Raw genomic sequence first — 51,101 nt, forward strand, 5'->3', positions numbered from 1 at the left:
ACTCCTCCGCACCCTGCTCATCGCCGCTTTTGGCGCCGCCGTGGTTGGCCTCCATCTGGGGCTTTGGGAGCTCCTGATGGTTTTCTACCTCCATATCCGGCACGCGAATGGTGAAGGCACGGCTCACGCGCTGAAGCAGGCTGCTGCCGAAGCCGGATTTCGGGCGTCCGTCATCCTCATCATCCATCATGGCCTGCTGCTGTGGTTCCGGCATTTTGCGGAAGGCCAGCGGGGCGGTTTCCTGCGGACGGGAAGAGGCTTCCATCGGCCGTGGCGGAATGAAGGCGCCGGCGGGCGCGTCCTGCGGGGCGGCATAGGCCTGGCTGGGCGCAATATGGGCCTGCGGTTGCGGCTGCTGGAACACCGGCTGCGGATGCGACGGGGCTTCCGGCGCGGCATAGGTGGGCTGCTGCGGTTGGAACGACGGCTGCTGGGCCGCCTTCGACTGATTGTAGCTGAACTCGGCATCCGGTGCCGGTTGCGCAGCTTCCGGCTGCTGCTCGTCGCGTGCATTTACCGGTACAAACAACGGCTTTTCGGCTTTAGGAGCGGGAGGCGCGCTGAACAACGGGCGCTGGGCTTTGCCCAGTCCACCCATACCCATCTGCTGCGGCTTGGGTGCGATGCCTGCATTGGCCTTAGCGGCCTGGCGGGCCATGGCGGCGGCTTCGGATTCCACACCCGTGGCCACCACGGAAACGCGCATCTTGCCGTTCAGTTCCGGGTTGAAGATCGCACCGAAGATAATGTTCGCCTCGGGGTCCACTTCTTCGCGGATGCGGTTGGCGGCTTCATCCACTTCAAACAGGGTCAGGTCCGGCCCGCCAGTGATGTTGATCAGCACGCCCTTGGCGCCTTTCATCGACACATCGTCCAGCAGCGGGTTGGAAATGGCGGCCTCGGCGGCCTCGATGGCGCGGCGGTCGCCTTCGGCTTCGCCGGTGCCCATCATGGCTTTGCCCATCTCGCTCATCACGGCGCGGATATCGGCGAAATCGAGGTTGATCAGGCCGGGCATGGTCATCAGGTCAGTAATGCCGCGCACGCCGGAATGCAGCACTTCATCGGCCATGGCGAACGCATCGGCAAAGGTGGTGCGCTCATTGGCAACGCGGAACAGGTTCTGGTTCGGGATGACGATCAGCGTATCGACATATTTCTGCAGCTCTTCCAGCCCTTGTTCGGCCAGACGCATGCGGTGTACGCCTTCGAAATGGAACGGCTTGGTCACCACGCCCACCGTCAGCACGCCCATCTCGCGGGCAATGCGTGCAACCACCGGGGCAGCGCCCGTACCGGTGCCACCACCCATACCGGCGGTGATGAACACCATGTTGCTGCCGCGCAGCTGGTTTTCGATCTCATCGATGGATTCTTCCGCAGCGGCGCGGCCCACATCCGGGGAGGCCCCGGCGCCGAGACCCTGTGTTACATGCGTGCCGAGCTGCATGCGTTTTTCAGTCAGCGCATATTCCAGCGCCTGCGCATCGGAGTTTGCCACCACGAAATTCGCACCCTGCAGATTGGCGCGAATCATGTTGTTGACTGCGTTTCCGCCAGCGCCGCCGACACCGATCACGGTAATATGCGGGCTAAGGTTGGATTTTTGCGGCGGGAGCTGCAGGTTTAAGGTCATGGGAAGCAACCTCCTGAAAACAAATGCTTCTATTGTTAATATAGCACGCTTAACTAACCGGCAACACATTATGTGGATGTGTTATAAAGACAACATACTATATTTATGCTGTCCCGGCAATATAGCGGAAGGTGATTATTTACTATTTTTTTACCTTATCGGGCAAGCGAAAGATGCTGCGCCCGCACATATTTTTGCGCCCCCTCAACATCCGCAGAAATCCACCATTTTTTGGAGCAAAGCGACTGGGCACGACCGTGCCCCGCGCCTTATTGGCGCGTAACAGCGAGCGGAGCGAGCCAACCAGAAACAAAAATATAATGCCCGGCGGGCATTATATTTTCTCCCTGAGCCATTGGAACGCACGCACCACCGGGCTGAAAATCGGCTGCGCGAGCATCGGCGCCTGCGCCTCTCCCACCTCCGGCTTTTGCGTGCGCTTGGATACCGCCTGCACCATGCCGATAGCCGTGGCGAATGCAGGACCGCTGGTGGATTCCGCCAGGCCTTTCATCGCCTTTGGGAAACCCACACGCGCCTGCTTACCGAATACTTTGCCTGCCATCTCGGCAGCACCCATGATCTGCGCACCGCCACCTGTCAGCACCAGCCGCCGCCCGGCAATGCGGTCAAACCCGCTTTGCTCAAGCCGGGCTTTCGCCATATCGAAAATCTCTTCCATACGTGGGCGGATGATGGAGGTCAGCTGCGCACGCGGCATGGTCTGCAATGTTTCATGGCCGCCTTCCTCGCCTTGCGAGATGGTGGGCACATCAATCAGGTCACGGTCGTCGGACATCACGCCGACCACAGAGCCATACAGCACCTTCAGCCGCTCCGCATGCCCCACCGTGGTGGAAAGCCCGCGCGCAATATCCTGCGTCACATGGTGCGCGCCCACGGGAATGCTATCGGTAAACACAGGCTTGCCTTCGATATAGACGGCAATCACTGAGGTACCGCCGCCGATATCCAAAAGCGTCACACCCAGTTGCATCTCGTCTTCCGTCAAACAGGCCGTGCCGGATGCAAAGCTCGACACCACAAACTCGGAAATATCCAGCTGCGCGCGCGCCACGCACTGGCTGAGATTGCGCATCGCGCTGGAGGAAGCCGTCACCAGATGCAGATTCACCCCCAGGCGGTTGCCATACATGCCGACGGGGTCTTGAATGCCGCGCACCTCGTCCAGCGTGTAACTGATGGGATAGCAATGCACCAGTTCGCGCTCGCCATGGCGGATGGACTGCTTGCCGTAATCCACCAGCCGCGCCACGTCGCGCGGGGAAACCGCATGCGGCGATACCGGCGTTTCCATAAAGATATTGTGTGAACGAATATGATTGCCGGAGAGATTCACCACCACCTTGTCAATCCGCATCTCGGCCATCTGCTCGGCCGAATGCACGGCGGTGACGATGCTGCGCTCGGCCGCTTTTAAATCCGTAATAACGCCGGAACGCGCCCCGTTGGATACCTGATGGCCGATGCCTTCAATCACAGGCTCACCCGTCGGGTCCATACGCGCGATGAAACACACCACCTTGGTGGTTCCCACATCCAGTACGGCAATCACATCCTGTTTTGGTTTAACCAGCGCCACCATGCTCCCCTACGCACCCGCCTTCATCATGTGTCAAAACCGTCCTTTTTCACTGGCGCGGCATCCGGCATTTTCACGGCGGCCGGTTGCGCGCCACTCTCGTCCATTCCCTCGCTGCCGGGCTTCAGGCGCACATAAAGCCTGTCCGGGTCGCGCAGGTCAAGCCCGGCGATAGATTTTTCCAGCACACCCTGTTTGTTCAGGTCGCGCAGCGCATTCCACGCCGCTTCCACATTCGCCTGCGGCAGCATGATGCGCGTGCCGTCAAACAGCACCAGATCCCAGCGGCGCTCGCCCACCCACACGGCAGAATGGATTTTGGCGAAAATCTCCGGCGTCTGGGCCATCAGCGTCAGCAGGTTCTGCCAGTGCTGCGGAGCGGTCGCGCCGATCAGCAGCGGCAGGCTTTCCAGCAGCGGGTCGTTTTTCGGTGCCTGCGCCACGGGCACAATCAGCGTGCCGGAACGGTCCACCAGATAATGCTCGCCATCATGCTGCCAGATGGCCACGGGCTGGCGCTCGGTAATCCGTACATGCAGCGCACCGGAAAGGCTGCGCTGAACTTCCGCCTTCTGCACCCAGGGGGATGTTTCCAGCCGCGAACGGATATCGTCGATGTCGGTTGCCAGCAGCGGGTCGCCCAGCTTGACGCCCACCAGTTTGTCGGCCGCATCCAGCGGCATGCGCTCACGCCCTTCCAGATACACATGCGTGATGTTCAGCCCCGCCACATGGGACGCCGAAGCCTGTTTCTCATGAAACCAGTTGGAAACGCCATTGGTCCAGCGGTTCCACACATCGCCCTGCATGGCGTATATGCCAAACCCGACAGAGGTGAACAGCACCGCCGCTCCCCCCCAGCGGAACCCGTGCTCCAGCTTTTTGCGCCACGCCCGGCGGGCCGAGAGTTTTTCCGCATCCTGCAGACTGACGGTTTTTTTAGCCATGACGCCTTTCCGATTCTACCTGAATGGAACGTTGCTTGAGTGCTTCCTCCACCAGCATGGTCACCAGCTGGTCGAACGTGATGCCCGCATGCGCGGCAATTTCCGGCGAGAGCGAAAGCTCCGTCATGCCCGGCTGCGTGTTCAGCTCCAGAATCACGAACTTGCCGGGTTTGGTTTCCGTCTCACCATAATAAATGAAGTCGCTGCGCGAAAGCCCGCGGCAGCCCAGCGCCTTATGCGCCATCTCGGCATAGCGGCACACCTGCTCATACGCATCCGGGCGGATCGGCGCGGGCATCAGATGGTCCGCCTTGCCGACCGTGTATTTGGCTTCGTAATCGTAAAACGCGTTCTTCGGGCGGATTTCGATGGCGCCCAGCGCCTGGTCATTCAGCACCGCCACCTGCACTTCACGCCCGTCCATGCAGCGCTCGGCCAGCACATGGCCACCATAGCTCCAGTCGCTTTCGGTAATGAACTGGTTATCGCCCTGGCGGTAGAATTTCACGCCGACGCTGGACCCCTCGTCGATCGGCTTCAAAATGAAAGGACGCGGCAGCGGGTCGGCCTTCAGCGCCTCTTCCTTGCTCACCACCTTGCCTTCTGCGGTCGGAATACCTGCGGCCTGAAAGATGATCTTCGCCGTCGGCTTATGCATCGCCATGCTGGATGCCAGCACGCCGGAATGCGTATAGGGCAGCCCCATGATCTCCAGCACACCCTGCACGCAGCCATCTTCACCGTATTTGCCATGCAGCGCGTTGAATACCGCATCCGGCTTGGCGGCCTTGAGCTTCTCGGCCAGGTCCGCCCCCACATCAATGCCGGTGACCTTGTAGCCCTGGCGCTCCAGCGCCTTCACCACGGCCTTGCCGCTGTTAAGGGATACCTCGCGTTCTGCCGATATCCCGCCGAGCAGAACAGCAATATGAGGCTTAACCGCCATGTTCAACCTGTATACCGTCATCTGTTAAGCCACTATGGCTCGTGGTTGCATGGGCGCAAAACCGCCCATCACCCGCTAAATATGGTATATTTACCCCCCGTTTGTAAAGGGAATTTATGAATCTCGCCGTATTTTTTGCAAAAAATCTTAACCGACAAACAACGTGGCAAGCTGCTTAAAAAAAACGCCGGAAACGGCATCGCGACAATCAGGAAAAGTTAAGAACAGCGCAAAACGAAGTTATCGTGTTAACAATCTAACGCTTCGCTGCTGCGTATCCCCGCCAGCGATTGATTGATGCGCGCCGTGCGCTTTTCCACCACCTCGCCCGCCACCAGGTCGGGCAGATCGCTTTCCAGCGCAATGGCGCCGTCACCCTTGCGGATATGCACCAGCTTCAGCACCTCGCCCACCCCGCCGGAAAGCGTGTAAGCCAGGTTGATGGCCAGCCCCACCAGACGCGCGCGCTCCAGTTCGATCGGCTCGATATTCAACCGCTGCCACCCCTGCAGCGGGATCGGGGCGGAATGCTGGTAACGCCGCATCACCGCCAGCGCCAGCAGAAAGCGCGAGCCATGCCCCATCGCCAGCAGGGGCGATTGCAGCACGTCGTAAAACGCCGCTTCCGAGCGTTCCGCCGAAAGTTCGTAGCGCGGAATGGTCGCCAGCAGGCAGGCCGTATGCCTCAACCGTCGCCACTCTACGCTCTCCCGTGGGAATATCGGCGTCATCCACTCATCCAGCATCTCTCCGAAAGCCACATCGCCACCGTGATAAAGCGTCACTTCCTTGGCCACCTCAAGCAGCGGGTCCGCCACCGGCTGCTGGCGGTAAAGCCAGCCCTCGCGAATGCCCTGCATGGAAAACATGACGCACTTCGGTTTACCCGCCGCTATCAGGCGCTGCATCACAATGCTGGCGGCCATCAATGTGTCGGCACGCTTGCGCCTCACCCCCGGCAGGGCCAGCAGCGCGGTGGACTGCATCTTGGCGATGCGCTCGCAAAAACCGGCCAGCGCCTCGCTTTCCACCACATATTCATGCAGGAAACGCAGCGGATAGGCTGTCTCTTCCATGTAAATCTTCGCCAGCGCGCGGAAGCTTCCACCAATGGCATAAAGCGTTTTACCCTTCATGGACGCCGTGACGGATGCGGCCCCCGCCAGCGCGTCGTCCACCTGTTTGCGCGCGGCCTTCCTGTCCGCCCCGCTTTCATCGAAGATGGAAAGCACCCCCACCGGCAGGCTGGTCATCTGGTGCACGCCGTCAATATCCACCGCCGCCAGCTCCATACTCGCCCCGCCAAGGTCGCATGCCATGCCGTCCACCGCATCGATGGAGCCAAGCACGCCCCAGGCGCCGAGTTCGGCCTCCTGATCGCCGGTAATGATATGAATATCGATCTGGAGGTCTTTCTTCAGCTTCTTGATGAAAGCCTCGCCGTCGCTCGCCATGCGGCAGGCGGCCGTGGCCAGCGCGGTGATCTCACTCACCCCCATCGCGCGCGCCAGCGCCACAAAGCGTTTGATCGCCAGCGCGGCACGCTCCTTGCCGATGGGATTCAGCCTGCCGGTCATCGCCAGGCCTTGCCCGAGCGCGCATTGCACTTTCTCGTTAAAGGTCGCCAGCGGCACCTTGCCTACCCGGTCATACAGCACCAGCCTCACGGAGTTGGAGCCGATATCGATCAACCCCACGCGTTTGGGCGTCACATGAACCATTTCGGGGGCGAATGACTTACTGCGTGCGTTGCTCACGCTTTGTCCTTTTCATTGACGCTTGCCTCAGGCTTTGCACCATACCCCATCAATCCGCCCCCCGACACCCCGCCGGAACGCAAACTGGGGAATGATTGTTTCAGCGCCTTGCCTCTACCAGAAAGGCTCGGGTTCGTCATGAAATATTCATGCGCCGAGAAAGGATGGTCGCCCGGTTGCAGGCGCGCATAATGCCCGTCGCCGTCCATTTCCCAGCTTTGCAGATTATCTAGCATGTTGGCCGCCATGATCTGGTCCAGCACCTGCTCATGCACGGTGGCGTTTTCGATCTCCACCATGAATTCCACCCGGCGGCTTAAATTACGGTTCATCCAGTCCGCGCTGGAAATAAATACCCGCGCCTTGTTCGACGGCATCGCATGCCCGTTGCCGAAGCAATAGATACGCGAATGCTCAAGAAACCGCCCAACAATGGATTTGATGCGGATATTCTCCGACAGCCCCTTGATACCCGGACGAAGGCAGCACACACCGCGCACCACCAGGTCAATCTTCACGCCTTCGGTCGAGGCGCGGTACAGCGCGTCCATCATCTGCGAATCCACCAGCGCATTCATCTTTGCCCAGATGGAAGCCGGCCGCCCCGCGCGCGCATGGGCAATCTCATTATCGATCAGCGCCATGAAGGTCTCGCGCATATTATGCGGCGCCATGATGAGCTTGGAAAACCCGACCGGCGGCGCATAACCCGTGAGATAGTTGAACAGCACCGCCGCATCCCGGCACAGCTCCGGGTCGCAGGTGAAAAAGGAAAGGTCCGTATAAATTTTCGCCGTCACCGGGTGATAGTTGCCTGTGCCGAAATGCACGTAGCTCTTCAGGCTCGTCTCGCCGTTTTCCTTGTGAATGCGTTTGGTCACGAGCGAGATCTTCGCATGCGTCTTCATGTTCACGATACCATAGACCACCTGCGCGCCGGCATGCTCCAGGTCACGCGCCCAGCGGATGTTAGCCTCTTCGTCGAACCGGGCGGACAATTCCACTACCGCCGTCACCGCCTTACCGGATTCCGCCGCCTCCACCAGCGCCTTGACGATGGAGGAATTATTGCTGGTGCGATAGAGCGTCTGCTTGATGGAGATCACATCCTCATCCTGCGCAGCCTGCCGTAGAAACTGCACCACCACATCGAAACTCTCGTAAGGGTGATGAATCACAATGTCTTTCGCCGCAATCGCCGCCAGGCAGTCCCCGTTGAAATCGCTGATACGCTCTGGGTAGCGTGGCGTGTAGGGCAGAAACTTCAGGTCCGGCCGGTCGATGTCGCACAGCTCGCTCAAGGCAGCCAGGCCGAGCATGCCTTCCACCTCGATGATATATTCCGGCGGCACCTCAAGTTTCTCCGCCACGAAACGCTGCAGAAACGGCGTCATGTGCCGCGCCACCTTCAGGCGTATCACCTCGCCGCGCTTGCGGTCCTTCACCGCCTTTTCATAGGTGCGCACCAGGTCTTCAGCCTCGTCCGATACTTCAAGGTCGCTGTCGCGCAGCACACGGAAGGTGCCTGAAGCCAGCACCTCATAACCGGGAAAAAGACTATCCAGAAAAATCTGGATCAGCGTTTCCGTCTGCACCAGCCGCACACTGGACGGGTGCGCCCCCTTGCCGTGACGGGCGGGTAATTTCACGAATCGCCCAAGCTTGTTCGGGAACGGCAGCACGGCAATCATCCGTTTGCCCCGCTCCTGATGGCGCAGGTCGAAAATCGCGCTCATGGATCGGTTTGGAAGAAACGGAAACGGATGCGCCGGATCAATGGCAATGGGTGTGAGCGTGGCGAAGATATTGTTGAAGAAATAAGCCTTCAGCCAGGCCATATCGCTCTCGTTCAATGCACCTTCGTCGAAAGCGGCGGCATCCAGCACCTCGATACCCTGCCCGGCCAATTCGGCCCGCAACGTCAGCCAGCTTTCCTGCTGCCACTGCATCAGCTCGCCCGCACGCGCCAGAATTTTCGTCAGCTGCTGCGCGGGCGACATGCCGTCATGGCTGGGTTCGGGATTGTCCCATTTCAACTGGTCGTTCAGCCCCGCCACACGCACCATGAAAAACTCATCCATGTTGGAAGCGGAGATGGAAAGGAAACGCACCCGCTCCAGCAGCGGATGGCGCACATTATTGGCTTCCTCGATCACGCGGGCGTTGAAGGCCAGCCACGAAAGCTCGCGATTGAGGTAACGCCGCTCGGGCTTGCCGAAAAGCTTTTCGGCAATGGCGGGAATATTCGGCGGTGTTTTGCGCGAACGGGCCATAATTTATTTACAGTAAGCAGAGATTCGACCATAAACAATAGAGCATCCATGGTTAAAACCTGCTTATCATGAAAAAACTCATCCTTTTCCGCCACACCAAGGCCGTGCCAGACGACGTGATGGCCGACGACCATGCCCGGCCCCTTTCCGCCCGCGGGCGCGAAGCCGCCGAACTGATGGGCGTGTTCATGGCTGAAAAAGGCATCATGGCCGCCAGGGCGCTTTGCTCCACCGCCCAGCGCACGCGTGAAACGCTGGAGCTGGCTTCCGGCGCATGGCAGGGCACTGTCATCGAGACCGAATACCTCAAGGATCTTTACCTCGCCCCTCCGTTGAAAATTCTGGCCCTTATCCACAGCCAGCCGGACGATATGGGCAGCCTGATGGTGGTGGGCCATAATCCCGGCCTGCACATGCTGGCCGTGGAACTGGCCGCCAGCGGCCGCGACAACCTGCTGGCCAAGCTGACCGAACATTTCCCGACCGGCGCGCTGACGGAAATCACTTTCAACGTGGAAAGCTGGGGCGAATTGCTGCCCCGCACCGGGCACGTCACCCATTTCGCCACCCCGCGCCTCATCTCCCCCCAGGAAGAATAAACCGCCCGAGCGGCACCTCTCCGCATCAGGCGCATATTGCAGCGCAACAGGCGGAATTCCGCCATTTTTTAAAATATCCTTAAATCTTTTATGCTAAAAGGAACTTAGGGGTAATAACATGAAAACACGCCGTCTGGCCATGTGGCTGCCCATAGGGATCAAAGGGCTCACATGGCAGAAAAAAGCCAAACGCATGGCCGGAAGCAAACCGGCATGGCGGAACACGGCCCATAATCTCTTCAGCAGACTTAGCCCCTTCCTTAACAATTTCTTCCGCTGGTGGGTCAGGCAATTCATCCTGCGCATCTACCGCCCCAAAGTTGAAGGGCTGGAAAACATCCCCAAACACGGCCCGCTTATTTTGATTGCAAACCATGTCTCCTTCCTCGACGGCCTTATCATCACCGCGCTGGTGCCGCGCAAGGTTCGCTTTGTCATCTACAAGGGCATCTATGAACTGCCGCTGGTGAATTTCTTCATGCGCATCAACCGCGCCATCCCTATCTTCCCCAAGCGCGAACATGTGGAAAAAGCGCTCGATGATATTTCCGAAGGCCTGAAAGGGGGCGACTGCATCTGCATCTTCCCCGAAGGGCAGATCACCTATACCGGCCATCTCGGCCGCTTCAAACCAGGCATCGAATTCATCTTTCAGCGCGATCCCGTTACGGTCGTTCCCATCGGCATTAATGGCCTCTGGGGTAGCGTCTTCAGCCGCAAATACATCCGCTCGGCACGCCGCTGGATACCCCGCCACTGGGGCATCCGCCCCAAGGTCGTCATCGGCTGGCAGATCGCCCCGGAAAAAGTGAACGTGGAAAAACTCCAGCGCATCACGCTCAAGCTGCTGGAACGGGCCGCGAAGCTTTAACATTCCTAACCTTGCCTCCGGCAGGGACTACGCCGCAATAAGCGGCGAGGCGCGGTCGCACCTAGTCGCTACGCTCCAAGCTCTTCCGCGATCGTCTTGAGATATTGCCCGTAATCGCTCTTGTAATGCCCAGCAAAACCCAGCATCTGCGTGGGCGTGATATAGCCCATCCGGCAGGCCACTTCCTCGATGCAGGCGATCTTGAAACCCTGCCGCTGCTCCAGCACCTGCACAAACTGGCTGGCCGCCAGCAGCGCATCCGGCGTGCCGGTATCCAGCCAGGCCGTGCCGCGCGGCAGCTTCACCACCCCCAATTGGCGGCGCTCCAGATAAAGCCGGTTGAGATCGGTAATCTCCAGCTCTCCGCGTGCGGAAGGCTTCAGACTCTTCGCCAGCTCGGCGGCCTGCCCGTCATAGGCATAAAGCCCCGTCACCGCCCAGGGTGAAAGATGCTGCTTGGGTTTTTCCACCAGTTCCGCCGGTTTGCCCTGCATGTCAAACCGCACCACGCCGTAGCGCTCCGGGTCGCGCACATGGGTGGCGAACACCCGTGCCCCGCGCTTTAACCCCGCCGCTTCCTTCACCAGCCCCGCCAGCTGCGAGCCGTAAAACAGGTTATCTCCCAGAATCAGCATCACCGGCTCCCCGCCGATGAAATCCTCCCCCAGCACCAGCGCCTGCGCAATCCCCTCCGGCTTCGGCTGCTCCAGATACGTTAGCTTGATGCCCAGATGCGCCCCATTCCCCAGCACATCGCGAATGATCGGCACATCCCGCGGCGTGGAGATGATCAGCACCTCCCGAATCCCCGCCAGCATCAGCACCGACAGCGGATAATAAATCATCGGCTTGTCATAAATCGGCAGCAGCTGCTTGCACACCGCCGCCGTCATCGGCGCCAGCCGCGTGCCGGAACCACCGGCCAGAATAATGCCCTTCATCATGCGCTCCCTGTTGTGGGACGCGGGGGCTCCGCCCCCACACCCCCGCCAAGGGGCCAGCCCCTTGGATCCTGATTTTCTTTAGATACCCCCGCAAGCGGGGGTATCTAAAAAAATACGGGGTTCAGGGGACTGGCCCCCTGACAGGGCGCGGGACAGAGCCCCGCATTCCTCACCCAGCGAGCATATGCCGAATCGTATGCTTCAGGCCAGCGGTAAGGTTGGTGGTCGGCTTCCAGTTAAGGCTGTATTGCGCGTGGGTGGGGTCGATGGCGTAGCGCCGGTCGTGCCCAAGGCGGTCGGTGACGTGTTTGATGAGGCTGCTGTAGGGCTTGCCGGTTTTTTGCGGCTTGATGCCGTCCAGCAGGCTGCAGATATTGGTGGCAAGGTCGATATTGGTGGATTCCGTCTTGCCGCCGAAGCAGTAGCGCGTGCCGGGCACCCCGTCTTTCACGCATGCAAGCAGCCCGCGCGAATGATCATCCACATAGAGCCAGTCGCGCACCTGCTTGCCGTCGCCGTAAATGGGGATGGGCTTGCCCGCCAGCGCCGAGCGCACAATGGTGGGGATGAGCTTTTCCGCATGCTGGCGCGGGCCGTAATTGTTGGAACAATGGGTGATGATGGCGGGCAGCCCGTAGGTGCGGTGCCAGGCCATCACCAGATGGTCCGCTGCCGCTTTGGAGGCGGAATAGGGCGAGCTGGGCCGGTAGGGCGAGGTTTCGGAGAAACACTCTCCCTCGGCGGCATCGCCGAACACTTCATCGGTGGAAACCTGGATGAAGCGGAAACGCTCAAGCGCCTTGCCTTTGAGGTTAGCATGGAAGCAGCGCGCTGCTTCCAGCAAGGTGTAGGTGCCGCGTATGTTGGTCTCGATAAAGGGTTCGGCGGCATGGATGGAATTATCCACATGCGTTTCCGCCGCCAGGTTAAGGATGGCCTGCGGCTTATGCTCCGCCAGCAACCCTTCCACCAGCGACGCATCGTTGATATCCCCCTGCACGAAGGTGATGTCATTCAGCACTTCCGCCAGATTCTCCAGCGAACCCGCATAGGTCAGGCTGTCCAGCACCACGACGGTGTGCTTTTCCTTCAGCGCCAGCCGAACAAGGCTGGACCCGATGAACCCGGCACCGCCGGTGATGAGGAGGGTGGATGGCATGAATGCAAGCTAATGGCACGCCACAGGCTTTGCAACTGAATCATCCCACCGAAACCGTCATTCCAGCGAAAGCTGGAATCCAGTACCAGATCCACATAGCCGGATGGGGGTTGCACCCCCGTCCGCATATTCATGCCTACCACAAATGCTCCACACTCAGAGGCGAATCGGGATTGGCGGATGACCAATACCAATATTCCGGCAAGGTGACATAGCGTTTCCTAACCGGATTCTGAATAACATATTCCAGTTTCTGCCGGTAAAACGTCTCCGTTTCAATCAGCCTTGGCTGATTATCCTCCTTCCAGAAAAGAACCCGATCATCCCTCTTAAAAAGAGGCAGTAGATTGGGCTCTGTCTTCGCAATATTTTCCAGCAGTTTTTTGGCCGTATGCCGCTTGAAATCACGTATGACACCGGCAACATCATCAGCCTGAATAATCAGATGCGCGTGATTGAGCATGAAAACATAGGCATGAAGCCGCAGCCCTTTATGTTCCTGACAATAACGTATGGAATCCGCCAGAATCTCCCAACGATGATGACGGTCGAATACATAATACCAGTTCCATACCGTCGGCGTGATGAAATACACACCGCTGTTATGATCGATACTCACGCGGTTCTTGGGCATGATTCAACGCCAGTTATGAACATCCAGACGGGGTTACAAACCCCGTCTGGCAAAAGGCATAATACGTTATTTAATTCCTTGAAAATTTATGTAAGAGCACTCTCCAACCATAAGGCTATTTTTAGGGATGAGCCGTGTCTTAATACTAATAACAGCAAATTTATAAGCTCCATCTTTTTCTTTAAAAAATCTATATATCTCCGAGGTATTGCCGGGATAACTAATTAAAAAAACCGCGTCTTCTGAAGATTGATTTAGCAAAATAATCCTACCTCCATCACCTTTTGTCGAACTCATTTGCTTAGTTGCATCGATATACAAAATATCATAACCATTTTGCGTGCTTTTTAGCTCGAATAAACCTGACGAAATTTGATCTTCCGTCCAACCTTTGTCCTTTTCTTGAACAAGTCCTTGAAATTGATAATACGCATGGCCTTTAGGTGACGAGCAACTAGCTAAAGACTGAGCAAAAGCAGCATTCATCATCAAGCTAAAAACTAATATAAGCACTAGCCTGAGCATATTACTCCCTCCAGCTCCCCGCATACCCATCCCACTCCACCTCTGTCGCTTCCGGCGCCACTTCCACCGCATCGCGCGTGTCGATCATCACGGCCACTTCGTCGGTTTCCTTCTTCGCATGCGTCTGCCCTGCCCCGGCCTTGAAGGCCTTGGGGTGCGGGCCGTGGGCGAAGCCGCATGGGTGCAGCGTGATCATGCCGGGGTGGATGTTGTCGCGGCTGAAGAACTCGCCCATGTGGTAGAAGATGATTTCGTCATAATCATTGTTGGAATGGAAGAAGGGAATTTTCAGCGCGCCGGGGTCCGTCTCCATCGGGCGCGGCACAAAGGTGCACACCACGAAGCGGCTGCACAAAAAGGTGGTATGCGCCGAGGGCGGCAGATGGTAGCGATGGCTCATCAGCGGGCGGATATCGCGCCAGTTGATGCGCACCGGCAGGTTGTCCCCCTTCCAGCCAATGGCATCCAGCGGGTTGAACGGATAGGTCAGCCGTGTGAGCAGGTTGCGCTTCTTGATCACCACCACCGTCTCGCGCTCATGCTTTTGCGCCTGGAAAGTATCATTCAGGCTTGGCACATCCATGATGGCGGGGTCGAAAATCGCATGCGGCCCCACGGCCCCTTTCACCGGCAGGCGATAGCCGTCATTGGTGGCCTCCATCAGCAGAAAGCTGGCTTCGCCCGTGCATTCCACCCGCCACATCAACCCGCGCGGCAGCAGGATGTAATCCCCCTCGCGAAAGCGCATATGCCCGAAATCGCAGTAAAAATCCCCCTCCCCGCGATGCACGAACAGCAGGTCGTCCCCATCGCCATTGCTCACCAGATGGTCCATCTTCCCGCTGGTGGACCAGAAACGGAAACGCAGCGCGCTGTTACCCAGAATCGGCACCGCGTCCCACGGGCTGGAGGTCGGTTTGCCATGCCTGGTGTAATCAAACGCGCGCGGCTTTAACGGCCCGTCAAACCCTACCCAGCCGGTCGGCTTATGCGTATGGTAGAGATGGCTGGTCGGGCCGAAGAACCCTTCCCGCCCGAATTCCCGCTCATAGGTCCCCTCCGGCAGGTCGCAATGCGCCTGGCGCGAGGTGATGCCATCCTGTTTCTGAAAACGAACCCATTCCTTCATGGCCATCTCCGTGCCTTAAATACCTTATACTGTCATATTCCTTTGCTAGGCTGGCTTCAACCTTTGCGACGGAAAAGCGCATGCACAGCATGGCCAATGAGAGACTGATCACGCTGGAGCACCGGCCCGCCTGCATACCGGCGCTGGAATTTCTGGCCGGGCAGGACAGTGCCATCCGCAATGCTGAACGGGTGGAATGGAGCTTTCGTGAAGCCAAATACGGCGGCCATCACGACAAGATCACCTTTGACCTTATGGAATGCGTGGGTGTGGCAGCCGTGCTTTACGACTCGCCCGAGCATCTCGGCCAGTCGGCACATGTGGTGGATACGGCCCTTATTCACCTTTACCCCGATGAAGCCGAAGGCGTGCATGATTTTTTACATACGCTGAAAACGGGCCATTCATTTGAGGGAGTATGTCGGCTGGAACAACCGTTCGACCCCAAATGCACCTTGCTTTTCATTGCCGGTGCACGGCACCGCACCGTGGACAACCAGGGCCTGGATATGGTGCATTTCATTAAAACCGTCAGCAAAAATAGCAAATACGGCTACATCGTAGCCGATGAATGCCTGGGTGGAAAATCGACCGCCCACAAATCATTGCTGGTTCTGGGCGGCCGTGTTTATTGCGCCTATACTTCCTTCGGCGATCTGCTGAGCATGGATCCAGCCAGCGGCGAAAGCACCATCAACATTTACGCCAAGGATCTCAGCATCGTGGAGCTCACCCTTGAGCGGGAGAATGCCCATGTGCTCCGCCCCGGATGCTTCCATTATTCAGGCCAGAAACTGCAGACGCGTGGTATGCAGGATTTGGATAGGCAGGACCTCGCCCTTAAAGAAGCCGCCGTCAGCTGCCATGCGGCACGCATGACAACTGAAATGACGGCCTGAAGCACAGGGAACGCCCATGCAACAGGTCAATTGGGGAGGCAGCGCCGGAATAATCGGAGGCGAACATGACAAAACCACAGATGGGTTGACCATATGCGTTGCCATCGCGGCCATCCTGTATGACGACCCGGCCCACTTTGGTAATCCCGACCATATCGAATCCACCGCGCTTGTGCATTTCTTTGCAGAAGAGGCAGGCTATGTTCAGTCATTCTTCAATACCCTGAGCGGAATGGATGAGGACCCTTTGAAACTTGGCGATCAAAGGTATTTATTCACACTGACTCATGCGGATGGAACGATATTTGCACCCGAGCGCACGGCGCTGTTTTTGGCTGGCAGCGTTGCGACCGACAAGAATGATGCAGGCCTGGGGCTGGTTAACCTTATCAAAGAACTATGCAACCATTATGGCTACCGGATCTATGGTGAAGTGATAGGCGGGCTGGAAAACGTTAAAAGCCTGAGCATTCATCAACATAACGTAACCTGTCATGTTCAGCCTGACCTGCCGGAAGAAAACCCCCTGCAGCATCTTATCAGCCTGCTAAGAACCAGGCACCTTCATGCTGAATTCGACATGACGGCCCGTTTGGAATACCCCATGCTCATCAAGGCGGGGTTCGGCACTATCCATGACGGCAAACTGACCCGTATAACTCAGGATGCAATGCCGCAAGCTGACAAAGCGCTATTGAGCTTATTGCATAGCCTCAACAAGGAACATCATTTTGCTGCAACCGTCTAAGCCTGCAGCACCCCACGCTCGATCTGGTCCAACTCGATGGATTCGAACAGGGCGCGGAAGTTGCCTTCACCAAACCCTTCATCCCCCTTGCGCTGGATGATCTCAAAGAAAATCGGCCCGATCACCGTATTGGTGAAAATCTGCAGCAACCGTCCGCCGTCGTTCTTGCCCTCGGCGCTGTCCGGCGCGCCGTCGATCAGGATGCGGTTTTTCTTCAGCCGCTCCACATCCTCGCCATGGCGCGGCAGGCGCTTGGGAATCAGGGTATAATAGGTATCCGGTGTGTTCATGAAGCTGGTGCCGATGGCGCGCAGCTTTTCCACCGTCTCGTAAATATCCTTGCTGCCCAGCGCGATATGCTGAATGCCCTCGCCCTTGTATTGCTGTAGAAATTCCTCGATCTGCGACTTATCGTCGGAAGATTCATTGATGGGGATGCGGATCTTGCCGCACGGGCTGGTCATGGCCTTGCTCTTCAGCCCGGTCAGCTTACCTTCGATGTCGAAATAGCGGATCTCGCGGAAATTGAAGAGCTTCTCATAGAAATTTGCCCAGGTATCCATCTGCCCGCGAAACACGTTATGCGTCAGGTGGTCAAGATAGGTCAGCCCCATCCCTTCCGGATGACGCGGCACGGAATCCAGATAGACGAAATCGATGTCATAGATCGACCCGCGCGAACCATAGAGGTCCACCAGATAAATCAAACTGCCGCCAATGCCCTCGATGGCCGGGATATGCAGCTCCATCGGGCCGACCTTGCCACCCTCAAACACCTTGGCGCCGAGTGATTTGGCGCGGTCCAGCGCCGCACGGGCATCCTTGACGCGAAAGGCCATGGCGTTGCAGCTCGGCCCATGGCTTTGGGAGAAATTGGAGGCATGCCCGTCCGGCTCGGCATTCAGGATGAAATTGATATCGCCCTGGCGGAACAGATAAACCTTTTTGGAACGGTGCGTGGCGATTTTGGTGAAACCGAGGCTGTTGAACAGCGCCTCAAGCTTTTCCGGCTCCGGGGAGGTGAACTCCACGAACTCAAAACCGTCGGTACCCATCGGGTTGATGCGGTCTTCCACCATAACGCCTCCTGTTGTTCTTATTCTAAAATAAGCCCAAAATCAGCCGAACGCAAGGTGGCCTCGTGCATGCCCCCTATGCTCAGGCGGCTTTTGTTTTGGTGGCCCCGGCCTTTTTCAGCGCTTCCGTCTGGCGGCTTTTAAGCTGCAGGCGCAAGGCGTTGAGCTTGATAAAGCCTTCGGCATCCTTCTGGTTATACACCACATCCGCATCGAAGGTCGCGTGCGCCTTGCTGTAGAGGCTGAAGGCCGACTTGCGCCCATCCACGCTCACCTGACCTTTAAAGAGTTTCAGCCGCACCGTGCCGGTGACGCATTCCTGGCTTTTGTCGATCAGGGCCTGCAGCATCTCCCGCTCCGGCGAGAACCAGAAGCCGTTATAGATCAGCTCCGCATAGCGCGGCATCAGTTCATCCTTCAGGTGGGCAGAGGCACGATCCAGCGTAATGGACTCAATGCCGCGATGCGCCTGGAGCAGAATGGTGCCGCCCGGCGTTTCGTAAATCCCGCGGGATTTGATGCCGACAAACCGGTTCTCCACCAGGTCCAGACGGCCGATACCATGCTTGCCGCCGAGTTCGTTCAGTTTGGTCAGCATGGCCGCAGGCGTCAGACGCTTGCCATTCAGGGCCACCGCATCGCCCTGTTCGAATTCCAGCTCGATATATTCCGGCTCGTTCGGGGCTTTTTCCGGGCTGACGGATCGCAGGAACATGTCCTCGTCCGGGCGCGTCCAGGGATCTTCCAGAATCTCCCCTTCATAAGAGATATGCAGCAGGTTGCCGTCCATGGAATAGGGGGGTGCGTTGCGTTTGCCACGTGGGATGTCGATGCCGCGCTTCTCGGCATATTCAATAAGCTTCGCGCGGGAGTTCAAATCCCATTCCCGCCACGGCGCAATCACCTTCACATCCGGCTTCAGCGCGTAATAGCCAAGCTCGAAGCGCACCTGGTCGTTCCCCTTGCCCGTCGCCCCGTGGGAAACGGCATCCGCCCCCGTTTGGTTGGCAATCTCGATCTGCCGCTTGGCAATCAGCGGGCGGGCAATGGAGGTGCCCAGCAGGTAGCAGCCCTCATACAGCGCATTGGCACGGAACATCGGGTACACGAAATCCCGGACGAATTCCTCGCGTAGGTCATCCACGAAAATCTCTTTCACGCCCATGCTTTCGGCGCGTTTACGGGCGGGTTCCAGCTCCTCGCCCTGGCCGAGGTCGGCCGTGAAGGTCACCACTTCGCACGCGTAGGTATCCTGAAGCCAGCGCAGGATGATGGAGGTGTCCAACCCGCCGGAATATGCCAGAACGACCTTGTTGATGCTGCCCATGTACCCTCGCCGTCAAAAATGTTGAGGCATTTCGCTTAAGACATGCTGCCCATGAAATAAAGGAAAAATGACCAATGGAGCGCAGCAACTGGCCCTCTATGCGGAGCATGGCAAATACATATTGAGGACCCGCGCCATAATTGGCGTGTAATCCTGCCTGGAAGGCAGGTTAGGCAAATGAAGCCTTGGATTGGCTAACATGATGCTAGCCAATCCAAGGCTTTTTAACAAAACATTCACATCACTTTTCTTGACCGCACTGCACAAATTCATAAAATGGGCAGGTCAGATTCGTCTGACACGTGCTGATTTAAACCAATTGCAGGCACGTTAAACAACTGGCTAAAGAGTAGAGTGATGACCGACCTTACTGCTGTGGCACAGGCCACCGATACCCAATCCCCCCAAAGCGAATCAGCCCGCATCCGCGACAAAGCGCAAAAACGCTCAACAGGCTTGAAGCTGTTTGACGCGTTTCTCTATCCGTTTTTCACCAATTTCGTGGTGTTCGGCATTTCCGTGGTCGCCACCTACCTCACCGCCCGTGGCAGTATGAAGGATGAACAGGGCAATCTGGTTTACGGCAAAACCGGCGAATTCTTTCAGAAACGCGGCGACTGGCTGGTGAAAAAGTTCGAAGGCCTGGGACTGAACCATAATTCCGCCGACATGGCCAAGATGGTGTTCTTCTCTTTCGCCGACGGTTCGCTGATCGCTCCCTTCGTCAAATTGTTTGAGGATCGCCGCGAGAAGATTGGCCGCGCCATCGACCGCACCATCGGCAAGGAAGCCCCCGACGCCGTCTACGCCGCCGAACCCAAACAGGGCTGGCTGAGCGTGCTGGGCGGACGCCTGGCAACCGTCTCCATCGTGGTGCCCACCGCCGTGTTGCTCGATAAGCTTGGCCTGAATGACAAGCTGTTCAAGGAGCCGGGCCTGAAAGTCGGTAAATGGATCGAGTCTAAACCATCCCTTGCCAAATTCTTTGGCAAGCTGGATATCCCTGAAGTCACCAAGGTCGGCTTCTTTGAGTTTTTCTACACCTCCGTCTGCACTGCCGGGCTATATATCAGCAGCCGCTTCTTTGCCCGCCTGGGCAATAAACACGCGGAACATAAGGCGGAAACCAAAGCTGGCCTGGCGGCCGGCCACCATGGCGACACGCTGCTGCCTCAGCTTACCAACCAGCCTCAACCGTTGGTGGAAATAGCAAAACCCGCAAACCTGCTTGGTTCCACGCAGGAACAAAACCGCCCGACCTCGCCGGAAATCGCCACCGGCATCTTCGGCCAGGAAGCGCAAACAGCCAAGGCAAATGCCCATTCCATCCACGCATAAATAAAAAGCGGCGAACCGGAGTTCGCCGCTTTATCTTCATTAAAAATGACCGATTTTTACAGGATTTCCAGCTCGTCTTCCTGTTCCAGAATGCTGGCATTGCGGCGCGGGCGGCCACGGCGGGTTTGCGTGGTGGATTTGCTTTTCACCAGCTTGCCCCGGTCCATATCCCAGGAATATTGCGTCACCACAATTTTGCTGCCGGTGGTAACGATATCGCCATTGGCGAGTTGCAGCACGTCGTAACCTTTTTGCAGCGCTTCGTTAATCAGTGCGGACGACTGGCGAAGATAGCTGGGGTTGGCCATCACATCGGCGGCGGAATCGCTGTTTTCCGGCGTTTTCTGAATGGTGGTGTTCAGCTTGATGCCGCGAAGGATTTTTTCACTGGTTGTCATGAATGGCCCCGAAAGGGTTAATTGGAACGAAAACTATTTGCATTTCTTATACCACAATTTTTACAATTTATGCAACACCATATCTAGTTGTTAAGCCCCATTCTTAAAAATATTTATGCCAAATATGGTTTTGGCAGAGGAACAAGCGCGGCAAAATGGGTTAACGCCAGCCTTTAATTCGCAGATTTTCATAAAAAATCTTTATCTCTGGCCAAATTCATAAAAAAAGGGCGGCCGTTAGGCCGCCCTGAGCTGAGGGAAATGGTTAAAATTAGAGTCGGTTGAGCTCTTCCAGCAGGTCGTCGCTGGTGGAGATCACCTTGGTATTGGCCTGATAGGTTCGCTGAGCGACGATCATGTCGGTCAGTTCCTCGGCCAACTCCGCGTTGGAGCCTTCCAGCACGCCGGACACAATGGCCCCTGTGCCGCCCTTGCCCGCTTCACGGAGGTTGACCTCACCGGCTTCGGACGCTTCACGCCAGACGTTGCCGGTTTTGGAGAGCAGACCATTAGGATTGGCGAAATCCGCCACCGGCAGCTTGAAGAGCCGCAGCGATTCACCGTTATTGTAACTGGCGATCACATAGCCCAGCTCATCGATGTTCACCCCGACCAGGGAGCCCACTTCAGCGCCGTTCTGGTCGACGAAGGCCACTTCATAATCGCTGGCGAACTGGGCCAGACCATCGGTCAGACCGATGGAAAGGGCGTTCGGCGTTCCGGCGGGAAGACCGGCGGTACCGAAGTCGAACTGCACTTTGCTGGCAATGGCGCCGTTGGTCCAGTTGATGTTGATGGGGTTGACCAGGCTGCCGACGGTGGCGCCATTCCACTGGCCCACGCTTCGCAGACTGCCGTCGCCGTTAAAGACGATCTGACCGGTGGCGATCTGGTTGACACCGCCGGCGGCGTTGCTGTTCACATCGCCCGCATCGGCGCCGTAAAGCTCGATCGCCCAGTTATTCGGTGCGGTCTTGATGAAGCTCATGGTCAGGTTATGCCCCTGGCCGAAGGAATCGTAGATCACGATGTTACGGCTGAACTGCGGGGTAATGTTGCCACCGGCCATGTTCTTGGTCGGATCGAACGGGTCATAGGCCTGGGCGAACAGGGTTTGATAACCCGGGCCGGGCACCAGCGGCTTGGCAAGCCCCATCTCCGCCACCATCGTCGTACCGGCAGGCAGGGTGTTATCGGTGAAGGCGATGGAACCCAGCGGATCATCCGTGCGGATGGTCAACTCGGCCTGGGCCAGCGGGTTCTCAAGCACGGCGGTTACACCGTCGGAGGCATTCACCTTGTTGGCCAGATCCTGCAGCGAGGAGAAACGGCCCACACCGGCGGCAAGGTTGGCAAGGCCGAGCGCACCGGTAAAGTTGGTCGCGCCGCCGTTACCGAAGGTAAGGGCCTCGTTGGCATCATCCGCGGAGATGAACAGCTGCGGGTTGCCCGCCGTCAATTCGGCCACGCGGGCGTTCAGGCCCGGCACCTCGTTGATGGCATTTGCCAGCGATTGCATGTTGTTGAATTCACCGATCAGTGGGTTCGGCGAGGACTGTTTGTAGGTGAAGGTCACCAGGCCAGCCGTGAGGCTGTTGATGGTAAAGGTGGCGGCTGCACCGGTCGGCGCCGTAACGGAGGTAAAGAACGTATCCGTGGCGTTGGCGGGAATGGTACCGCCATCCGGTGTGAAGTCGACGCCCGCGCCGTTCGCAGCGGCAGAGTTTACATAACCGCCATAGGTATAGTTGTAGGTTACGCCGTTCCCCAGATCGACCGTGAGCTGGTCACCCGTGGTCAGACCGCCGGTCGGCACCAGTACGGTGCTGGCGGAAATGCCCACGTTATCTGCCAGCGGCGGCGCGTTGTTGGTAGCGAATGAAACGGTACGGCCCGTGCCCGGATACACCGTCTGGCGCGCATCCAGCGTGGCACCCACATTCACATTGGTGGTGGCGGCGGCGATACCGTTGGAAGCCTTCACGTTCACCGTTTTCAAGCTTCCCAGCGTGGAGAAGGACGTGGTGTTGAGGTTTCCAGGTTCGCCGGGCAGACGACCGTCACGGTCAAGCGGCCAGCCCTGCAGGTAGAAGCCCGCGGCATTGCGGAAGTTACCCAGCGCATCCTGGCGGAAGGAGCCGGCGCGGGTATAAAGCGTATCGCCCTGGGTGGGGTCGGCCTGACTGTTCACCACGAAAAACCCGTTACCGGAAATGGCGATATCGGTGGGTGAATCAGTCGATTGCAGCTGGCCCTGCTTGTCGTTGAAGGCACGGCTGCGGGCGAGCACGCCGCCCGGGTTATAGGACACGCTTGCCGTGGAATTGTTCACGAGCGTTTCGAACACCGCCTCGCGGGCCTTATACCCGATGGTGTTCAGGTTGGAGATATTGTCGGAAATGACCGCAAGATTGGTCCCCTGCGCTTTCAGACCCGACACACCGGAAAACAATGCACCGTAGAGACTCATGGCTTTACTCCCTTAAAAATACCGCAATCTTGCGTCGTAGGTTAGTGTTGGTAGGTCAGTTAATTGGTCGTTGTCGTTGGCGTATCCCGGATGGAGGCGATGCCGGAAATCGGCACATAGATTTTCCCCATCTCAAGAAGCGTATCGTTGTTCGTAAACTGCGCGCCCGTCACCCTGCCGGAAACCACGGTCGTCGTATCCACGGCGCCGTTGACGCCCTGCGAGGAAACGCCGAATGTGTAAACTCCCGCGGGCATGTCCGCGCCGGTATCGCTTTTGCCATCCCAGCTATATTCGTAACGGCCATCCACGTTATTGACGCGATCGGTCCGCACCACCTGGCCGGCTTCGTTTTTGATAGTGATGGTGGAAACCACCGCTTTTTCGGCGGTCATAAAAACCATCTTCGTCGGCTGGCCGGTTTTCAATTCTGCCAGGTTGCCGGAGGCCTCAATGGTTTTACCCACATAAAACACTGCCGGGTTGGAAAGCTTGGAAAGCGCCACCAGGTTGTTGATGGAATCCAGAATGTTGGTATTGGCCTTGCCGAGATCGGTACCGAGCTGGGTATTGCCGTCGATCAGTTTGGTCAGGTTGTCGTTCACGCCCACCGTCTGCTCCAGCTGCGAGAAGGCGACGATCTGGTTGGTGAACTGGTTCGTATCCGTCGGCGCGGTCGGGTCCTGGTTCTGCAATTGCGTTGTCAGCAGCTTCAGAAAATTATCGAAATTTTCGCTGAAGTTCTTGAAGCTCTGATTGGTCTTCGACGTATCGGTAGCCGTATTGCCGCCTGTACCGCCGACTGGATCCGTTGCCATAAACCTGTTCCTTCAAATCCTATACTTCAATGTCCAGTGCCTTGGTCGTCCAGCGTGCCCTGGCCATGGCGCTTCCGATATCGGCCTGAACGGCCATGTCATCTTCGCCATCCTGCCAGTTGCGTGAGAAGCCGCCTTTCGACTGCTGCTGCCCCTGGGCATATCCGCCCTGGTCTTGTCGCAGGCTGAAATTCAGTTGCGACATATCCGTGCGGATACCAGCCTGTTGCAAGTTGCGTGCCAAGTCGCGTGCATCCTTTTGCAAAAGGTCGATCGTCTCCTGCTTTTCCGCCACAATGTGAATGTGTGTGCCGTCCTTGCCGAAATCCATGGTCACCTGAATGCGCCCCAGGTCTTCGGGGTCGAGCTGAACGGTCACCTTGTCATGCCCGTCCTTCATGGCCTGGCGGATATGCACTTGAACCTGATCGGCGATCGGCACCGGAATCACCCGTTGCGGAACATCGGGCGTATGCTGGGGGGTTGCCGTCGTGGTGGTGTGCGTGGTTGCCGCATGCATCGTCACATGATCTGCCGATGAAGCAAGCGGATCGGCTGAATGATCCGCATGCGTGGGAGAGAGGGTATCCGCATCGAAGGAAACATCCGCGGCGGTCTGGCCGGAATCCATGTTGCCGGCCATGTCATTGGCGGCCTGACGCAGGGCCGTCAGCGGCAGCATATCGGCCTGGTCGCCCCCCTGTACGGATGCGGCCTGGGTGGAAGCCCCGTTAACGGAAGCAATCGCCCCCCCCAGGGGAACCAAAGGAAGCGGCTGGCCGGCACCATGAACGGAAACGCCCGCCGTATCGTCGGAAACAGCCAGGGCGGCCATGATGGCCTGTATGTCGGCGGGTATATCGGTAAGCGATGCGGCATCCGCCGTGGCATCGGCAGAAATATCCACCCCCGTGTTGCTGGAAAGCACCGTGGAAGATTTTGCCGCATCCATGGGCTGACGCACCGGCGGCAGCCAGGCGGCGAAGGCCTGCATCTGCGAATCCTGCGGCAATTGGGCGATGGCGGCAGGGGTCAGGTTATCCGACGGCATCACCGGCGATATGGCTGGCATTGCGGCGGCATTGGCACTGGCATCCACCCCGTTGACGGCGGCGGCAAATTCAGCAAAGGCCGCGCGAATATCCTGCAAGGGGGCGGGTTGCATCTGCCACCACACGGGCATGGCCAGGTTGCTGGCGGCCGTGGTGGTATCGGGCTCGCCATCCTGATCGGCGTCACCGGCCTGATGGGCCTGCTGTTCGGCGAGCTTGCCGCTTAGAAAGGCAAAAAGCCCCGCGATATCGAGCTGCTCAAACCGTGAATCCTGCGTGGTAATCGGCAATGCCTGTGACGTGGCATCGCCATCCACGGCCGCATCTGTCACCAACAGGCCCGGCGTGGCAAGGGATGCCACGTTCACGGCCTGAACATCGGGCTTAACAACGGAGGGAGAAACTTCAATTCCCCATGCCTGCTGAAGCGCGCTCAGCCAGCCGGGCAGCACAGGCTGCCCCTTGGCGTCAGCAGGGCTTTGCGCCAGCTTGGTGGCGGCTTCTTCCAGCTTGGCGCGAAACAGTGCAGGATCATCCGCCAGCATGGCGGAGGTGAATAAGGAGGAAGCAGTAGGCTGCAAAGCCCCCTGCCCCGTTCCCATCCCCTGGGATGCCTGGGGCGAAAGAATTTGCATTAAGGCCAGAATGGCTGTGGACATACATAACTCCCTGTCATGTGGGAGCTATATGCAAACAACATGCCAATCATGACATATCCACAAAAAACCGGAGCGAAGCGACTGGGCACGACCGTGCCCCGCGCCATAATTGGCGCGTAATAGCGAGCGGAGCGAGCCAACCAAAGACGGAGCGAAGCGACTGGGCACGACCGTGCCCCGCGCCTTATTGGCGCGTAATAGCGAGCAGCGCGAGCCAACTAAAGACGGAGCGAAGCGACTGGGCACGACCGTGCCCCGCGCCTTATTGGCGCGTAATAGCGAGCAGCGCGAGCCAACAAAAACTGGAGCGAAGCGACTGGGCACGACCGTGCCCCGCGCCTTATTGGCGCGTAATAGCGAGCAGCGCGAGCCAACAAACTACTAGGCGGAAATGGTCACCGCTTCATTGGGCATGCGCGAAGCGGGATCTTCCTTGGGAACCACGGCTGAAGCGGCGGCATCCACCTCATGCTGCTGCTGGTCGATATTTTTCCAGGATTGCAGCATGTCCTTCAGTTTGGTCATCGCATGATCGCAGGCTTTAAGGTTGTTGTAGCGCTGCATGCGGTGGATATTGTTCGTCACGCCGGTATAGAAATCATAGAGCAGTTCGGACACTTCGCCACCCTGATCGAAATCCAGCGCCTGCTGAAGCCCGAGCATGATCTGCATGGCCTTGTCGGAATGGTTCCAGCGGGCTTCAATATCGTTTTTTTCCATCGCCTGCCGTGCTTTCAGCAACTCGGCGAGCGCGGTCTCATACAGCATCACCACCTGGCGTGTTTTACTGGTGGTGGCCCGGGCGAAACGGTAAGCGTTGTATCCTTGCGTCGGTGACATGGTCCTTACTCCGCAAACTACCTGTTCACATGCCTTGCATCACTAATGTGACACAAGATGGTTAATATATAGGGAACCTCTGGCTCCCTGGCTTTGCCGCTACTGGTTGTTATAAGCGTTGGACTGCGCATCCAGGCTTTGCAGCAGCGTATTCACATTGGCAATCGCCTGCTCAAGCTGGGAGAATCGCGCCAGCAGCTGCTGACGGTATTTCTCGATCTGCTCGTTCAGGCGGTCGATATCGGTGTTGTAACGGTCATTCTGACTGGTGAGGCCATCTTTTTCCGTCGCAATCAGCCCGCTGGTGGAATTGGTGATATTATCCGCCACGTTATACAGGCGGTCGGCAATACCCTGGGTCATGTGCACGTCGATGGTGGCATCCACCGTGTTGGCATACACCATTTTCAGGCCTTCAAGCACCGTGCCGTCCACGCCGCTGATGTTGGCACCGCCCGCATAAGGGCTGTAGGTCAGCGCCAGGCTTTGCGGAACGCCGAACTCATCGGTGTAATTGGCGGTAGCCGTCTGGGCAACCGTGTCGATGACCACGCTGAAATCATTGATGGTGGCGGCATTGCTCCGTCCGGAAACGATAAGATCCGTGGAGGAGGTCGTGGAATCAAACGCCAGTACGCGGCGCACGGCATCGTAATTATTGGCCACCGCCTGCTTGAACACATCGGAATCGAGCTGCAACACGTTGCGCACCGCGGGCGTCTCTGAATCACCGGCAAAATCGGTGAAGGTCACGCCGATTTCCGACAGGCGCGATAAACCGCTGGTCAAACCGGAAACGGTGCGGTTCAGTTCACTGTCAATCTGCGTCATGATGGTGCGCAGGGTGGAGTTATTGGAAAGCACGGCATCTTCCGTGGGCAATCCGTCATCGCCTCGCTGGTTTTGCTTTGCCATGAACACGCGAATTTCGTTGTAGGCATTCACGAAATTGGTCACGGCTGTTTCCAGCAGCGACGTATCCGCCGTCACCTCGGCATTGATGTTGGTACCCGGAGGCGTTGCCTGCTTGACGGTGAAGGTGACATCCGCAATGGCGTCGGAAATGGTGTTGCTGGCACTGGTAACAGCCACCCCGTTGACGGTGATGGCGGCATCGGTCGCGCCCTGACTGGCGGCGGCATCCAGCCCGATGGATTCAAGCACCCCGCCTGCGCCCGTATTGGCGGCCACATCGGAGTCGAAGGCATTGACCACGCCGGTTTGCGTGCTTTGCATCTGCAGGCGGTAACTGCCATTGCCCACCTTCACCACCTGCGCCTTGACGCCGGATGTATCGGTGGTCGCATTGATCTTGGCGGCGATATCGTTCAGCGAATCCCCGGCGGTGATATTGACCGTCACTCCGCTTTTCAGCTCAAGCGCGCCGGCAGTGAATTGCCCAGGCGTGGCGGAAGCCGCCACAATTGAAGTATCAGCATCCGCCACACTGATGGTATTGGTCGTTTGAATCGTGCGGCGCGCGATATCCTGCACCGTCACGCTATAACTGGTCTGATCGGCCCCCGCAGCCGCGGTGATCGAGACATAACTATCCGCGGAAACACCGGTATTGGTGGAACTGTTGACCGTGCGGGACTGAAACACGTCCTGGCTGGCCGTGCTCAGGCCCGGCGGGTTACGCAGAAAGTTCAGCGACGTTTTAAAAGAACTCATCAGACCGTTCAGCTGGTCCAGCGCCGTGAGTTTTTTGCTGTTGGTATCCACTTTCCCCGTCAGCGTATCCACAGGGATCTGGCGTGCCTTAACGAGGCTTTCGACAAGGCTTTGCGTATCAAAGCCGGTCGCGCTGCCGCCCAGCAGCGTTTTGCCGCCTGACTGATAGAACTGACCGAGTTGAATGCTTGTAACCATCGTCTCCTCCTACCGGCTGCCCCGCCTGGTAAGCTACCTGAGAATGACGCAACCGCCAAGCGGACGCATCATGCTCAGGCAGCCTGCCTAGGCATAGGTTCCCACCAGTGTCGGCTCGCCCTCTTTGGAACGAACCAGATTTTGCATCAGTTCCGGCTCGGGCACATAATTGACCGATCCGTCCAGAAGATTGGTAAAGCGGGTTACATATTCCCCGTTGGAAGCCTTGTAGATCGTAAATCTCACACTGCTTACCGGGTAAAATGTCTGCGAAGCGAATTTCAACGCAGCCTGCTCGACAACTTCTTTTCGGCTCCCTGTTTTCAACACGGCATCCTCAACCGAAGCAGGTTGTGCAACCTTGGTTGTGGAATCCGTAACGGCCTTTCCCGACAATTGAACGATATCGACCGGGTTTTCCGAAACAGCGGGAACTTTAGCAATATCCGTTTTTATACTTGTCGGCAGAGCAGGCTTCGCTTGATATGGAAGCGCCCCGGCCGCAAAATTATTTAAGCTGGATATATCACTCATATCATCCCCCCAGCACCATTCCCAAGATAGGAGGGGCGGTATTCCGCCCCTCCCCTTAGGGACATGCTACCTATTACCCGATCAGTTTGAGCAGGTTTTGTGGCAGCAGGTTGGCCTGAGCCAGAACCGAGATGGAGGCCTGCATCAGCACCTGGTTGGAAGCAAACTTCGTGGATTCCTCCGAGATGTCTGCATCCAGGTACGTGCCGCGGGCGGCATCGGTGTTCTGAATCGAGGTTTGCAGGTTGGCGCTTGCATAATCGAAGCGGGATTGCAGTGCACCCACGTCAGCGCGGACGGAGGTAACAAACTGAATCGCCTTATCGATTTGCGCACCAGCCGCTTGAGCATTGGCCACCGTCAACACATCGAGGCTTTTGCCGGCATAGAGCGAAGACGTGGATACGTCTTTGATCTGCACTTCGATCTTATCCGAAACGGCCTGGCCGGTTTGGAAGTTCAGTGCGGTATTGCCGGTGCCCACGCCGAAGAAGGTCTTGAGGTCACGCACAAGATCTTCAGCGGAAGATGGGGTGTTGATATTGTTGATGGCGTTAACCGTGGTAATGCGAACACGATCAAGCTGCAACGCTGCAGATTTGCTTGTATCCACAAAGTCCAGGTTACCAGCGGCAATCGTACCGGCGTTGGTGATCACACCAGCGGCGGTCAGCGTTTTGCCACCCACATCGATCTCGATGTTACCGGTGTTGGTACCGTCGGTCGGAACCACACGAACATCGGTCACGCGCAGGTTGCTGAAATCACCGGACATCACGATGGCAGAAGCACTGGACATCAGACCCGTGGCATCTTCGATCATGTTACGGTTTTGGTAGAAGGTCAGCTTGGAGGTTGCGTCATCCAGCATCTTACCGAATTGATTGGCTTCAACTTGGTCATCGATGTTGGCGAAACCACCTGCAGCCGCACCAGCGCCCAGGCTCAGTTCAAACGTACCACCGCCCGTTGCACCCGTGTTCACGTTCACACCGGTCATGGTGATGTTCGTGGCGGCGTTGTTCGCGGCGTTGGTTGTGCCCGTATACATGAAATCGCCGACTTGGATGGCGATGGTCAGGTTGTTCTGGGCATTGAAGGTCACGTTGAACTTGCTGCCCAGCTTGCCGACGAATGCGGAGTTGTTGGCAATGTTGGTCGTGTCGAAACCGGTAGCGGCGTTACCAGGGTTGATGGCATCAAGAATCGTGCCGAATTCGGCAGCCGTCACGCCATCGTCCAGATAAGCCATCGTGCCGGTAAAGGCAGCAGCGCCCGTTGCCAGGGTGTTGGCAATGGTGTTTTGATCTGTGCTGATGTTGGCATCATCATAGAGAGAACCGTTCAGCAGCGTCACCTGGTTGAATTTGGTGTTGTCCACCAGTCGGTCAATCTCCCCCTTCAGGCTTTGGAATTCCTGGTTGAGGAACCCACGTTCCGCCGAAGACAGCGTACCGGAAGTTGCCTGCACCGACAGAGATTTTTGGCGCTGAAGAATATCACCGATGTTGGCAAGACCACCATCAGCCAGCTGCAGCAGCGAGTTGGCCTGGTTGGCGTTACCAAGAGCGGTTTTGAGCGTGCTCACCGTGGTACGAAGCACCGTACCGACAGAGAGACCGGCAACGTCGTCAGCAGCACGCACGATTTTGTTACCGCTGGACAAGCGGGAAATCGAGGAGTTGGTTGACATGCTGGCGGATTTAAGATTGCTCTGCGCAAAATAGGCAGAGATGTTGTTATTAATGGTAGAACCCATTGTTGCCTCCTACATGGATGGACGTTGATACAGAGGACTACATGCCCTCACATTGAACTATCGCACACACTGGTTAACAAAAGTTAAACCCAATATATATCGATTACTCAGTATAGCATAACAATAGCTAGTATTCAAGCGCGGCAAAACCGCTAAACGCCTGTAAAAAAATCGCCCTGCCAGGAAGACAGGGCGAAATTTTTTGCGCGGAGCCGGTTAACACCGCTTAATCATTCTGGCGGCGCGAATTCCGGCAGCTTGCCGCCGCCACGCCTTGCCCGTTCTTTTTCCAGATAAGCCTCCAGCGCTCCGGGATATTTCTCCACATAAGGCTGGAGAATTTCATTATGGCCTTTAAAGCGTGGTATGCCGCTTTTACGCAAATAGATCCACTGCAACGGAGCCAGCGCATTATATAATTGGCGGAACTCTTCTTTCAACGTCACGAAATTCGCCTTGTTCTTTTCCCCTTCCGGCGTTTCCATTACTTTGCGGAAAATCTCCTTCACGCTGCGCTCGCCGTCGAAATAACGGCAGATCAGGTGCATCATGGAGGTACGCTGTACATGGGCCACCCATTTCTGGTTGGGCGTGCGCAACTCAATATATTGGCCGACATTGGCCTTGTCCATCAACCCGGCCAGGCTTTCATACGCCCTCAGGTCAAAGATCATGGAAAGGGATGGCACCATGTCCATATCCTCTTCCCAGTTGGGCAGGGGGCGCTCCTTGAAGGACGCATAGCATTCCTGCTTATGCCCATCGGCCATGATGATTTCGGAAATCGCCTGCTGTTCGCGCAGGGGCAGTTTCATCACATGCGCCAGCAGGTCCATGTCTTTGATATAAAGTGCGGGGTCGAGCGACACGGCCCCCATCTCGCGGTTGAAGGTGAACAGCTTGTTCAGCGTAAGCCCCGCCCCTTCCACATAATCATAAAGCTGCGGAATGGTATAGGCGCGGTCCTGCGTGTGGAGTAGCAAGTCATAGATCCCCCCATCGGCGGCGAGATCCCCCTCAAAACGCTTATAATCGCGGGTGAAGGGGTTGCTGGAAGGCAACCCGCCGCGCAGGATTTTTTTCACATTCTCGATCTTCTGCTGCTTGTCCGTTACGCCCTGGTTCACATGGCGGAACAGCTCCTGCATCAGATAAATGCTCATGCGGCCGTAATAGCCATAGAGCATGATGGAAATCACGCCATCCTCATCCAGCGCGCTCACCAGCGCCTTCAATCCGTCATCCGGGCTGGCCAGGTGATGCAGCACTCCCGCGCAGTCGATAAAATCGAACTTGCCGATGCCGAGCGAAGGAATATTCAGCAGTGAATCATGAATCCAGGTGATGTTGGTCAACCCGCGAATCTCCGCGCGCTGCTTGGCCACCCGCATTGAAGCGCTCGACATGTCGAGGTAAACCACCTCGGCCTCCGGGTTATCGCGCAGCTGCTCGGCCAATGCCATCGTGGTGGAGCCGGTTCCGCCTCCGGCGATCAGCACCCGGGTTTTGCCCTGGCGCAAATCGCGCTTGCCGGAAAAACCGAAATGCGTGATGGCGTCGAACTGGGCGTTGATGGGACAGAAGAAACGAAACTTATCCCATTCCGGATCAAAGGGCGGATAAGGCAGGTCCTCATACTGGTCGCGCACCTCGGCCAGATAGGTGCCGGATTTAGGCCCCTGCGCGGGTGTGGGTGCGGGTTCACTCGGCTTCGCCGCGGCTGCCTGCCCGAAAAGATCGCCTGTCATACGCTACTCCAATATCCTGATAACACCATTGATACGCGGCTCGCGCTGCCAGCCGTAATCGGCACAAAGCGCCAGCCATAATTCCGGCCCGGCCAGATGATCCAGCACCCGCGCCAGCGGCTGAACGGTGGACACCACTAGTTCGGCTGTAAATTCCTCACCCTTTGCCAAACGGCACACCAGAGCAAGCTTGACCATCGCAAAACGCACCGCCATCAGCAACGCACGGTCAAACACCTTGCTGCCCATGCCGCCCAGCGGGTGCAGATGCAGGCTGACCTGCCCCTGAATCCACCGCTTGAGCACCGGCTCCAGCTTCTCGGCATTCGCCTGCCAGCAGGCACGCAGGTCGGTCTTTACATGCTGCCAGTTTTCCGGGGTGATGAGGCTTTTGGCCTGCCAGTCCACTTCGGCGTTCAAACATTGGGAAACCGCATCCAGCACGCGCTGCAAACGCGGCGACGGCGTTTTGCCGGTCCCGCCGAACAGAATCACCAGCGCGTGCAGCAACCGAAAAATATCCAGTATGTCCTTTTCCGGAGCGGCACGGCGGCCTGCGGCCATTTTGATATAAAACGGCACCGCCTCCGGCCAGGACTCGGCGGGCAGATGGTCCAGCGACTGGCTGACGGAGAGAATATCCCCCATCAGGGCCGAAGCGGCGCCCTCACCTTTTGCCAGATGCAAAAAGGAGGTGACCATCGCAATGGCTGCCTCGCCGGAAACACCTTCACCGTAATGGCGCAATGCCTCCGGCAGCCGCTCGAATTCCCCGCCCACATAATCCCATCCGCCATCCTGCAGCAGCCCAAGCCGCACAATCTCCGGGCATGACAAGGCGGCCGACTGCACAACATTATGTTCGATATGCCGGGTGGAACGCGGGTAAAAATAACACGCATCGCCAAGGAATTGCTCGCCCCGGTCACGATGGATGCCGCAAAGCCCCGCTTCAAGTTTGATGCAGGCGTCGGTGGCGGGGTCGCGCTTCATGATGGCGCCGGAAGGCCCTTCCGCCACCGCGGCCAGAAGATCGGGCGCCTTTTCCGCATAAAGCGCCTGAATGCGCGCATTCATCTGCATGTCCCACCCGCGGCAGCACGTATCCTCGCATTCCGCGCCCAGGCAATGAAACTTCTCCAGCAATGCGATCTGCAATCCCTGCGGCACCTGCACCCTGCTTTATGTTATTGGAAATCTTGTAGCCCCACCGAAAGCGAAACACCAGCGCCTCCTTTAGAGGGGCAAAGGCTGGGATGATTTCGGGTTCTGGTGTGCAAAAAAGCGACGATTTCGAGGCTTCCAACCGGAGCGTAGCAGCGCTACGTGAGGATTGGAAACGCAGAAAGCTAAGCGTTTTGCCACCGGAACCCGAAAGCGCCCAGGCTTAGTCGTCGTAGGTGCCTTCGAGCATCACCCCCGCCGAGCTGATCATCTGGCGGATCTCATAGATATTATTGGGCAGCACATACTGCGCGGCGGTCAGCTTGGCCGTGTCGATAAAGATCGGCGCGCGGGTGTTCACGGAAAGCGACACGCTGTTCACGCGGCGGTGAATGGTCACCACCAGCACCACGGCCGCATCGGCCTGGGCGATATCGAGCGTCTTGCAGGCTTCGATGATATCTTCTTTTTCAATGAACTCGTTGGTCAGCTCAACCGGCAGCACCATGAAGGCCAGATCATCGTCGGTCATGCATTGCACCAGCTTGAAGCGCGGCAGCTTGGTGAGCGGAAAATCCACCATGCAGAAATACTGCTTGTCGGGCATGCCCACAAAACCTTTGGGGAAGAACACGGCGCGATCCTTGTTGACCGTGACCTTGCCGAATCGCGTGTTCACTTCGCGCGTGGAAGGTTGCTCTTTCAAGCTGTCGGTCGGTGTAGGTAAAGCGCTGGTATTCATAGCAGCTCCAAGTAATGCATTCGTGGGTGTCAGCGGTTCCGGCTTGCCGGATTGGCTGGAGAGAGATAGTGCGAGCATGGTTGCCTCCTTTGGTTATAACGCCAAAGCCGTTACCTGTCACTTAACGCAGGAAGTCGGCTAGGTTTAATCCTGAAATACGTGAGAATGCCTGGAATGACGCCTGCAACACGCTATTGTTGACGGCCAGTTCCGTACTGGCGGCAACCGTGTCCGTGTTCACGGCGTCACCATAAACACCCTTTACATAGGCCTTGGTGGATTCGTGGTAGGTATTCGCATCCTGCAGAATCACGATATTGCCGTTGATGCGGGATTTGGTGACGTTCACGCCGTCGGCCGCCTGGTTGGCAAGATCAAGCGCCTTGTCCAGCAGGCTGTTATCGCCCGTCTGATAAGCCTCAATGGCGGTGTTCATGGCGGCGAATAATTTTTGAAACCCGTCATCGCTGGCCTTGATGCCGTAATTCAGCAGCAACGTATCGGTCACGCGCGCATTCAACGTTTCGTCGTCACCATTATAATAAAGCGAATCCGGTGTACCGGTGATGGCATTGTCCGGCACGGGAACCTGCACCGGGGCAACCGTGGTCTTACCGCCTGCGAACAGGTAGCTTCCGCCGATATTGGTGTTCAGCTGCGCCGCCGCGTTGTTCACATTGGCTTTCATGATGTTCAGGAATGCGCCGAACTGGGCTTCCGTTGCGCCCTTGGACTGGATGATGAGCTTGGCCACATCATCGGCTATCTTGGCGATATTATCCACCGAATCACCCATTACCTGAAGCCGCGCGCCGATCAGATCGTTGGATTCGATATACTGATTGGTGGTCTTCAGCTTGTTTTCAAACGCGTTCACCCGCTCCACCGAACCGTGCAGCCCCTGAAAGGTCGTGGCCTTGAGCCCGCTGGAAATCTGCTGGTTCAGAATCGCCATATTGTTTTGCGATTTACCGTATTCGGTAATCACATTGGTGAGGTAGGCGTGGGTGCTGATGCGTGAAAGCATGGCGTTATCCGTTTAACAAAGTGGCCGTTATTAGAAGGAATTCATCAATGCATCGAACATGGAGTTCACCACCGTGATCACCCTGGCCGATGCGCTGTAGGCATTTTGATAGATGATGGTATTGCCCACCTCTTCGTCCAGGTTGACGCCGGAAATGGCATCGCTCTTGGACTGGTAGGTCTGGTAAAGAAGATTGTCATTGTCATATTGCTGCTTGGCAAATTCAGCCACGGCCGCCGTCGCCCCAAGGAAGGACGAGGAATAGCCGCTTAATGTCTGGTCCGTCACCGGCAGCAGGCCGGATTCCGCAAAAGATGCCTGCGCGAGCCCGAGATCGGCCATCGCCTGCACCGCCTGTTTGCCCCCCGCGCCAAGCTCGTAGGTATAAACGGGCTTGCCGCCGACGCTGCCGAGGTGGGTTTGCGTCAGTTTACCGGTGCTCAGATAGTTCGAATGGTCGATAATATCGGTACGGATGGACAGGTTCAGCGCCGAATTCTTGAACGTATCATTGCCCAGATACGGTGTGTTCTTCACGAAATTATTGTTCTCGTTGAAGAAGTTGTTCAGCCCGAAATAATGGGAAATCCCTTTGCCGGTGCCAACCTCTGGCGGGGTGGCGAACAGGCGCCCGTTATCGTAGGAAGTCCCTTCCGACATCGCAATGCGGTGATCCGGATCGAACGTGTTGATTTTCAGATAACCATATTCACCCGGCTGAACGGGCAGTCCCTTGTCATTCACGAACTCGGCACGGGCGATGGCGCTTGGATCGCTCGGCAACACCTGGTAGGCATTACCCCCGCCTGAAGTCGTGGCGATGAAGCGGTTGTTTTTGATCTCCCCCGGCACGCTGTTATCCACCACGAAGGTCAGCGTATCGGTGGACACGTTACCATTGGCGTCCGTCACCTGAATGGTCACGTCGATCGTGTTTGGCCCCACAACGCCGGTGCCCGTGATGCCCCATTCCGTGCCCGTGCGCCCGGTAAAACCGGCATTAACATTATACGCCGTGGTGGGAACACCCGCGGCAGGAAAACCGTTGATGGTCGCGCCCAGTATCTGCACCGTGGCCGTATTGTCGGAAATATTCTCAAAATCGAAATCCAGCGAAAGCGCGCCGGTTTGCGGCACGTTCTCGATGTTGGAAACCAGGCGGACGTTGGAGAGATTGCCCAGCTCCCACTTGGCGCCCTGCGGCCCCAGATAGGCGTTCATCTCATCGGCAATAGTCTGGCCCGTATGCCAGCCCACATCGCCCTCGCCCGAGTTGAAGTTCAGGTTCAGCTGCGCGGGGCGGAAACCACCCGTTTCCTGTGAAAGCGGGTCATTGATCGGATAGGGATTATCCAGCGGTGTACCATCGGGATTGACGATGCCGATCAGGGCGGACCCCTGCCAGTTGCGTACTTCCTGCGGATCCACGGCAACCTGTCCGGTCAACGTGTCCGGCGGCGGAAAACCGGCGCCGTCATTATGGATGGCATTGATCTTCTCGCGCACGCCTTGGGCCAGCGTATCCAGCGTGTTCAGAATTTCCGGAATCTTGACGTTGCGCACCTGAAGCAGCCCGTAAAGCTTGCCGCTCTTCATCGGCGTGGAGAAGCTGCCTTCCGTGCTGGCAGCCACCAGCGTGGCGGGCGGCGCCAGCGGCTTGAAGGTTTTGCGGTCCACCGCGGTGGACGTAATCGGCCCGAGCGTACCGTCATTGATGAACGTATCCACGCCCGAAGCAGGCGTATATTGCAGCTGGTGCAGCTGATAATCCACCAGGCCGATGCCCCCTGCGGCGGCCACCGTCGCGCGGCCGTCCTTGAGGTAACGCACACGGATATCGAGCGACTGGCTGAGCTGATTGACCAATGCATCCCGCTGGTCGTAAAGGCCGACCTTGGTCTGCTTCAGCGCATCGGCATTGGCGATGGCGATATTGACGTCATAGAGCTTGGTCAGCGTATCGTTGATGGTCTTGACCTCGCGGCTGATATCCAGCTCCGCCTCGTAACGCAGCTGCTCAAGCCCATAGGCCGTATCATTCATGGAACGCGCCAGCGTGCTGGCCGTTTTCACCGCATTCTCGCGCAGCGAGGCCTTGTCCGGGCTGTCGGCCAGGTCCTGCATGGCGGAGAAGTAATTGTCGATATAGGCGTTCAGCGAATTATCCGAGGCGGGCTTGCCGGTCACCAGCTGCACGCGGTCCATGTAATCGCTGATGACGGAGGAATCCATGGTGATGGATGCCTGCATCTGGGTAGTACGCTGCAGATACTGGTCCACGTTGCGGGTGACATCGGCAATCTTCACCCCCGCGCCGGAATTATTCACATATTGCGATTCCAGCTGAAGATTCTGGCGCGAATAGCCCGGCGTGTTCGCATTCGAAATATTTTGCGAAAGCACGTTCAAGGCGGACTGGTTCACCCGCAGGCTGGAAAGCGCATTATTGAGCGCGAGGCTTAACGCCATGGTAATCTCCCTTTATCAATCGCCTTCGTCACCATGCCTATGCCCTACACCGTGTCATTGATGGTCATGGAAAGCGACTGGGTGGCAAGCATGGCGCGGTTGTCTTTTCCGCGCTGGTTATAAAGGCCAACGGACTGGCTGTTCTGCATCAGCGCTTCACGCACCGCGCCGATCACATCCTGGTTCACCTGATAAGCCACTTTCAAATGGCGCAGGTTCTCCTTCAGAATATCCTGAAACACCCGGCTGATTTCACGCAGATGCTCCTTCTCCTCGCGGTCGAGTTCCTGCACCCATTCCGGATGGTTGTCCATTTCATAGCGCATGGCTTCCAGCGCGGTGATGAGCTTATGTTTTTCAGCCTGCATCTTGGCCAGTTCCTGAATGCGCATTTCCTTGAGGCATTCAATCTCCACTACCAGGATATGCGCCAGGCGGCTCGTCATATGGATCAGCGTTTCCACATCCAGAATCGGCGCGTTCAGCGCGGGCTGCATGTCGATGGTCATCGGCACGGAATGCTGGGAAGGATGAAACTGCATGATCTACTCCTGCTCTGCGGGTTGTGGGGTGCTGTAAGAAGGCGCGCTGGGTTTCATGGCGGAATCCGACACGCGTGGAATGGCATAAAGCGGTTCCATACCGGGCAGCTTGGCCTGCACGGAATCCTGGTCCATGCCCTGCATGGCAAGCATCTGGCGCTTCACATCCGCCGCCACGCCAATGCCGCCGGCATTGGTCATGGATTTGGCATATTCATCCAGCAGCAGGCTCTGCACCATCTTTTCGCCGAAGCCGCCATTGAACGGCGCCGGGTTCTCCAGATTCTCCGTCATCGGCTTCAGCATCTCGGACAGAAAGACCGATTCGAACTCCTTGGACTTATCCTCGATCTGCTTCAGCTTCATATCGTTGCGCTTATGCGCGGCGCTGTTGGCCACCTCGGCATTACCGCGCATCTGCTGTTGAAGCATCTGGGCTTTTTTGCGGCTGGCTTCATCGATGGCGGTAATGGCCCCAACGGGTGAACCGGGCGAGATGCCGAATGTGAAATTACCCATAAAACCTCCTACCGTGCTTCGATTTCGGCCTGCAGCGCGCCGGATGCCTTGATGGCCTGCAGAATGGTGATCAAGTCGCGCGGGCCGACGCCAAGGGCATTGAGCCCGTCCACCAGCTCGCGCAGGGTGGGTGCGCTTTCCAGCATGGCCACTTTGCCGGTGCCGCCTTCGGTTACCCCGACATTGGTGCGCGGAACCGCCACGGCGGGCGTGCCTTCAGGGGCAAATGCACCCGGCAGGGCCACCTGCGGGTCTTCCTGCACATTCACCGTCAGGTTGCCCTGGGCCACCGCCACGGTGGAAATGCGCACATTCTCGCCAATCACCACCGTACCCGTGGATTCATCGATCACGATACGGGCGGGCTGGTCGGCATCGATGCGGAGATTCTCCACTTCGGCCATCAACCCGGCCATGTTGCCGCCAAACCCGCGCGGACGCGTCAGGGCGATGGTGGCGGGGTCAAGCACTTCGGCGGAGCCCGGCCCGAGATGTTCGTTGATGGCGTTGGCCACGTTATGCGCCGTGGTCGTATCCGGATTGCGCAGCGAAATGCGCGTGTTCTGCATATCATTGAGGGCAAACGGCGTTTCGCGCTCCACAATGGCCCCGTCGGAAATGAACCCGCTGGTTGGCACGCCTTTCACCACGTTCTGCGCATCGCCGCCTGCCTGAAAGCCGCCAATGGCAACCGGCCCCTGCGCCACGGCATATACTTCACCATCCGCACCATATAAAGGAGTAGCCAGCAGCGTGCCGCCCTGCAGGCTTTTGGCATCGCCCATGGCGCTCACCGTCACATCCACGCGCGTGCCCCCACGGGAAAAGGGTTTCAGTGTTGAGGTCACCGTCACGGCCGCCACGTTGCGGGATTTCAGGTCCGCCCCGCGGGTGTTCACGCCGAGGCGCTCCATGAAGGAAACAAGGCTTTCCTCGGTGAATTTGTTGTTGCGGATCTTATCGCCCGTGCCGTTGAGGCCGACCACCAGGCCATAGCCCATCAGCATGTTGTCGCGCACGCCTTCGAATGTCACGATATCCTTGATGCGCGCCGTGGTCGCATCCGCCTGCTGGGTCATGGACCATACGAAGATCATAGAAAGGAAGCTGATCTGGACGATACGCAATACCCAGCTCCAACCGATGGGGGGCAAGGCGAGTGTCTGTGTATATCGGGTCATGGTTCGCACCAATCAAAGTGATTCGAAACCACTATGCAGAAATCGTGCCAACTGCTCCTTATCCACAGGGCAAATGGTGTTGAGCAAGTAAACTCCTGATAATGAAGCGAAGCGACCGGCCCCTTGAGGACCCGCGCCACTATTGGCACGAAGCCTTCGCGTAGCGAAGGTCGGGCAAAGGATGAAACCTGACCGGGGCAGGTTTCATATGGCCAAAAAACTAGTATTGTCGCCGCGTGAGGATTAAGATAGGCATGGCCACAATGGAAAGGCTGCCCGAATGAACGATTTCAAAATTGGCGGTCCCGGCGGGGTTGGCAAACCCGGCGACCTGAAGAAGAAACGTGGCGTCGGCAGCAGCGATTCCGCCGCCTGGGCGGACGCGCTTTCCGAAGCGGAAGGCCGTTATGGAACCGGCGCGCCGGTTTCCGTCAATAATCTGGGCTTCATCCCCCCCGTCATCCCCAATCTTGAGGACGGCACCCCGGAAAAAAAGGAGCAGGAGCGCGGCGAAGCCCTGCTTCAGCGGCTTGACCGCCTTCGCCACATGCTGCTGCTCGGCAGCATCAGCATGGGAGAGCTGAAAGACATTCAGCATCTGGTCTCCAGCCGCCGCAAGGATGTGATGGACCCAAGGCTTTTGCTGGTGATGGACGAAATCGACACCCGCGCTAAGGTGGAACTTGCGAAGCTGGAAAAGCTCCGCTAATCTCCCGTGCTCTGATAACTAGGGGGTTCATAATGACCGTTAAATTGGAAGCCAACTACAAGCCCAGCGAAAAAGAAGAATACATGAGCGCGAAGCAGCTGGAATATTTCCGGCAGAAGCTGGTGGCATGGAAAGAGGAGCTCCTGGCCGAATCCCGCGAGACGCTGAAGCACCTGAAGGAAGAAAACTGGCAGGAGCCGGACTTAAACGACCGCGCCAGCATCGAAACCGACACCGGTATCGAACTGCGCACCCGCAACCGCTACCTGAAACTGGTGGAAAAGATCGACTATGCCCTGCGCAAAATCGAAAAAGGCGAATATGGCTATTGCGAGGAAACCGGCGAGCCCATCGGCATCAAACGCCTGGAAGCCCGCCCGATCGCGACCCTGACCATCGAAGCCCAGGAACGCCACGAGCGCCTGGAAAAACAATATAATGACGACACCGACGAAGAATTCATGCAGGCCGAATAATCACGCCCGCATGCATACAAAAAGGCCGCTCAATGATGAGCGGCCTTTTCTTTTGATACGAAGAAATGAAATTAAGCGGATTTCTTGGCCGCAACCGGCTTTTGGGCTTTCTCAGCCACCTTCACCAGCAGTTTGGCGGCTTCGTCCACTTCCTTGGCATTGGTGAGCTTCACCTTGGAGAAACCGGGGCGGTCCTTTTCCAGCTTCAGGCTGGTGGAACCCAGCGTCTCCGCCGTGCCGCGCAGTGTCACCAGCAGGGACTTGTCGCGCTTTTGAATGCGGACGGACCAGAAATTATCCCCCGTCTGCGAGAAACGATACTGGTCGGTCGGCTGCTGCTTGAGCGGCGCATTATAGGCTGCGCGCACCTGGTTAAGCAGCTTTTTGCCCAGTTGCTGCACTTCGCTGCCCGCGCCTTCCAGCAGCTTGGTATAATGCTCGTCACCAATCACTTCGGCCGCGCGGGACATGCGCTTGCGGCCGCGCTTGGCGGGGATCTTCGTCACGCTGGCCTTCTTGCCCGCCTTGGCCTTGCTGCCGGCAGGGCGGCCCGGCTTGCGCTTGGGCTCGGCGATCACTTCGCTCTTGGTCGTCTTATCCAGCGTGTAAAGTTTGCTTTGGATGAACACCACGTCCATGCCCTTGCCGCGCGCCAGAAACTGCACATTCTTGACCGGGAAGGAAAGCGTGCGGGAACGCTTGTCGTAATCCGCGCGGCCCAGCAGCACCACCGCCACATCCGCCTTGGGGGCCTTGCTGTCGCCCAGAATGGCGAGGTCCTGTTTTTCCACCATCGCACGCCATACGCCGGGCGTCAATTGCACCACGGAACCAATTGTCACTTTAAACATAGGAAACTCCTGAGATTTTCCCCCTCATATACGCCGTATATATGAATGTCAAAAACATACGAATATACGTATATGTTTCTCATACAATTTTTATATGAACAAAAAAGGCCGCCCTCCATAACCTGAAGGGCGGCCTTCGTTGCAATACGGCTGACTACACGCTGTAATACATATCGAACTCGATCGGGTGCGGAGCCATTTCCCAGCGCAGCACCTCTTCCATCTTGAGTGCGATGTAAGCGTCGATCTGGTCGTCGGAGAACACGTCGCCCTTTTTGAGGAAGGCGCGGTCCTTATCCAGCGATTCCAGCGCTTCACGCAGGGAACGGCACACGGTCGGGATGTTGCTCGCTTCTTCCGGCGGCAGGTCATAGAGGTTCTTGTCCATGGCCTCACCCGGGTGGATCTTGTTCTGGATACCGTCCAGACCGGCCATCATCATGGCGGCCAGCGCCAGATACGGGTTGGCCGTCGCATCCGGGAAGCGCACCTCGATACGCTTGGCGTTCGGGCTGTTCACATACGGAATGCGGATGGAAGCCGAACGGTTGCGCGAGGAGTAAGCCAGCATCACCGGCGCCTCATAACCCGGCACCAGGCGCTTGTAGCTGTTGGTGCTGGAGTTGGTGAAGGCGTTCAGTGCGCGTGCATGCTTGATGATGCCGCCGATGTAATAGAGGCACATCTCGGACAGATCGGCATATTTATTGCCCGCAAACAGCGGCTTGCCAGCTTTCCAGAGGGACTGGTGGCAATGCATGCCCGAGCCGTTATCACCGAAAATGGGCTTGGGCATAAAGGTTACCGTTTTGCCGTAGGAATGCGCGACGTTATGCACCACATATTTATATTTCTGGATGTTGTCGGCGCTGCTCATCAGCGTGCTGAACATGAAGCCCAGTTCGCACTGGCTCGGAGCCACTTCATGGTGATGCAGGATGGATTCCATGCCGACCATGTCCAGCGTGCTCATCATTTCCGCACGGATGTCGGAAAGCGAATCCACCGGCTGCACGGGGAAATAGCCGCCCTTCACGCGCGGGCGGTGGGCGAAGTTGCCGGCTTCGTAATTGCGGCCGCTGTTATACGGGCCTTCCTCGCTGTCGATCTCGTAGAAGCTGCCGCGCATGTTATTGTCAAAACGCACATCATCGAAAATGAAGAACTCGACTTCCGGGCCGAAATAGGCCGTATCGGCCAGGCCGGTTTCCTGCAGGTAGGATTCGGCGCGGCGGGCGGTGGAGCGCGGATCGCGCACATAGCCCTGGCCGGTGGCGGGCTCAATCACATCGCAGAACACGTTCATGGTCGGCTGCGCGGTGAACGGGTCGATAAAGGCGGAAGCGGCGTCTGGCATCAGAATCATGTCGGATTCATTGATGTTTTTGAACCCCTGGATGGAGGAACCGTCAAACATCACGCCGTCTTCAAACGTACCGGCATTCACTTGCTTCACGGAAAAGGCGGTGTGCTGCAGCTTGCCTTTGGTATCGGTAAAACGGAAATCCACAAATTCGATTTCCTCGTCGCGCATGCGCTTGAGCAGTTGCTCAGCGGCATCGCCTTGCTTGAGAGCGGTGCTGGTTTTGGCCATGATGGGTCCTTTGGCGTTGGGGTTGTTAAGGTAGTGATGGTTATACCTGCAAGCCCAGCGGCTGGGCTTGCAGCTAGAACCTAGACGGCTTCTTCGTTTTCCTCCCCCGTGCGGATGCGGATCACCTGTTCCACGGGAATGACGAAAATCTTGCCATCGCCAATGCGGCCGGTGCGCGCCGTGGTCTGGATGGCCTGAATCACCTTGTCCACCTGGGCATCTTCCACAATCACTTCGATTTTGATTTTGGGCAGCAGGTCCACCACATATTCCGCCCCGCGATACAGTTCCGTATGCCCAAGCTGGCGGCCAAAGCCCTTCACCTCCGTCACCGTCAACCCGGCAACCCCGGCTTCCTGAAGAGACTCCTTCACCTCATCCAGCTTGAAGGGCTTGATGATGGCTTCGATTTTCTTCATAGGAAACAGCGCCAAATGGAGGGATTCCGCCTTATAGCAGGCTTTTTGCAAATGCGAAGGGATTTTGTAAGGCTTTGTTAAGTTTTTCGGCTGTTTTACCCGCATCCGGGCGCTTGACTTTGCGCTCAATCTCGCGTTTATTGCGGCCCTCGCTGAGCCTGCTGCCACGCAGGCTGTTTCAGCGGCACGCATGGCGGGTGTAGCTCAGTTGGTTAGAGCGCCAGATTGTGGCTCTGGAGGTCGAGGGTTCGAGACCCTTCACTCGCCCCATGCAACGCCTAGGAAGCGATCTCTTCCAGGAAATGCTGCACTTCCTGCTTCAGCTTGTCGGATTCCATCGTCAGCGTCTCCGATGCCGTCAGCACGTTTTGCGCCGCACTTGCCGCCTTGCTGGCGGATTGCTTCACTTCTTCAATATCGCTGCTGATGCGCGTGGTGGCGCCCGCGGCGGTGGACATGCTCTGGGCAATCTCGTTGGTGGTGGCGCTTTGCTGCTCAACGGCGCCCGAAATGGCCGACGTATAGCCCTCCACCTGCGTGATCACCTCATTGATGGAGGAGAAGGCGCCGATCACCTGATTGCAGATATCCTGGATCTGGTTAACATTTCCGGCAATTTCCTTGGTGGCGTCCGACGTCTGGTTGGCCAGCGTCTTCACCTCGCCCGCCACCACGGCAAAACCTTTACCGGCCTCACCCGCGCGGGCGGATTCGATCGTGGCGTTCAACGCCAGCAGGTTGATCTGGTTGGCGATATTATCGATCAATTGCACCACTTCGCCGATCTTCAGGGCGGAAGCCTCCAGCATGCGCGAAATCCCATCCGCCTTGTGCGTGATGGAGACCGCATCCTTCACCTTATCGTTGGAACGCAGCACCTGCTGCACCACCTCGCGCGTGGTGGCGGACATTTCCTCCGCAGCCGCGGCCACGCTCTGCACGCTGCCGGAGGTAGACGTGGCGGCCGAGCTCACATTCTCCGCCTTGCTGCTGGCAAAGCTCACTTCCAGCGCCATGCTCTCCGCCGTTTTGTGCAATTCGCCGGAAGCATCGGCCACGGCATGAATAATCTGCTGCACACGTTCCTGAAAGCGCCCGGCCAGGTCGCGCATAGCCTGTTTGCGGTCGCGCTCCATGTGTGCTTCGCCTTCTTTCTGCTTCTCTTCCAGCAGGCGCTTCTCAACGGCATTCTTCTTGAAAATCTCTACCTTGCGGGCCATGCTGCCGATTTCCGTGCCTTCAGCAATATACGGAACATCAACCTCCAGATCGCCCTCGGTCAGGCTGCGCATGGTTTCCCCAAGGTTACGAACTTTTTTGGTCGAAATCTGATAGATAATGGCGCCCACCACCACATTCACCGCCAGCGCCGCAATCACCTGCATCTGCAGGTCGCGCATGAAGGGAACGGCAGCTTCCGCACCGAAGGTATGGAAAATATGCGAATAGGTCTTAAACGCAAACCCGATACCCACAAGCGACAGGAAAATCGCGGTCGACTGTAACTGGAAGGAAAGACTGCGGGATAAACGGAGTATATTCATACGGGCCTCGTGCCATCATCAGGGTCATTACATGACCGAAACTGGTACAAAGGGCTTAACAAAAGCTGAATGGCATTATTTTCATATGGGTTTTTTATACATGATATGTATAAGGGAAAGCGGTTGTATCGATATCGATATTAACATGCATAAGTCATTGGAATGCTTCTAAAAAAACCGATGGTTATAAAAGCCGGGTCATTCACCACCCTTTGGTCCCCAAAAGACAACCAGCACCAGCAGATCATCGCTGAAATCCTCAAACCTGTGCTCGCTGCCTGCCCGCACAAACAGCACATCACCGGCGGCAATCGTCACGCGCTCCTGCTCCAGTACAAAAAACCCATGGCCGGAAATGACGTGATAAAGCTCATCCTGTTCATGCGGCTGCTGGTTATCCACGCCTTGCGGAGCAAACAGCTCCACGCTCATGCTGCCGTGGCGCAATAACTCGGCAAATGGTTTATCCGCCATGCTCAAGCGGGATGCGGCATCCGTGGCCGTAACATGCCAGTGCGGGGGCATGTGTCAGGCAGCCTCTTTTTTCCGCGCGCCTTTGGTGGCTTTGGCGGGTTTGGCAGGCGCTTTGGCCTTGGGCTCATTCGCCTGTTTTTTTCCCTTGGCAGGTTGCTTGCCCAGCAGCGGCACCAGGAACGGCCCGGTCACGCTGGCATGGTTTTCGGCAATCGCCTCCGGCGTGCCGGTAGCAAGAATCCGCCCCCCCTTGGCGCCCCCGCCCGGGCCGATATCGATGATCCAGTCCGATGTCTTGATGACGTCCAGATTATGCTCGATCACCACCACCGTATTGCCGGAATCCACCAGCTGATGCAGCACGCCGAGCAGTTTCTTGATATCCTCGCTATGCAGCCCGGTGGTCGGTTCGTCCAGGATATAGAGCGTACGCCCCGTCGATCGGCGCGCCAGCTCGCGCGCCAGCTTGATGCGCTGCGCCTCCCCGCCCGAAAGCGTCGTGGCCGACTGGCCGATCTTGATGTAACCGAGGCCCACTTCCTGCAGCGCCACCAGCTTTTCATGCACCGATGTCTGCGCTTTGAAGAAATCCACCGCCTCGTCCACCGTCATGTCCAGCACCTCAGCGATGGATTTGTCGCGGTAGGTCACTTCCAGCGTTTCGCGGTTATAGCGTTTGCCCTTGCACACGTCACAGGTCACATACACGTCCGGAAGGAAGTGCATCTCGATCTTGATGAGCCCGTCGCCCTGGCAGGCCTCGCAGCGACCGCCCTTGACGTTGAAGGAGAAACGGCCGGACTTGTAACCCCGCGCCTTGGCTTCCGGCAAGGCGGTGAACCAGTCACGAATCGGCGTAAACGCCCCCGTATAGGTCGCCGGGTTGGAGCGCGGCGTGCGGCCAATGGGCGACTGGTCGATCTCGATTACCTTGTCGATGAACTCAATTCCCTCGATCCGGTCATGCGGCCCGGGGATATCCTTGCTGCCATTGAGCTTCTTGTTGATGCACTTATAGAGCGTCTCAATCACCAGGCTGGATTTGCCGCCACCCGAAACCCCGGTGAAGCACACGAAACTGCCCAGCGGAATGTCCGCCGTCACGTTCTTGAGGTTGTTGGTGCGCGCACCTACCACGGTGATGTGCCTGCCCTGCTTGGCCTTGCGGCGTGTTTCCGGCACCGGGATGCTGCGCTTGCCGCTGAGATATTGCCCGGTGATGCTGTTGGGGTTGGCCATCACCTCGCCCGGCAGCCCTTCGGCCACCACATAGCCGCCATGCACGCCCGCACCCGGCCCCATATCGATCAGGTAATCCGCCACGCGCATCGTGTCCTCATCATGCTCCACCACCAGCACCGTGTTGCCGAGGTCGCGCAGATGGCGCAAGGTCGCCAGCAGGCGGTTATTGTCGCTCTGGTGCAGCCCGATGGAAGGCTCATCCAGCACATACAGCACGCCCGTCAGGCCGGAGCCGATCTGCGACGCCAGGCGGATGCGCTGCGCCTCCCCGCCCGAAAGCGTGCCCGCCTCGCGCGATAGCGTCAGGTAATCCAGCCCCACATTCTTCAAAAAACCGAGCCGGTTGACGATTTCCTTCAGGATCTTCTCGCCGATCTGGTTATGCTTGGAGGAAAGCTTTTTCGGCAGCTTCTCGAACCAGCTCACCGCATCCTCGATCGGCAGGCGCGTCACTTCGCCGATATGCTGGCTGCCGACCTTCACGCAAAGCGCTTCGGGCTTCAGGCGGTTGCCATTGCAGGCATGGCAGTCCGTGCTGTTCTGATAGCGCTCAAGGTCCTCGCGCATCCAGGGTTCGCTGTCGCGGTAGCGGCGCTCCAGGCTCGGGATCACGCCTTCGAACGGCTTCACCACGCGCTTGCGATGGATGCCGTCCTCGTAATCAAACTGGACATTCTCGCCATTCGACCCATGCAGGATGAGTTGCTGATGCTCCTCGCTCAACTGGCGGAACGGCTTGTGCAGGCTAAGCTTGAAATGCCGCGCCAGCGCCGCCAGCGTCTGTACGTAATAACGCGACGACGAACCCGCCCATGGTGCAATCGCCCCTTCCTCAAGCGTTTTGCCGGTATCCGGCACCACCAGCTCGGGGTCGAAAAATGTCTCCGCCCCCAACCCGTCGCATTCCGGGCAGGCGCCGAATGGGCTGTTGAAAGAGAACAGGCGCGGCTCGATTTCCGCCAGTGTAAACCCGGAAACCGGGCAGGCGAACTTCTCGGAGAAGGTCATCCGGTCACCGCTCTTATGGTCCCCCGCCGCCGCGGCGAACTCCACATAGGCAAGCCCATCGGCCATTTTCAGCGCCGTCTCGAAACTGTCCGCCAACCGGCGCTCAATCTCCGGCTTCACCACGATCCGGTCGATCACCAGCTCAATATCGTGTTTCTTGTTCTTATCCAGCGCCGGGTGCTCGCCGATCTCATGCATCGCGCCGTCGATCTTCACGCGGGTGAAGCCCTTCTTTTTGGCTTCCAGCAATTCCTTCACATATTCGCCCTTGCGGCCGCGCACGATGGGCGCCAGCAGCAGGATCTTCGCCCCTTCAGGCAGGGCCATCACCGCATCCACCATCTGGCTGACCGTCTGGCTTTCAATCGGCAGGCCGGTTGCGGGGGAATGCGGAATGCCGATGCGTGCATAAAGCAGGCGCAGGTAATCATAAATCTCCGTCACCGTGCCGACCGTGGAACGCGGGTTGCGGCTGGTCGTCTTCTGGTCGATGGCAATGGCGGGCGAAAGGCCGGTGATGCTTTCCACATCCGGCTTGTTCTGCATGTCCAGAAACTGCCGCGCGTAGGCCGAAAGGCTCTCCACATAGCGGCGCTGCCCCTCGGCATAGATGGTATCGAACGCCAGAGACGACTTGCCCGATCCCGAGAGCCCCGTGATCACCACCAACTCATTGCGTGGGATGGAAACGCTGACATTCTTGAGGTTATGTTCCTTGGCGCCGGTAACGACGATATGGGACTGGTCCATGCATTGCCTGTCTGGAAAAGGAGGGGCTATATCTTTACCCCTCCCGGCCAGGGATGTCTAGCCCTAGTGGGCGACAGAGCATAAAGGGCTCATGCGCCTTTTTGCGCATCCAGAACCAGGCTGTTCAAGAGCATGGCCGTATTCCAGATCATGCCCCTGTCTTCTGGTAAGGGCGGCAGATGCCCCGTATCAATGGCATCGCACCGCGACAGGTCCTGACAGACGGCCTGAATAACCCCATCCGGCGCACGCTTGAATGCGGGTGGAAGGATGTTACGGGAAGGCGCATGGTCCATAAACTGCTCATGCGCATGCCGCAGCAAACGGTCGTGAAACAGCCCGGTCACCGCTTCCGCCTGTTCTTCCGGCAGGAAATGCTCCAGTATGTGCAACGCAGTGGAAAAATTGAGCCCGGCCTCGGTCACCGGCTCCACCAGATGCAGCACATGGCGGTAAAAGGCCCCCTCCACCACATTGGCATAAAAATGATCGGCCACATAGGTCAGCGCCGCATCATCCACCCGGCCGTCGGCAAGCGCGTCAAGCCCGGGCACGGGAAACCCCAGTGCGATGTCAAAAACATGGGTAACGGTCATGATGAAAAAACGGGATTACTGCCCGTGGCCGCCAAGCGCAGCCTGCTGCGCCTTCATCAGCGTGGCCACATGGGCTTCCACGCTCATCATGCGGGCAAATTCCTCACGCTTCTTGGTCAGCGTTTCTTTGGTGACGGAAACCAGCACCACCAGGCGGCTGAACACTTTTTCCGTATGGCGCACCAGCTTTTCCAGGCTCGGCACCACGGTTGCGGTCAGGTTTTCACCCACCTCGCCGCCCACTTCCTGAATCTGGCTGATGGTACGGTTCACGGCCTTGAACATACGCTGAAACGCGCCGCGCATATTGAAGGCATTGGCGGCCTTGCCCTTGTCCGGCTGCTGCACGAATTCGCAAAAACCCTGGCTCAGGTCATCGGCGGCATCCAGCACTTCGTCCACCAGTGGCTCCACCACGGCAACCTGCTCGTCCTGAAAACGCGCCAGCGGGTGATTGGGGGTATCGGCAAGCTCTTCGGCAATATCATAAATCACGAGGATTTCCTGATACGCCTCGTCATATTCGGCGGCCGTCGGGGCACTGTAAAAACGCTGTTCTTCCATCGGCTTAAACCTGATGCTCACCTGTTGGGATAATCTTTTTTAGCATTCGCGTATGACGCTATTATGACATACACCGCCCCAAAAGGCGAGCCAAAGGTTAAGGCCCATTAACAACTAGGGCTTTAAGAGAACGGATGCGCCCACGGTCAGCGTCACATCCGTCTGCCCCGGCTCGGCCACGGGGGTTGCCATATCCGCCGCAGCCCCGGCTTCCGCCCGCATCATCATGGCCTTTGGCATGTAGGGCACCACATTGGCGTTGGAATCCACATTGATTTCCAGCAGCTCGTAGCTGGATTTGCCCAAGCTCTTGGCCATCAGCGCCGCGCGTGCCTTCAGCGTGCCCAATGCGCGGGCAATCAATTGGTCGCGGAAACCTTCCGCCTTTTCGGTAGACAGGATATAGTTGAGGCCATTCATGGCAAACCCCATATCTTGTAATTTGCCGGTCAAATCCAGCACAGCGGCGCTGTCCTTGCCTTCCAGTTCAATCGTCTGGCTGCCGCGCCATTTCAGCCTGGGTTTGGCCTTGCTGCCCGCCGGTTGCGGGTTTGGGTCGTAGGAATAGATGTTGTAGCTGCCGGTGTTCACCTTCACGCTGGTCACCGCCTTGGCCTTGGCAACACCTGCCTGCATGGTGCGGTTGATGGCATCCTGCACCGTGCGGGC

General features: G+C 57.6%; 45 protein-coding genes, 1 tRNA gene and 1 riboswitch (1 of these 47 only partly in view). Of the genes, 8 read left to right on the forward strand and 38 right to left on the reverse strand.

The window, feature by feature from the left end; translation table 11 throughout:
- From ftsZ to GC177_06965, 6 genes are all read right to left on the reverse strand, one after another.
- Window positions 1–1,636 carry the 5' portion of a cell division protein FtsZ gene (gene ftsZ / locus GC177_06940; protein ID MBI1275691.1) on the reverse strand. Its footprint begins 38 nt before the window's first position, so the window shows 1,636 of its 1,674 coding nt (coding positions 1–1,636); the start codon lies at window positions 1,634–1,636; its stop codon lies beyond the left edge, outside the window.
- A gap of 334 nt (window positions 1,637–1,970) precedes the next feature.
- Window positions 1,971–3,242, reverse strand: coding sequence for a cell division protein FtsA (gene ftsA, locus GC177_06945; protein ID MBI1275692.1), 1,272 nt, complete (start codon window positions 3,240–3,242; stop codon window positions 1,971–1,973).
- 23 nt (window positions 3,243–3,265) lie between these two features.
- Window positions 3,266–4,186, reverse strand: a complete 921-nt coding sequence (locus tag GC177_06950; GenBank protein ID MBI1275693.1) for an FtsQ-type POTRA domain-containing protein — start codon at window positions 4,184–4,186, stop codon at window positions 3,266–3,268.
- Window positions 4,179–5,132: a D-alanine--D-alanine ligase gene (locus GC177_06955; GenBank protein ID MBI1275694.1), complete on the reverse strand. Its 954-nt coding sequence runs from the start codon at window positions 5,130–5,132 to the stop codon at window positions 4,179–4,181. The genes GC177_06950 and GC177_06955 overlap by 8 nt, the downstream gene beginning before the upstream one ends.
- Before the next feature lie 248 nt (window positions 5,133–5,380).
- The gene (locus GC177_06960) at window positions 5,381–6,889 is read right to left on the reverse strand and encodes a hypothetical protein (protein ID MBI1275695.1); all 1,509 of its coding nucleotides are present in this window, start codon (window positions 6,887–6,889) and stop codon (window positions 5,381–5,383) included.
- Window positions 6,886–9,162 carry an RNA degradosome polyphosphate kinase gene (locus tag GC177_06965; protein MBI1275696.1) on the reverse strand — a complete coding sequence of 759 codons (2,277 nt, stop codon included), beginning with the start codon at window positions 9,160–9,162 and terminating at the stop codon, window positions 6,886–6,888. The genes GC177_06960 and GC177_06965 overlap by 4 nt, the downstream gene beginning before the upstream one ends.
- 68 nt (window positions 9,163–9,230) lie before the next feature.
- Between GC177_06965 and GC177_06970 the strand changes: the two genes are divergently transcribed.
- Both GC177_06970 and GC177_06975 read left to right on the forward strand, forming a co-directional pair.
- Window positions 9,231–9,761: a histidine phosphatase family protein gene (locus GC177_06970; GenBank protein MBI1275697.1), complete on the forward strand. Its 531-nt coding sequence runs from the start codon at window positions 9,231–9,233 to the stop codon at window positions 9,759–9,761.
- A 118-nt stretch (window positions 9,762–9,879) separates the two neighbouring features.
- Complete coding sequence (locus tag GC177_06975; GenBank protein MBI1275698.1) at window positions 9,880–10,632, forward strand: hypothetical protein; 753 nt, start codon at window positions 9,880–9,882, stop codon at window positions 10,630–10,632.
- A gap of 68 nt (window positions 10,633–10,700) precedes the next feature.
- Here the strand turns inward: GC177_06975 and rfbA are convergent, their stop codons facing one another.
- From rfbA to GC177_07000, 5 genes are all read right to left on the reverse strand, one after another.
- Window positions 10,701–11,573: a glucose-1-phosphate thymidylyltransferase RfbA gene (gene rfbA, locus GC177_06980; protein MBI1275699.1), complete on the reverse strand. Its 873-nt coding sequence runs from the start codon at window positions 11,571–11,573 to the stop codon at window positions 10,701–10,703.
- A gap of 172 nt (window positions 11,574–11,745) precedes the next feature.
- Entirely contained in the window at window positions 11,746–12,735 is a 990-nt protein-coding gene (rfbB, locus tag GC177_06985) for a dTDP-glucose 4,6-dehydratase (protein MBI1275700.1), read from the reverse strand.
- 136 nt (window positions 12,736–12,871) lie between these two features.
- On the reverse strand, window positions 12,872–13,369 hold the full coding sequence (locus GC177_06990) for a hypothetical protein (GenBank protein MBI1275701.1): 498 nt from the start codon (window positions 13,367–13,369) through the stop codon (window positions 12,872–12,874).
- Window positions 13,370–13,435: 66 nt separating this feature from the next.
- Window positions 13,436–13,924 (reverse strand): hypothetical protein, encoded by a 489-nt coding sequence (locus tag GC177_06995; GenBank protein MBI1275702.1) that lies wholly within the window; start codon window positions 13,922–13,924, stop codon window positions 13,436–13,438.
- Window positions 13,896–15,023 (reverse strand): homogentisate 1,2-dioxygenase, encoded by a 1,128-nt coding sequence (locus GC177_07000; GenBank protein ID MBI1275703.1) that lies wholly within the window; start codon window positions 15,021–15,023, stop codon window positions 13,896–13,898. Before GC177_07000 ends, GC177_06995 begins: the two co-directional genes overlap by 29 nt.
- A gap of 80 nt (window positions 15,024–15,103) precedes the next feature.
- Here GC177_07000 and GC177_07005 point away from each other — a divergent pair, with 80 nt between their 5' ends.
- Together GC177_07005 and GC177_07010 are read left to right on the forward strand one after the other, a co-directional pair.
- On the forward strand, window positions 15,104–15,922 hold the full coding sequence (locus tag GC177_07005; protein MBI1275704.1) for a hypothetical protein: 819 nt from the start codon (window positions 15,104–15,106) through the stop codon (window positions 15,920–15,922).
- 16 nt (window positions 15,923–15,938) lie between these two features.
- A complete protein-coding gene (locus tag GC177_07010; GenBank protein ID MBI1275705.1) occupies window positions 15,939–16,670 on the forward strand; it encodes a hypothetical protein in 732 nt (243 codons plus the stop codon).
- Here the strand turns inward: GC177_07010 and hppD are convergent.
- On the reverse strand, window positions 16,667–17,749 hold the full coding sequence (hppD, locus tag GC177_07015; protein ID MBI1275706.1) for a 4-hydroxyphenylpyruvate dioxygenase: 1,083 nt from the start codon (window positions 17,747–17,749) through the stop codon (window positions 16,667–16,669). The genes GC177_07010 and hppD overlap by 4 nt on opposite strands.
- Window positions 17,750–17,828: 79 nt before the next feature.
- Complete coding sequence (locus tag GC177_07020; protein ID MBI1275707.1) at window positions 17,829–19,073, reverse strand: argininosuccinate synthase; 1,245 nt, start codon at window positions 19,071–19,073, stop codon at window positions 17,829–17,831.
- A gap of 292 nt (window positions 19,074–19,365) precedes the next feature.
- Window positions 19,366–19,440: riboswitch (SAM riboswitch) on the forward strand.
- On the opposite strand from GC177_07020, the gene GC177_07025 reads away from it, so the two are divergent.
- A complete protein-coding gene (locus tag GC177_07025; GenBank protein MBI1275708.1) occupies window positions 19,431–20,411 on the forward strand; it encodes a hypothetical protein in 981 nt (326 codons plus the stop codon). It overlaps the preceding riboswitch by 10 nt.
- A 56-nt stretch (window positions 20,412–20,467) precedes the next feature.
- On the opposite strand, the gene GC177_07030 is transcribed toward GC177_07025, so the two are convergent.
- The 16 genes from GC177_07030 to flgI all read right to left on the reverse strand — a co-directional run bounded on the left by GC177_07030 (window position 20,468) and on the right by flgI (window position 40,205).
- Window positions 20,468–20,809 (reverse strand): DUF2671 domain-containing protein, encoded by a 342-nt coding sequence (locus GC177_07030; protein MBI1275709.1) that lies wholly within the window; start codon window positions 20,807–20,809, stop codon window positions 20,468–20,470.
- A gap of 271 nt (window positions 20,810–21,080) precedes the next feature.
- On the reverse strand, window positions 21,081–23,279 hold the full coding sequence (locus GC177_07035; GenBank protein ID MBI1275710.1) for a flagellar hook-basal body complex protein: 2,199 nt from the start codon (window positions 23,277–23,279) through the stop codon (window positions 21,081–21,083).
- 59 nt (window positions 23,280–23,338) lie between these two features.
- A complete protein-coding gene (locus GC177_07040) occupies window positions 23,339–24,097 on the reverse strand; it encodes a hypothetical protein (GenBank protein MBI1275711.1) in 759 nt (252 codons plus the stop codon).
- 19 nt (window positions 24,098–24,116) lie between these two features.
- Entirely contained in the window at window positions 24,117–25,808 is a 1,692-nt protein-coding gene (locus tag GC177_07045; GenBank protein ID MBI1275712.1) for a hypothetical protein, read from the reverse strand.
- Between the two features lie 381 nt (window positions 25,809–26,189).
- On the reverse strand, window positions 26,190–26,648 hold the full coding sequence (locus GC177_07050) for a hypothetical protein (protein MBI1275713.1): 459 nt from the start codon (window positions 26,646–26,648) through the stop codon (window positions 26,190–26,192).
- 99 nt (window positions 26,649–26,747) lie between these two features.
- Window positions 26,748–28,520, reverse strand: coding sequence for a flagellar filament capping protein FliD (fliD, locus tag GC177_07055; protein MBI1275714.1), 1,773 nt, complete (start codon window positions 28,518–28,520; stop codon window positions 26,748–26,750).
- A gap of 87 nt (window positions 28,521–28,607) precedes the next feature.
- Window positions 28,608–29,054, reverse strand: coding sequence for a hypothetical protein (locus GC177_07060; GenBank protein MBI1275715.1), 447 nt, complete (start codon window positions 29,052–29,054; stop codon window positions 28,608–28,610).
- Between the two features lie 73 nt (window positions 29,055–29,127).
- Window positions 29,128–30,813, reverse strand: coding sequence for a hypothetical protein (locus GC177_07065; GenBank protein MBI1275716.1), 1,686 nt, complete (start codon window positions 30,811–30,813; stop codon window positions 29,128–29,130).
- A 230-nt stretch (window positions 30,814–31,043) separates the two neighbouring features.
- Window positions 31,044–32,561, reverse strand: coding sequence for a methyltransferase domain-containing protein (locus tag GC177_07070; protein ID MBI1275717.1), 1,518 nt, complete (start codon window positions 32,559–32,561; stop codon window positions 31,044–31,046).
- A gap of 3 nt (window positions 32,562–32,564) precedes the next feature.
- Window positions 32,565–33,731: a hypothetical protein gene (locus GC177_07075; protein ID MBI1275718.1), complete on the reverse strand. Its 1,167-nt coding sequence runs from the start codon at window positions 33,729–33,731 to the stop codon at window positions 32,565–32,567.
- Window positions 33,732–33,948: 217 nt separating this feature from the next.
- A complete protein-coding gene (locus GC177_07080; GenBank protein ID MBI1275719.1) occupies window positions 33,949–34,545 on the reverse strand; it encodes a hypothetical protein in 597 nt (198 codons plus the stop codon).
- Between the two features lie 43 nt (window positions 34,546–34,588).
- Entirely contained in the window at window positions 34,589–35,494 is a 906-nt protein-coding gene (locus tag GC177_07085; protein MBI1275720.1) for a hypothetical protein, read from the reverse strand.
- 30 nt (window positions 35,495–35,524) lie between these two features.
- The gene (flgK, locus tag GC177_07090; protein ID MBI1275721.1) at window positions 35,525–37,963 is read right to left on the reverse strand and encodes a flagellar hook-associated protein FlgK; all 2,439 of its coding nucleotides are present in this window, start codon (window positions 37,961–37,963) and stop codon (window positions 35,525–35,527) included.
- A gap of 44 nt (window positions 37,964–38,007) precedes the next feature.
- On the reverse strand, window positions 38,008–38,505 hold the full coding sequence (locus tag GC177_07095; GenBank protein ID MBI1275722.1) for a hypothetical protein: 498 nt from the start codon (window positions 38,503–38,505) through the stop codon (window positions 38,008–38,010).
- A gap of 3 nt (window positions 38,506–38,508) precedes the next feature.
- Window positions 38,509–39,024 carry a hypothetical protein gene (locus GC177_07100; GenBank protein MBI1275723.1) on the reverse strand — a complete coding sequence of 172 codons (516 nt, stop codon included), beginning with the start codon at window positions 39,022–39,024 and terminating at the stop codon, window positions 38,509–38,511.
- A gap of 8 nt (window positions 39,025–39,032) precedes the next feature.
- Window positions 39,033–40,205, reverse strand: a complete 1,173-nt coding sequence (flgI, locus tag GC177_07105; GenBank protein ID MBI1275724.1) for a flagellar basal body P-ring protein FlgI — start codon at window positions 40,203–40,205, stop codon at window positions 39,033–39,035.
- 280 nt (window positions 40,206–40,485) lie between these two features.
- On the opposite strand from flgI, the gene GC177_07110 reads away from it, so the two are divergent.
- Window positions 40,486–40,914: a hypothetical protein gene (locus GC177_07110; protein ID MBI1275725.1), complete on the forward strand. Its 429-nt coding sequence runs from the start codon at window positions 40,486–40,488 to the stop codon at window positions 40,912–40,914.
- 32 nt (window positions 40,915–40,946) lie between these two features.
- Window positions 40,947–41,390 (forward strand): RNA polymerase-binding protein DksA, encoded by a 444-nt coding sequence (dksA, locus tag GC177_07115; GenBank protein ID MBI1275726.1) that lies wholly within the window; start codon window positions 40,947–40,949, stop codon window positions 41,388–41,390.
- A gap of 71 nt (window positions 41,391–41,461) precedes the next feature.
- On the opposite strand, the gene GC177_07120 is transcribed toward dksA, so the two are convergent.
- The 3 genes from GC177_07120 to GC177_07130 form a co-directional block, all read right to left on the reverse strand.
- Window positions 41,462–42,241 (reverse strand): hypothetical protein, encoded by a 780-nt coding sequence (locus GC177_07120; GenBank protein ID MBI1275727.1) that lies wholly within the window; start codon window positions 42,239–42,241, stop codon window positions 41,462–41,464.
- A 154-nt stretch (window positions 42,242–42,395) separates the two neighbouring features.
- The gene (gene glnA, locus GC177_07125; protein MBI1275728.1) at window positions 42,396–43,835 is read right to left on the reverse strand and encodes a type I glutamate--ammonia ligase; all 1,440 of its coding nucleotides are present in this window, start codon (window positions 43,833–43,835) and stop codon (window positions 42,396–42,398) included.
- An 80-nt stretch (window positions 43,836–43,915) separates the two neighbouring features.
- Window positions 43,916–44,254: a P-II family nitrogen regulator gene (locus tag GC177_07130; GenBank protein MBI1275729.1), complete on the reverse strand. Its 339-nt coding sequence runs from the start codon at window positions 44,252–44,254 to the stop codon at window positions 43,916–43,918.
- Window positions 44,255–44,447: 193 nt separating this feature from the next.
- Here GC177_07130 and GC177_07135 point away from each other — a divergent pair.
- Window positions 44,448–44,524, forward strand: a tRNA-His gene (locus GC177_07135).
- A gap of 8 nt (window positions 44,525–44,532) precedes the next feature.
- Here GC177_07135 and GC177_07140 read toward each other — a convergent pair.
- The 6 genes from GC177_07140 to GC177_07165 form a co-directional block, all read right to left on the reverse strand.
- The gene (locus tag GC177_07140; protein ID MBI1275730.1) at window positions 44,533–45,798 is read right to left on the reverse strand and encodes a hypothetical protein; all 1,266 of its coding nucleotides are present in this window, start codon (window positions 45,796–45,798) and stop codon (window positions 44,533–44,535) included.
- 198 nt (window positions 45,799–45,996) lie between these two features.
- Window positions 45,997–46,323, reverse strand: a complete 327-nt coding sequence (locus GC177_07145) for a cupin domain-containing protein (protein ID MBI1275731.1) — start codon at window positions 46,321–46,323, stop codon at window positions 45,997–45,999.
- A 3-nt stretch (window positions 46,324–46,326) separates the two neighbouring features.
- Complete coding sequence (gene uvrA / locus GC177_07150) at window positions 46,327–49,272, reverse strand: excinuclease ABC subunit UvrA (GenBank protein MBI1275732.1); 2,946 nt, start codon at window positions 49,270–49,272, stop codon at window positions 46,327–46,329.
- 89 nt (window positions 49,273–49,361) lie between these two features.
- Window positions 49,362–49,826 (reverse strand): hypothetical protein, encoded by a 465-nt coding sequence (locus tag GC177_07155; GenBank protein MBI1275733.1) that lies wholly within the window; start codon window positions 49,824–49,826, stop codon window positions 49,362–49,364.
- A gap of 57 nt (window positions 49,827–49,883) precedes the next feature.
- Entirely contained in the window at window positions 49,884–50,453 is a 570-nt protein-coding gene (locus GC177_07160) for a hypothetical protein (protein ID MBI1275734.1), read from the reverse strand.
- Between the two features lie 93 nt (window positions 50,454–50,546).
- A partial coding sequence (locus GC177_07165; GenBank protein MBI1275735.1) for a DUF541 domain-containing protein occupies window positions 50,547–51,101 on the reverse strand: 555 nt, incomplete at its 5' end.

This window comes from bacterium (assembly GCA_016124905.1).
In the GTDB taxonomy this organism is placed as follows: domain Bacteria; phylum Pseudomonadota; class Alphaproteobacteria; order Rickettsiales; family RI-342; genus RI-342.

Excerpts from the sequence above, each read along its gene's own strand:
- ftsA (MBI1275692.1), bottom strand. The coding sequence starts at position 3,242 with ATGGTGGCGCTGGTTAAACCAAAACAGGATGTGATTGCCGTACTGGAT.
- GC177_06950 (MBI1275693.1), bottom strand. The coding sequence starts at position 4,186 with ATGGCTAAAAAAACCGTCAGTCTGCAGGATGCGGAAAAACTCTCGGCC.
- GC177_06955 (MBI1275694.1), bottom strand. The coding sequence starts at position 5,132 with ATGGCGGTTAAGCCTCATATTGCTGTTCTGCTCGGCGGGATATCGGCA.
- GC177_06965 (MBI1275696.1), bottom strand. The coding sequence starts at position 9,162 with ATGGCCCGTTCGCGCAAAACACCGCCGAATATTCCCGCCATTGCCGAA.
- GC177_06970 (MBI1275697.1), top strand. The coding sequence starts at position 9,231 with ATGAAAAAACTCATCCTTTTCCGCCACACCAAGGCCGTGCCAGACGAC.
- GC177_06975 (MBI1275698.1), top strand. The coding sequence starts at position 9,880 with ATGAAAACACGCCGTCTGGCCATGTGGCTGCCCATAGGGATCAAAGGG.
- rfbA (MBI1275699.1), bottom strand. The coding sequence starts at position 11,573 with ATGAAGGGCATTATTCTGGCCGGTGGTTCCGGCACGCGGCTGGCGCCG.
- rfbB (MBI1275700.1), bottom strand. The coding sequence starts at position 12,735 with ATGCCATCCACCCTCCTCATCACCGGCGGTGCCGGGTTCATCGGGTCC.
- GC177_06990 (MBI1275701.1), bottom strand. The coding sequence starts at position 13,369 with ATGCCCAAGAACCGCGTGAGTATCGATCATAACAGCGGTGTGTATTTC.
- GC177_06995 (MBI1275702.1), bottom strand. The coding sequence starts at position 13,924 with ATGGGTATGCGGGGAGCTGGAGGGAGTAATATGCTCAGGCTAGTGCTT.
- GC177_07000 (MBI1275703.1), bottom strand. The coding sequence starts at position 15,023 with ATGAAGGAATGGGTTCGTTTTCAGAAACAGGATGGCATCACCTCGCGC.
- GC177_07005 (MBI1275704.1), top strand. The coding sequence starts at position 15,104 with ATGCACAGCATGGCCAATGAGAGACTGATCACGCTGGAGCACCGGCCC.
- GC177_07010 (MBI1275705.1), top strand. The coding sequence starts at position 15,939 with ATGCAACAGGTCAATTGGGGAGGCAGCGCCGGAATAATCGGAGGCGAA.
- hppD (MBI1275706.1), bottom strand. The coding sequence starts at position 17,749 with ATGGTGGAAGACCGCATCAACCCGATGGGTACCGACGGTTTTGAGTTC.
- GC177_07020 (MBI1275707.1), bottom strand. The coding sequence starts at position 19,073 with ATGGGCAGCATCAACAAGGTCGTTCTGGCATATTCCGGCGGGTTGGAC.
- GC177_07025 (MBI1275708.1), top strand. The coding sequence starts at position 19,431 with ATGACCGACCTTACTGCTGTGGCACAGGCCACCGATACCCAATCCCCC.
- GC177_07030 (MBI1275709.1), bottom strand. The coding sequence starts at position 20,809 with ATGACAACCAGTGAAAAAATCCTTCGCGGCATCAAGCTGAACACCACC.
- GC177_07035 (MBI1275710.1), bottom strand. The coding sequence starts at position 23,279 with ATGAGTCTCTACGGTGCATTGTTTTCCGGTGTGTCGGGTCTGAAAGCG.
- GC177_07040 (MBI1275711.1), bottom strand. The coding sequence starts at position 24,097 with ATGGCAACGGATCCAGTCGGCGGTACAGGCGGCAATACGGCTACCGAT.
- GC177_07045 (MBI1275712.1), bottom strand. The coding sequence starts at position 25,808 with ATGTCCACAGCCATTCTGGCCTTAATGCAAATTCTTTCGCCCCAGGCA.
- GC177_07050 (MBI1275713.1), bottom strand. The coding sequence starts at position 26,648 with ATGTCACCGACGCAAGGATACAACGCTTACCGTTTCGCCCGGGCCACC.
- fliD (MBI1275714.1), bottom strand. The coding sequence starts at position 28,520 with ATGGTTACAAGCATTCAACTCGGTCAGTTCTATCAGTCAGGCGGCAAA.
- GC177_07060 (MBI1275715.1), bottom strand. The coding sequence starts at position 29,054 with ATGAGTGATATATCCAGCTTAAATAATTTTGCGGCCGGGGCGCTTCCA.
- GC177_07065 (MBI1275716.1), bottom strand. The coding sequence starts at position 30,813 with ATGGGTTCTACCATTAATAACAACATCTCTGCCTATTTTGCGCAGAGC.
- GC177_07070 (MBI1275717.1), bottom strand. The coding sequence starts at position 32,561 with ATGACAGGCGATCTTTTCGGGCAGGCAGCCGCGGCGAAGCCGAGTGAA.
- GC177_07080 (MBI1275719.1), bottom strand. The coding sequence starts at position 34,545 with ATGCTCGCACTATCTCTCTCCAGCCAATCCGGCAAGCCGGAACCGCTG.
- GC177_07085 (MBI1275720.1), bottom strand. The coding sequence starts at position 35,494 with ATGCTTTCACGCATCAGCACCCACGCCTACCTCACCAATGTGATTACC.
- flgK (MBI1275721.1), bottom strand. The coding sequence starts at position 37,963 with ATGGCGTTAAGCCTCGCGCTCAATAATGCGCTTTCCAGCCTGCGGGTG.
- GC177_07095 (MBI1275722.1), bottom strand. The coding sequence starts at position 38,505 with ATGCAGTTTCATCCTTCCCAGCATTCCGTGCCGATGACCATCGACATG.
- GC177_07100 (MBI1275723.1), bottom strand. The coding sequence starts at position 39,024 with ATGGGTAATTTCACATTCGGCATCTCGCCCGGTTCACCCGTTGGGGCC.
- flgI (MBI1275724.1), bottom strand. The coding sequence starts at position 40,205 with ATGACCCGATATACACAGACACTCGCCTTGCCCCCCATCGGTTGGAGC.
- GC177_07110 (MBI1275725.1), top strand. The coding sequence starts at position 40,486 with ATGAACGATTTCAAAATTGGCGGTCCCGGCGGGGTTGGCAAACCCGGC.
- dksA (MBI1275726.1), top strand. The coding sequence starts at position 40,947 with ATGACCGTTAAATTGGAAGCCAACTACAAGCCCAGCGAAAAAGAAGAA.
- GC177_07120 (MBI1275727.1), bottom strand. The coding sequence starts at position 42,241 with ATGTTTAAAGTGACAATTGGTTCCGTGGTGCAATTGACGCCCGGCGTA.
- glnA (MBI1275728.1), bottom strand. The coding sequence starts at position 43,835 with ATGGCCAAAACCAGCACCGCTCTCAAGCAAGGCGATGCCGCTGAGCAA.
- GC177_07130 (MBI1275729.1), bottom strand. The coding sequence starts at position 44,254 with ATGAAGAAAATCGAAGCCATCATCAAGCCCTTCAAGCTGGATGAGGTG.
- GC177_07140 (MBI1275730.1), bottom strand. The coding sequence starts at position 45,798 with ATGAATATACTCCGTTTATCCCGCAGTCTTTCCTTCCAGTTACAGTCG.
- GC177_07145 (MBI1275731.1), bottom strand. The coding sequence starts at position 46,323 with ATGCCCCCGCACTGGCATGTTACGGCCACGGATGCCGCATCCCGCTTG.
- uvrA (MBI1275732.1), bottom strand. The coding sequence starts at position 49,272 with ATGGACCAGTCCCATATCGTCGTTACCGGCGCCAAGGAACATAACCTC.